Raw genomic sequence first — 57,671 nt, forward strand, 5'->3', positions numbered from 1 at the left:
TGGACATTAAATGCCCTCAATGTTTTTAACGAGACTGACTGGGAGCGCCGTTCCACCAAGATTATAGGCAAGGCCATTATTGCAAATTTTGTCATACTGACCATTATCTCCTGTCTCTGGTTCTGGGGAATCGGCGCCCTGGTAATTTACTCCCTGGTTCTGTTTTTCCTATTACAGAAATATTGGGGGCAGATGCAGCAGAAATATAATACGCTGTTAAAAAGTATCAATGAGATAGCAGAGGGAAACCTGGATGTGGAGATTCAGGAGGATCTGGGAATCTTTAACCCGTTTAAGGAGCAGCTGAGCCGGATTCAGGACGGCTTTAAGAAAGCAGTGGCCCAGGAGGTGAAAAGCGAGAGGACCAAGTCGGAATTGATTACCAATGTATCCCATGACTTAAAGACACCTCTTACGGCTATCATCACTTACGTAAATCTGTTAAAGCAGGAGAATGTGACAGCAGAGGAGAGAAAGTCCTATGTCCGGGTGCTGGACCAGAAATCCATGCGTCTGAAGGCGCTTATAGAGGACCTGTTTGAGGTCAGCAAAGCCAGCAGCGGCACAGTCAGCCTTCACCAGGAGGACGTGGATATCGTGAGCCTTTTAAAGCAGGTGCGGTTTGAGCTGTCTGATAAGATTGAGGCAAGCGGGATCGAGTTCCGCTACAATCTGCCTGAGGAGAAAATCCTTCTTTATCTGGACAGCCAGAAGACCTACCGTGTATTTGAAAACCTGCTGGTAAATATAACAAAGTACGGAATGCCGGGCACACGGGCCTATATCCAGGTGGTCAGGGAAGATGACGGCCATGTACTGATAACCATGCGCAATATTTCAGCCAGGGAGCTGGAGGTATCTCCTGAGGAGCTGACAGAACGGTTTGTCCGCGGGGATACATCACGCAACACAGAGGGCTCAGGACTGGGGCTTGCCATTGCCAGAAGCTTTGTGGAGGTCCAGGGCGGTACCATGAAGCTGGAAGTGGAGGATGATTTGTTCCGCGTATCCATCCGCTGGAAGATAGAGGAACCAGGCGGAGCCGGGCAGGAGCCTGGGAGGGATCCTGAGAGGGAGCCTGTGCGGGAAGAACGGGAAACTGCGGCTGTGCCGGGAGCAGCAGGAGAACCGGATATGTCATGTATGCCGAATATGCCGGAAATACCTAATATGCCGGAAATGCCGGGAGCAGCAGATGGGCCGGGAAAGACGGCAGCAGATGTGCAGAAAGGGAATGTGAGAGTATCTGCGGGAGTGGAAGCAGACCATGACATTGACATATCCGCAGGCACATTTGACATGGAAGGCGTGGTTTGGGGCGCTAAGGAGGCCCAGGAAGGTAAGAAAGACAGAGAAGAATAGAAGTAAAAAGAAACACCTCATAGAAATCCCCTGTATCTATATCACAGGTTGTTCTATGAGGTGTTTCTGCTATACTAATTTAAAATATCCTCCATGGGCAGAAAGAATTTATGGCTGGATATTATCCGAATCCGGATTAGGATTAAGGGCCTTCTGCCCGCTTCCAAGGATAATATCAGGGGCGCCGGTCAGGTTCACGTTCCGGTTGACCTTGGCGTCATATGTATCCGCCTTCATGATTTCTGCCAGGTCCACGCCTGTGGTTTCTTTCATGGATTCAAATAGCTTTGCCATGACCACAGGCACATTGCCGGCAATGGCCCCTACGCCGTTATCCGAATCACTGCCGCCTCCGATAATTGTAATCTTGTCAATCTGTGACAGAGGCTCTGCAATCTTCCCGGCGATGTCAGGAAGCACCTGAATCATCATCTCAGCCATGGCCGCCTTATTATACTTCTGATAAGCCTCGGCTTTTTTCTCCATACCTTCTGCCTCAGCCAGTGCCTTGGCACGGATAGCGGCAGCCTCAGCCTCGCCCTTGGCCCTGATACCTTCTGCCTCCTGGACCATGGAATACTTCTGTGCCTCAGCAATGGCCTTCTGCGCCTCAGCGTCTTTTTCACGCTCATACTGTTCCGCGTCAGCCTGGGCTTTCTTGGCCAGGGCCTCCTGCTCCTGCTCGTACTTCTTTGCTTCGGCCTCGCGCTGGCGCTTGGTCAGGCCGGCAGCGGCAGCCTGTTCAATGGCATATCGGTCCGCATCTGCTTTTTTGTTGATCTCAGCTTCCAATGCCTGCTGCTGTACCAGTACTTCCTGTTTACGCAGTTCGGCTTCGCGTTCAGCCCTGGCAATCTGGGCGTTGACCGTGGCGGTCTGGATGGTTTTCTGCTGTTCCTGTTTCTGAATCTCGTAGGCAGCGTCAGCCTCCGCTTTTTTTGTATCGGACGCCTTCTGCAGTTCGGCCTTCTTGATGGCCAGCTCGTTGTTCTTCTGGGCTATCTCGGTCTCGGCAGCCACCCTTGCGTCATTGGCGGCATTGTCCGCAGCTGCCTGGGCAATGGCAATATCACGTTCTGCCTCTGCCTTTGCGATGGATGCGTCCTTGCGGATTTTGGAGGTGTTATCCATACCAAGATCCTGTATGAGTCCGTGTTCATCCGTCACGTTCTGGATGTTGCAGGAAAGGATGTCAATACCCAGCTTCTCCATGTCCTTGGAAGCCTTAATCATAACCTGGTCAGAGAAGGAATCACGGTCCGTGTTAATGGCCCTCAGTGTAAGCGTACCGATGATCTCACGCATGTTGCCCTGAAGGGAGTCCTGCAGGTCGGCGGCAATGTTTGCCGGCTCTTTGTTCAGGAAGTTCCTCATAGCCAGCTTCATCCGTTCGTCGTCGTCAGCCACCCGTATCTTGGCAACCGCATCCACCATAACATTGATGAAATCGTTGGTTGGGATGTATTCATCGGTCTTGATATCCACTGTAATCTGTCCAAGGTACAGTTTATCCAGCTGCTCAAAAAACGGAATTTTGATGCCTGCCCGTCCTATGAGCACCCTTGGCTGCTTGCGCAGGCCGGAAATGATGTAGGCGTGGTCAGGCGGCGCCTTGACGTACCCCTGGGTAATGATGATGATGACCAGAATGACCGGGACAATAAATCCCAGTGAGGTGAGAATAAAGTCTAAATCGAACATAAGGACTCCTTTCTGCATATGAAAATTTTTTGTATTTGATAGGTACTATTGTAACATATGCTGGAAAATTAAGGAATAGAGGTTCTGAAAATCGACAGAATTTGTAGGATAATATTAATAAATTTTCTGATATATAAAGACAGAATAAATAAGTGTTGGGCTGTTTTTGAGATTGTTAAATATTAGATTGTATATTGACAAGTACAATGTCCTTGTGATATTATGGAAAAAATACAAAAAAAGTTAGAATATACAAAAATTTTTAGGCACATTAATTTTTACGTGAAATCAAGACAGGGGGATGCGGTATGAAAATCAAAGGCGGACGCGGTCATTTACGATACCGCAGACGAGATAATTTTAAAAAGTCAGTAAAAGTTATACAGGGTCTTTTTGGCGGGAGTAACCGGTAAGGTTGCTCCCGCCTTAACTTTGTATAATTTTTCACAATACAATCCTCCGGACGCAATGGGGGGAACCTGCGGTGAGGGAGCCGACAGACAGACTGCAGCTGTCTGCCCGGCCAGCAGCGCAACGCTTTTAGAGGTGAGCCACTGCGCAAAACGGTCAAGGGACGGCCGTTTTCGTGCCAGTGGCATGTATTGCACACAAGCGCCGTATAACAGGCGGTAAGTGCTCATAACAAGGAGGAATGAAGTGATGGGTGAAAACACACATGCATGCTGCTGTGACCACAGTGAAGAAGCGCTGTTAAAGCGGATTGGCGAGTTGGCGGCAGAGTACAGGGGGAAAGAGGGAAGTCTGATACAGGTCCTTCATATGGCGCAGGGAATATATGGTTATCTGCCTCTGGAGGTCCAGAAGGTCATAGCAGACGCTCTGGATATCAGTCTGGCAGAGGTATCGGGGGTAGTGACGTTTTATTCTTTCTTTTCTACCCAGCCCAGAGGAGAACACACCATACGTGTCTGTCTGGGGACGGCCTGCTATGTAAGGGGCGGGAAGAAAATCGTAGAGCGGTTAAAGGAACTGCTGGATGTGGAAATAGGTGAGACCACGGCGGACAGAAGGTTTACCTTTGAGGTGGCCAGATGTATCGGGGCCTGCGGTCTGGCTCCGGCCATGTCAATTGACGACCAGGTTTACAAACAGGTAAATCCTGACAAACTGGAACAGATTCTGGAACGCTACTATGAAGAGGAGGGGCAGGAGTAATGGATGCAGTAAAAAAACGTGATGATTTATTAAGCATAAAAGAAGAATATCTGAGACGGCAAAAGTCCTACCGGCGTCAGGTGCTGGTGTGCGGCGGAGCAGGGTGCATATCCTCTAACTGCGGGGAAGTAAGGGATGCGCTTATAAAGTCAGTGAGTACATATAAGCTGGATGATGAGGTTAAGGTCATGGTCACCGGATGTATGGGTACATGCGCCATGGGTCCCGTCATCCTGGTTGAGCCGGAGGGAATCTTCTACACAAAGATGAATCCTGAAAAGGCAGAGGACGTGGTGGCCAGGCATCTTCTGAAGGATGAGGTGTGCGAGGAATATACATATTTTGACGAGGACGAGGGAGTCCATGTGCCGAGGATGGAGGATATTCCGTTCTTCAAGGGCCAGGTACGTGTGGCGCTGAGAAACTGCGGACACATGGAGTATGCTTCCCTGGAGGCATACATATCCAGGGACGGATACGGCGCCCTGGCAAGAGCACTGTCGGAGATGACGCCGGCCCAGGTGGTGGAAGAGATGAAGGCTGCCGGCCTCAGAGGGCGCGGCGGCGCCGGATTCCCTACCGGAGTGAAGTGGGAAGCAGGTATGAAGGCTGTGTCTGAGGACGGACGCAAATTCATGGTCTGCAATGCGGATGAGGGGGATCCCGGCGCATTTATGGACAGAAGCATCCTGGAGGGCGACCCGCACAGCATTATCGAGGGCATGATGTTAGGAGGATATGCCATAGGAGCCTCCAAGGGTTACGTATATGTGAGGGCAGAGTATCCCATAGCAGTGGAGCGGCTGGGCAATGCCATTGACCAGGCCAGGAAAGCGGGCATTCTGGGAGAGAACGTGATGGGAAGCGGTTTTTCCTTTGACCTGGAAATCCGTATCGGCGCAGGCGCCTTTGTCTGCGGCGAGGAAACCTCCCTTCTGGCGTCCATCGAGGGAAAAAGGGGAGAGCCAAGGCAGAAGCCGCCGTTCCCCTTTGAAAAGGGCTTGTTTGAAAGTCCCACCATCATTAACAATGTGGAAACCCTGGCAAATGCAGCGCCCATTATTCTGAACGGCTCACAGTGGTACAGGGGATTCGGCACGGAAAAGAGCGCGGGCACAAAGGTATTTGCCCTGGCGGGAGATATTGTCAATGCAGGTATTATCGAGGTTCCCATGGGTACGATTCTGGGAGATATCATATACAAGATTGGCGGCGGAATCATTGGGGGCAAAAAATTCAAGGCCATTCAGTCCGGCGGTCCCTCCGGCGGATGTCTGACCAAGACACATCTGAACACGCCTGTGGATTATGAATCCCTGTCCAGCCTGGGGGCAATCATGGGTTCCGGCGGACTCATTGTCATGAATGAGGATACCTGTATGGTGGATACAGCGCGGTATTTCATGGACTTTATCTGCGATGAATCCTGCGGTAAATGCCTTCCCTGCCGCAACGGCACCAGAAGAATGCTGGAAATACTGGAGCGTATCACCGAGGGAAAGGGGCAGCCTGAGGACCTGGAGCTTCTGGAGGAGCTGGCCGGAACCATTCAGCAGACAGCCATGTGCGGCCTGGGACAGACAGCGCCCAATCCTGTCCTGTCCACCCTTAAATATTTCCGCAGCGAATACGAGGCCCACATCTATGAGAAGCATTGCAGCGCAGGCGTCTGCGCCGAGCTTCAGACCTCACCCTGCCGCAATGCATGTCCTGCCAATGTATTTATACCCGGATATATGTCCCTGCTGGCAGCCGGCAGAACAGAGGACGCGTACCGCCTGATTCGGCAGGATAACCCGTTCCCGGCAGTGTGCGGACGTGTCTGTACCCATCCATGCGAGGACCATTGCCGGCGCGCCCAGGTGGATGAGCCTCTGGCTATCTGCAGCGTGAAGCGTTTCATCGGAGATTATGCGCTGCGGGATGAGTACAATGTGCCTCTGGTTGAACCCAGACCGGCTACCGGAAAACGTATATCCGTTATCGGAGCAGGTCCTTCAGGCCTTACATGCGCTTACTATCTGGCGAATATGGGCCATGAGGTACATGTGTATGAGTCAGAATCTGTGGCAGGGGGCGTTCTGTACTGGGGCATTCCGGAGTACCGTCTGCCAAAGGCCGTGCTGCAGAAGGAGATTCATGCCATTGAGAGGAGCGGTGTACAGATTCACCTGAATACCAGGATAGGATCTGACATTACCTTTGAGGATATGAAGAAACAGTCGGATGCAGTGTACATTGCTTCCGGAACCCAGGTATCCAGGCTGCTTGATGTGCCGGGAGAGGACCTTAAGGGCGTGGAAAGCGGGCTTGGATTCTTAAAGCGCATCGGCCTTAAGAAGGATATGTCCGTGCCCAACAAGCTGGTGGTAATCGGCGGCGGCAGCACGGCCATGGACGTGGCCAGGACCGCGGTGCGTCTGGGAACCTCAGAAGTAACTGTAATTTACCGCAGGTCTGAGAAGGAGATGCCTGCCGGAAAGGATGAAATCATCGAGGCCAGGGAAGAAGGCGTGAAGCTGATCGCCATGGCGTCACCGGTGGAATTTCTGGGAGCAGAAGGTAAGGTGACAGGCATTCACCTGGTCCGCAGGAAAGAGACTGATTATGGAAGCGACGGGCGCAGGCGCACGGCCCATATTCCGGATTCTGACTTTTTCCTGGAGTGCGACGGCATCGTTACAGCCATCAACCAGGATGTGGATCATCAGGTTTACCGCACCACTCATGTGGAGGTGGCTAAGAACGGTAAGCTGGATATCGGCAGGTTTACATCTGAGACAGGAGAGTCAGGCGTGTTTGCAGGAGGCGATGTAAGTCCATGGGGCGCCAATGTTGTGATTCACGCCATTGCGGACGGCAAGAAAGCTGCCATGAAGATTGATCAGTACCTTGGAGGCAAGGGCGAGCTGAATATGGGCGAGTGGTTTGATATACCTGAGATAGCGGATATTGAAGTCAATGAACCTCATAAGCGTTTCCCGACCAGGTGTCTGTCTGTGGAGGAGCGCAAGGACAATTTCAGGGAAGTGAACTGCGGATTCCACAAGCTGGATGCCATGGGCGAGGCTCTCAGGTGCCTGCACTGCGACAGGAGATAGGAGGTAGATTATGATACATGTAACGATAAATGGAAAACCGGTGGAGGTTTCAGAGGGCTCCACCATTATGGAAGCGGCTGAGACAGTGGGAATCAGGATTCCCAGTCTGTGCCATATGAAGAATGTCCATCAGTACGGCTCCTGCCGTATCTGTGTTGTGGAAGTGGAGGGAATGAAGAACCTTCAGGCCTCCTGCATGGCTAAGGTAAGGGAGGGAATGGTCATAAGAACCCATTCTCCCAAGGTGCTGGCTGCCAGAAAGGTACTGTATGAGCTGCTGCTGTCCAATCATCCAAAGGATTGTCTCAACTGCAGCAGGAATACTAACTGTGAGCTTCAGGAGCTGGGCTATGAGCTGGGAGTCAGCGAGAGCCGGTTTGAGGGAGCCATGACCAAGCCCATGGTGGATATTTCCCCGTCCATCACAAGGGATACCAGCAAATGCGTTCTCTGCCGGAGGTGTGTCACTGTGTGTACCCAGATTCAGAAGGTGGGAGCGATCCAGGCCCAGAACCGCGGATTTGATACGGTGGTAAGCCCGGCCATGGGGCTGCCTCTTAACTCCACAGCCTGCGCCATGTGCGGCCAGTGTACTGTGGTCTGCCCCACCGGAGCCTTGAAGGAGACAGACGGCCTTGCACCGGTGTGGCGGGCGCTGGCTGACCCTGAAAAGAGAGTGGTGGTCCAGGTGGCCCCGGCAGTGAGGGCTGCCCTGGGTGAAGAGTTCGGCCTGCCGGTGGGAACCCCTGTCACCGGGAAAATGGCAACGGCTCTTCACGAAATCGGGTTTGACGATGTGTTTGACACCCTGTTTTCCGCCGACCTTACTATATTGGAGGAGGGAACTGAACTTTTAGGCCGCCTGAACGCAGCTCTGAAGGGGGATGAGTCCCAAAAGGAAAAGGCGGTACTTCCTATGATTACCAGCTGTTCTCCTGGCTGGATCAAGCATATTGAGCATCAGTTCCCGGAGGAGTTAGACCATCTGTCCACCTGCAAGAGTCCCCATACCATGCTGGGCGCCGTGGTGAAATCCTTCTATGCAGAGCGCACCGCAATCGCGCCGGAAAACATGTTTGTGGTATCTGTCATGCCCTGTACAGCCAAGAAGTATGAAATACAGCGCCCGGAAATGGAAGTGGACGGCAACCGCGATGTGGACGCCGTACTGACCACCAGGGAGCTGGCCCGTATGATTAAGACGGCAGGCATTGATTTTGTGAATCTTCCGGAGGGTGAGTTTGACGCGCCTCTGGGACTGGGAACAGGAGCAGCTGATATATTTGGCGTAACCGGAGGCGTTATGGAAGCAGCCCTGCGTACGGTATACGAAGTGGTGACCGGAAAGGAACTTCCCTTTGACAAGCTGCATGTGGCGCCTATAGTGGGATTGGAGCAGGTAAAGACAGCCTCCATCACAATTGAGGATACGCTTCCTGCATACGAACATTTAAAGGGAGTAACTGTGAATGTGGCGGTAACCAGCGGACTGGAAGGCGCCTCCATGCTTATGGATGAGGTGGCGGCAGGCACATCGCCCTATCATTTCATAGAGGTAATGGGATGTCCGGGAGGCTGCATAAACGGCGGCGGACAGCCAAGATGCACGGAAGAGAATTACCGTGAAAAACGTTCAAACGCTCTCTACAGTGAGGATGAGCGCAAGGTGCTGCGCAAATCCCATGAGAACCCTGATCTGATGAAGCTCTACAGCGAATATCTGGGTGAACCCAATGGACATTTGTCCCATCATCTGCTGCATACCCACTATGTGAAGCGGGGAAAATATAACCAGCTGGTTTAGCGGATGAATGGCCGGAGGGAAGGATTGGACTTTGAGGTTGGAGTTTAAGTAAAGAGCAGCCTGCGGCCGGGAAACCATGTGATTCATTTCCCGGCCGCTGCTGTTTGGAAATGAAGTTTTTTGCGGCTGGGGGTATGGATGAGTTTCTATTTTGAGATTGCAATAGGCGCACTGACATGCTATATTAAAAAACAGACGCCGGGGCGTGAACGCATATGAGGGACCTCCGCCATAATTGTATAAGAATAAAAATCTAAGTTCTGATAACAGAATTCTGCAAAAATCAAATTACGTAGTATCTATGTAAAAATCTTCCCGCTGTACCGGGTGTGAAATCCAACGAATCAAGTAAAATAAGTAACTATAAATTGTATGATATCAGGCAGGGCGTCCTTGTCTGGCAGGGTGACATTAAGTATAATGGAGGCAGGTTCCTGTATGGTTTGCCGGAACAGGAGGCTGTATGGGTGGATCATGAATACATCTGGAATTTGAGAGTGACAGCATAACGGAACGTGATTTGCGGCGTTTTCGTGAGTACGAGGCATATATAGGCATGATTTACAATGTGCCGGTTGCAACATTAGCACTGTGTACATCAAATGTAAAGGTGCTGAAACGGGAACGGATGAACGGAAACAGCATATACCGCATTGAGCCCATACGTCTGAAGGACGGGCGTGCAGATAAAGTATTCCAAAAATCAGAGCGAAAAATCAGAAAGAAAAAACGGCTGAAACGCTGCGATGTATTTTCGCTTCTTTTGACGCCTTTGATGTCAGGCACTATGGAAATCAGCGAACGCATCTGCCGCGGCATGGATATACTGGAGAATCCGGGATTGGATATGAAGGAAGAGGACGTCAAGAGAATGCAGTCCGTGCTGTACGCATTGGCAGTTAAATTTTTGGATCGGAACCAGCTAATGGATGTAAAGGAGAAGATAGGAATGACAATACTGGGACAGATGCTTTTTGAGGATGGAGAGAAAAAAGGAATGGAGCGGGGCGAGGAACAAGGAATACAGAGACAAGATGTTTAAAAGCCTGGGAGTCTGATGGGCTGCGGGCAGGGGACATCGGATGGGATATTTAGTGGAGGTGTTTGAAGCAGGAAGTGTTCTGACATATGACAGGATGCACTATGCATCAGAGTGCAGTGCAAAACAGAGCGCAGAGTAAAACGGAGTGCAGAGTAAAACAGAGCGCAGAGTAAAACAGAGTGCAGAGTAAAACAGAGTGCAGAGTAAAACAGAGCGCAGAACAAAACAGCGGACCCGGGACATAATCCCGGAGTCCGCTGTTCGCATATATAGGACTCATAAAAACTGATAGAAATTAATTATGCTCAAAATGCGTCCCATTTTTCAGCACATCGATCTGTTCCTTTCTGAATTGCTCGGCCAGCTGCAGGGAGTTGATGATTTTATTGTACTGTTCATTGCAGCGGTCGGCGGCCATGCGCAGGGACAGCAGCATTTTCCGGCAGGAGCTTTGGGCGGGGGAACCTTCACTGCGTTTGTTTGCCACGGAGCTGCGCGGTGACTGTAAGGATGCCCATTCTGATTCTGTCAGCGTGGTGTCATGGCCCAGATGCTGTTTGCTGCTTTTGTTGAGCTGCTTTAAGGTGATTTTGCTGCTGGGATTATCACCCTGGGCCCGGACGGCTGAGGCGATGATATTGTGGGCGCTGCGGAACGGTATGCGGTCCTTTTGCACCAGAAAATCCGCCATATCCGTCAATATGGAGTCATTCATGCTGGCTGTAAATTCCATCCGGTCGTAGTGGAAGGTGATGTCCTGCAGGGTTCCGATGGACAATTCCAGCATTCCGGTGACCTGTTCCACCGCATCCCAGAATGGGGGCATACATTCAAAAAGGTCCCTGCAATGACCATAGCTGGTTCCCTTCAGGCACATTGCAATATCCAGATAAGTGCTGGTCAAGTGGGAGGATTTGCTCTTTATGTGTTCGATTGACAGAGGATTTTTTTTCTGGGGCATGATGCTGCTGCAGCAGGAATAAGCATCGGAAAAGCTTACATAGTTAAATTCTGCTGTGGACCAGAGGTACAAATCCTGGGCAAAGCGCGACAGGGTGGATCCCAGGGTGGAAAAATCAGCGGCAAGCTCCAAAAGATAATCCCTGGTGGCCACCGCGTCCAGCGTGTTGGTTATAATGCCGTCAAAGCCCAGAAGCTGGGCGGTGTATTCACGGTTGATGGGAAAGGAAGTTCCGGCCATGGCACAGGCTCCAAGGGGGGAACGGTTCAGGTTCTGGTAAGCAGACAGCAGCCTGTCCATATCCCGCACCAGGGCTTCTGCTATAGCCAGGAAATAATGGTCCAGGGTTATGGGCTGGGCCGGCATGCAGTGGGTATACCCTGTGATGATACGTCCCTGATTTTCTTCGGCAAGAGCCAGCAAGCGGCGTATCAGTGCCAGAAGCCGCTCGTAAACCGCAAGCATGCTGTCACGGATGCTCATTCGCATTACAGTTGGAGTCATATCGTTGCGGCTTCTGCCGGTATATATTTTTCCGGCCAGATCGATTCCCAGATGGGAAATCAGATATTGTTCAAAATTTAAGAAATAATCCTCGTTAAGCGGATTAAAGCCAATGGTCTGGGGATGCATATCCATCAGGGGGACAATGAAATCCAGGGCATTTTTTCCGTCTTCCTGGGATATCAGCTTTTGCTCGCACAGCATCAGTATATGGCTGATGTGGGTCAGCAGAAGGTTCTGGTAGGAATGCTCCATGTCATCCTGAAGAATGGGCATATAAATATATTTGCACACAGAATCACTGGGCTGCGTGGAAAGTCTGTTCCTGGAATAAGCGGGCTGTGTGACGTATGTGCCCGAACCCTGTTTGCGCATTAAAAGGCCGCCCTCTACCATTTTATTTACAGCCTGGCGTATGGTAGTGCGGCTGACCCCAAAATACTGGCATAATTCTGTTTCTGTGGGAAGCTTAAATCCAGAAGGCCACTCACCTGATTCGATTTTTGTCCGGATATAAGTCTCTACCTGATAGTAAAGAGAAACTCCTTTTTGATTAAAAGAGGTATTGGACAAGGGGATAACCTCCCTTCATAGGTAATATTTTGAATATTATATCATTGATTTGAATGCGTTTCAAGCAATATCAGGTTTTTGGACTGTTTGTATATCTAAATACATATCTAAATAGATATATATTTCGGGGCGTAAGAAGAAAAGTAATTTGCTGTAAATTGCTGCTAAAAATACGATGGGGAGGGGGATAATCCTGCAATTATCGGTATAACTTAACAATTAATCAAAAAAATATCGTTATATAGTTGACAATATTAGACATATCATATAGAATATAGGTATCGTAAATGATATGAATTTACATCATTCAAAAAAACTATAAGAGGAGGAAATGTATGAAGAAGCTGGGAAAAACACTGATCCAAGTGCAGTATGGCGCGTCAATTGTGGCTGCTCTCATGTTATTGCTCATGATAGGCTACGAGGTATTCGCGCGATACGTACTGAAATCATCACTGATGGGCATTGAGGAATTGATGTTATTTCCTATTATATGGCTTTACATGCTGGGCGGCGCCAATGCTTCCTATGAGAAAAGCCATATTGAGTGTGGAATCCTGACCCTTTATATCAAGAAGGAACGCTCAAAACTGATTTTTGATGCAATCAAACGTACATTGTGTATCATTATTCTTGCCTGGATTTGTTACTGGGGATTCTATTTCTTTTCCTATTCCCTGAAAACCTGGAAGCTGGCTGACATTACATACGCCCCTCTGTTTTTTGCGAATATAGCGCTTACCGTAGGATTTGTGCTGATGTTTATTTATGCGGTAAGGGATGTATATATGGCCTACCGGGCTTTGATTGGTCAAATGAAAAACAAGGATGAAGCAAGGGAAGGAGGTGAAAACCTATGACTTCTCTGTCAATCATACTTATGGATGTAATATTGCTGGTTTTTCTTCTGATGCTGAGCATCCCCCTTCCGGTCTGCTTTGCCGGCGCATTGCTGTTTTTGAGCCTCTTTGGCGACGTATCCATGAAGACCATGCTGATTTGGGTATTTTCCCAGTCCACGGGAACCGTGCTCCTGGCCAGTCCCCTATTCATCCTGGCAGGAACGTATATGGGCGGCAGCGGGATAGCAAAACGCTTGCTGGACTGTGTAGACGCATTTGTGGGTCACATCAAATCCGGCCTGGGCGTGGTGGCTGTTCTTGTGTGCGCTATTATGGGAGCCATATCAGGAAGCGGATTTACGGGCGTGGCAGCTACCGGCCCCATCATGATTCCTAAGATGGAAGAACAGGGCTACCCCAGGGGATATGCGACAGCACTGGTAACTGTATCCTCTGTTCTGGGGCTTCTGATTCCTCCCAGCGTTGTTATGATTATGTTTGGATGGGTGACGGAATGCTCGATTCTTGCCTGCTTTTTATCCACTCTTGGTCCGGGGCTTATCATTACGGCGTTATTTTGCATCATACATGTATTCTGGAGCCGCCAGTTTGATTTGAAAGTAACGGAAAAGAAACCTTTTGGGGAATTTGCGTCAAACGCCGGAAAAATGACCTTTAAGGCTGTACCGGCCCTTATTATGCCCCTCATCATACTGGGAGGAATTTATGGGGGTGTCTTTACTCCCACCGAGGCGGCAGCCATGGCAGCCATCTATTCCATTCCCATTGGATTGTGGGTGTATAAGGCCTGCACATTTAAGGGGTTCCTGGCAATGACAAAAGAGGCTACCAGTACAGTTGGATCCATTATGGTCATGATTGTATGCTGCCTGATGCTGAGCCGCGTGTTTACCGTGTATCGTGTCCCTGAGCTGGTTTTAGAACTTCTGATGAGCATTACCACCAATAAATATATACTGCTGTTCATCATTGACATCTTTCTGTTTATTGTAGGAATGATAGTAAATGACACCACGGGCGTTTTGATATGCGCGCCCCTGCTTATGCCTGTTATGAATCAGCTGGGAATCAGCCCCATTCACTTTGCCTCTATTATGGGTGTGAATCTTGCCATGGGCGGAGTTACGCCCCCATACGCAAGTATCCTTTATCTGGGAATGAGGATAGGAAAGGCTGAATTCCATGAGATTCTGAAGCCCACCATGACATTTTTGATACTGGGGTATGTACCCATTGTATTTCTCGTCACCTATTGGCCGGATTTGGCCCTTGCGATTCCGAGAATGGCTGGTTTTGCTGTATAAGAAAATGATTTCTTACCATAAAAAAGGAGAATACTATGAAAAATATTAAAAGAGGACTTTCTATAGCGATTGTTGCGGCAATGGTATTAGGCATGACAGCATGCGGCGGTTCCGGCAAGACGGAAAGCGCGGGCAAGGCCGCTGAGAAAAAATCATTTTCATTGAAACTCAGCCACTACCGGGCAGAGGGGTCACCGGCGGATATCAATGCCAAGGAATTTGCGGATAACGTTAAGGCGGCTGACGATTCCCTGGAGGTGGTGGTATATCCCGCTGCGCAGCTGGGAGATTATACAGCAGTCCAGGAGCTGGTAAGTGTGGGAGATGTGGAGATGCAGATGGCCACCCTCAGCTCCACTGTGGATAAATACCTGGGAATCACAAGTGCTCCCTATATATGCGCTACCTGGGATGAAGCAAAGGCAATTTTCAGCCGTGACAGTGAATTTACGGAAACCATCCGGACACATCTGGAAGATCAGAACATTAAACTGCTGTCAGTTTATCCTCTGTACTTTGGCGGCGCAATCCTGAATAAGGAACCAAATCAGCCGGCAAATCTGGATGTAAGGGAGGGCTATAAGGTCCGCTGCCAGACCATGAAGGGTGCGGAACTGGTGACAAACATGCTGGGCTACAATGCAACCCCAATGGCCCTTAACGACTGCTTTACCGCCCTGCAGACCGGGGTCATTGACGGAATGATTGGATCCGGAGCAGAAGGATATTACAGCAGCTACCGGGATGTGGCGACCTACTATCTGCCATACAATGATCATTTTGAGGTTTGGTACCTGTATATCAATCTGGACAAATGGAATGAGATGACAACCGAGCAGCAGGACGCTTTGCAGACCGCGGCCAATAAACTGGAAGATGACAGGTGGGAGGTAGCGCCCAAGGAAACCGCGGAGTATGAGAAGAAACTGGAAGACTATGGCGTCAAGATTATTGAATTTACAGATGATGAGCTTCAGAATTTCTATAACAAATGCTGGGAGTCTGTATGGCCTGAACTGACTGAATTATATGGGGAAGACGCTGTGGAGCTTGTGAAAAATCTGAAGGCAGAAGCCAAATAACGCTGTTTACAAGGAGGAACCAGACATGGGTCACCCATTCCGTTGTATTACCAATAATCCAATGCTTATAGACCGCGGTTTCACAGACCTGGAGTATTACGAGACAGATGTGTTGGAACTGTTCAGAGTGGTTTTTCAGAAGGTGAATTGCGGATACCGTCTTCTTACGCATCCGCTGACAGGAAGCATCCGGCCGGATATCACACCCTATAAGACGGTTCTGCTGTCGGGGACGGCGGGGACCATTGATATGGAATCAGTGACTCTGATTGGGAAGGCCATTCGCTATGCTGAGGATTTGTACAGGCTGAGGGATATACCTGTTTACAAAAAATGGGGAAAGGCAGCCCGGGAAGATTTTCAGCTCATTGATTTATCCATCATTGAGCGGGCGCTGGAAGTGGAGGAAATGGGCAAATAAACTGATATTGGAGGAAACATAATGAAACTGACACTGAATAAATTTCATGTGCAGGACATCCAATTTGCAGAAGCAAGCAGCTTTTGCAGCGGTGTCTTATACATAAATAAAGCAGAATTGGCTGAGTATCTCATGGAAGATACCAATATCCGCAGTGTGGATTTTGATATAGCAAGGCCGGGGGAGTCTGTGAGAATCGTTCCCATCAAGGATGTGGTTCAGCCCCGCTTCAAGCAGAGCGGCTCAGGACAGGTATTTCCCGGATTTGTAGGAGATGTGGAAACGGTTGGAAATGGGGAAACGAATGTGCTGGAAGATTGCGCGGTTGCCACCTCGGGAAAAATTGTGGCATTCCAGGAAGGTATCATTGATATGTCCGGGCCGGGAGCGGAATTTAACAGTTTTTCAAAGATGAACATACTGGTACCGCTGATATACCCGGTGGAAGGCCTGGACAAGCATACACACGAAGCCACGGTCCGCATCGCAGGTCTTAAGACGGCTGCGTATATGGCTAAGACAACCCTGGGGCTGGAACCGGATGAGAAGGAAGTATTTGAACATGAGAGCATCCTGGAAATGGGACAGAAGTATCCGCATCTGCCCAAGGTTGTATATGTAGACATGGTACAGTGCCAGGGATTGATGCATGATACGTATGTATATGGCCTCAATGTGAAAGGAATCCTTTCCACTATGATTGGTCCCCTGGAGGTGCTGGATGGAGCTATTATAAGCGGAAACTGCGCTGCTCCCGGACATAAGAATGCCACCATCCATCATGAGAATAATCCCATCATACTGGATTTGCTGCGCAGGCATGGGAAGGAGCTGTGCTTTGTGGGCGTTCTGCTGAGCAATGAGAGCGCCATGCTGAAAGAAAAGAAACGGGCGGCGTATTATACCAGCAGCCTGTCCCAACTGTTAGGCGTGGATGGTGTGATTGTCAGCGAGGAAGGCGGCGGTAATCCTGAAACAGATTTGATGTTCAACTGCAGACTCCATGAGAATAAGGGAATCAAGACCGTTTTGGTTACGGATGAGTACTGCGGGCGTGACGGAGCATCCCAGGGACTGGCGGATGTGACCCCGGAGGCAGATGCTGTGGTAACAAATGGAAACGGCAATCAGTTTGTGGTACTGCCAAAGATGGAACGGGTGATTGGAGATATAGAGACTGTCCGCATCATCACAGGAGGAAATGTGGATAGCATCGGTGAGGACGGAACTGTTTCGGTTGAGATTGCGGCTATCATGGGCTCATGCTGTGAGATGGGCTATGAGCATATGACAACACGTTTGCGGTAGAGGAGAAACCATATGAAGAGAATTGTACATTATCTGAATCAGTTTTATGGTCAGATTGGCGGAGAGGAGTTTGCCGACCAGGAACCAATCCTGCGGGAAGGCATTGTGGGACCTGGCACAGGTCTGCAGGCTGTTCTGGGGGAAAAGGCTGAGATTGTGGCCACTATTATCTGCGGGGACAACTATTTTGCGGATCACCAGGAAGACGCACTGGAAACAATACTGACCATGACAGAGGGACTGGCGCCGGATATGTTTATAGCGGGTCCGGGGTTCAATGCGGGGCGCTATGGCCTGGCCTGCGCAACTATCTGCGCTGAGGTTAAGAAACGCCTTTCCATTCCGGTTCTGACCGCATTGTACCCGGAGAATCCGGGGGCTGAAATGTTTTGCAGTAAGATATATATTGTGGAAACATCCATCTCTGCCGCAGGTATGCGTCAGGCGCTGCCTGTCATGGGAACGCTGGCGGAAAAACTGCTTGAAGGCGGGGAAATCGGATTTCCAGAGGAAGAGGGATATATTGCCCAGGGATTCCGTGTGAATGTGCATACAAAAAAGAACGGAGCAGAGCGGGCAGTGGACATGATGATCAAGAAGCTGCGGGGGGAACCGTATGTCACCGAGCTTCCCATGCCTGTATTTGACCGTGTAAAGCCTGCCCCTGCTGTGAAAGATATGGCTCATGCAAGGATTGCGCTGATTACATCCGGCGGCATTGTACCTCAGGGAAATCCGGACCATATCCCGTCCGCCAATGCCGGCATATATGGCATCTACGACATAGAGAACCTGGACCGTCTGACCAGTGAAGGCTTTATGACTGTCCATGGGGGATATGATCCGGTATATGCAACAGAGGATCCGAACCGTGTCCTGCCCCTGGATGTATGCAGGGAGATTGAGCGGGACGGGGGAATCGGGGAACTCTACGGACGCTACTACAGTACGGTTGGTAATACCACTGCGGTCAGCAGCGCCAAGAGATTTGCTGAGGAGATTGCCCAGGATATGATACGTAATGAAGTGCAGGCGGCAATCCTCACATCCAACTGAGGGACCTGTACTCGTTGCGGCGCAACGATGGCTAAGACAATAGAGAGTTTTGGAATTCCGGTTGTACATATCTGTTCCATTGTACCCATCTCCATGGCAGTAGGAGCAAACAGAATCATACCCGCAGTGGGAATTCCTTATCCTGTGGGAAATCCGGGCCTTCCAAAAGAGGATGAGCTTCAGGTGAGGAGGCGCATTGTTAAAAAGGCGCTGGAAGCATTGTCCACGGATATTGAAGAGCAGACGGTATTTGAATGAGCAGGAAGCATATGAACCATTGGCTGAAGAGTGAGACGTTGAGACGCTGCCTGTTTCCCCTGGCATTTGTGTGCATCTTCATTGTGTGGAGACTGGCGGAACACGGTGTACGGAGTGTATGGGTTTACCTGCTTCTGACGGTTGGCGTCATATGCCTGGCTCTGGACCGCGTTTTTAAGCCTTGGGAGCATGACAGGATGAGAAAACGGCAGGAGCGAGACCGTGGTTTAGAAGACAATAGCATAAAAAAACAGGGGTTGAATCAGTGATTCAGCCGGAAGCGGATGCAGGAGTGGCCATTGCATCCGCTTCTTTTATTCTGCGCCAGGCTTTGTTCTGCCTGAATTCTGTACCCGTTATTTTCCCTCGTTTTTTCCTTTATGCAGCGGAAAAATCAAATTTTATCTTTTTATCCCGGCTTGTTATAATGAGTTCATAAAAGACAGGAGGGATTAAACGTGAACGATTTTTTATGGGGAGGAGCAACGGCCTCCTACCAATGCGAGGGAGGCTGGCAGGAAGGCGGAAGAGTGGAATCCATGTGGGATGTGTATTTGCACGAAAACCATCTGGAAAACGGGGACGTGGCCAGCGACCATTACCACCGCTTCAGGGAAGACATCCGCATGATGAAGGAAGGGGGACAGAACAGCTACCGCTTTTCACTGGCCTGGCCCAGAATTATTAAAAACAGGGAAGGGGAAGTGAACCAGGAGGGCATTGATTTTTACAACCGGCTCATCGACGCCTGTCTGGAATATGGAATCACACCCATGGTAACTATTTTTCACTGGGACCTGCCACAATACCTGGAGGAAAAGGGCGGATGGCTGAACCGTGATACGTGTGTGGCCTACACCCACTATGCGAAGGTATGCTTTGAACGGTTTGGGGACCGGGTAAAGCTGTGGGCAACCTTTAATGAACCAAGATATTATACCAACAGCGGTTATCTGATTGGCAATTATCCTCCGGGACATCAGGACATCCAGGAGACTGTCACTGCATCCTACTATATGATGCTGGCCTCGGCCATGGCTGTGGAGGCGTTCAGGACGGGCGGATATGACGGACAGATTGGAATTGTGCACAGTTTTTCTCCTGTCTATACCACGGACACAAGCGTGGAATCAGCCATAGCCAGGAGATTTGCCGATAATTTCTATAATAACTGGATATTGGATACGGCAGCCATTGGGGAGATTCCGGGAGATTTGCTGGGAGAGCTTAAAAAGACCTGCGACCTGTCCATGATGACTCCGGAGGACTTGGCTGTCATCCGCCGGAACAGGGTGGACTATCTTGGGCTGAACTACTATGCCAGGGTCATGGTGAAACCTTATGAGAGCGGGGAGACAACCCTGATTGTCAATAACCAGGGAAAGAAGGCAAAGGGAACCTCGCAGACCATTATTAAGGGCTGGTTTGAGCAGGTACGGCCGGAGAGCAGCCGCTATACTGAGTGGGATACTGAGATATTTCCTGAGGGGCTGTATGAGGGAATACAACAGGTATGGAATAAATACCATCTGCCCATCTATATCACGGAAAATGGTATCGGACTCTATGAGGACACATCAGTGAACCAGGTGGAGGATGATGACAGGATTGAGTTTATGGACATGCATATTGCGGCGGTGTTAAAAGCCAAAGAGGGAGGCTGTGATGTGCGGGGGTACTATGCCTGGTCGCCGTTTGATTTGTATTCCTGGAAAAACGGAACTGAGAAGCGCTATGGTCTGGTTGCCATTGATTATGAAAACGGCCTGGAGCGGAGACCGAAAAAAAGCTATTACTGGTACAAGGATGTAATTGAAACGGATGGAAAACATATCACAGGAAAATAATGGGGGAGTGTTATATGAATATACAGAGTATGAGCGTTTCAATGGAAAAATATGTTATGCCTCTTGCCGACAAGCTGGGGAATGAGATACACCTGCGGGCAATCCGGGACGCCTTTATGTCCCTTCTGCCCATCACCTTTACAGGAGGTATTGCAGCTGTACTGAGCTCTGCTCCCTCCGTGGACGCGGCCGGAACAGGAATCACCCTGGCCTGGGCCAGGTTCGTGGAGAGCAACAGCATGATTTTCTCCTGGATTAACGCACTGACCTTGGGGGCCATGTCCCTTTATATATGCATCGGAATCATTCATTTCCTGTGCAAGAGCCGGAAGATAGAGTCGTTTCTGCCTATTCTTTTAGGTGTCTGCGGCTTTCTGATGCTTATTGTGGAGCCCATGTCCCTGGGATGGGACGGAAAAATGGCGGAGCTGTCCTATATGGACGGCAAGGGATTGATTCCGGCCATGTTCATATCTATTCTGACCGCGGATTTATATTGTTACATGAGAAAACGGGATTTTGGAAAAATTTCCCTGCCGGATACGGTGCCAGCTTCCCTTTCCGATGTATTTGCCTCCATCGTGCCGGGGGCGGTGCTGATGGTAATTTATATAGCATTGTACGCCATAATGAATAAGGCAGGAACCACGCTGCCAAAGCTGATATACAATGCCATTTCCCCGTCCCTGACAGCAGCGGACAGTGTTGGTTTTACCATTATCATAACACTGATGGTACATATTTTCTGGTTCTTCGGTATCCATGACGCTGCCCTTTCAGGTGTGCTTGCGCCTATCCGCGACGGCAATTTATCCATAAACGCGGCTGCCCATGCAGCCGGGCAGGCCCTTCCATCCATATTTACCACGCCCTTCTGGGTATATTTTGTGGTGATTGGAGGATGCGGATCCGTGCTGGCATTGACGGCACTGCTGTGTTTTTCAAAATCAAAACAGTTAAAGACCATTGGAAGGCTGGGAATTGTGCCTGCATTTTTCAATATCTCGGAACCTGTTATTTTTGGTCTGCCCCTTATGCTGAATCCGGTATTTTTTGTTCCCTTCCTGCTGACCTCGGTCATCAACGGTACGGCTGCGTATCTGACCATGCAGGTTGGCCTGATTGGAAAGAGCTTTGCCATGCTGTCCTGGCAGATGCCTTCTGTCATCGGAGCATTTTTCTCAACCATGGACTGGAAAGCGCCGCTGCTTATCCTGGTGCTGATTGTGGTTGACGGGCTGGTGTATTTCCCATTCTTTAAGATTTATGAGAAGAATCTGGTTAAGCTGGAGAGCGGGGAAGAGGACATTTAAACTATAAATATAATATCAATCAAAAGAAGGAGGATTTAAAAATATGAAACGAATCGTATTATTGTGCAATGGCGGTTTATCCACCGGAATCCTTGTGAAGAAAATGAAAGCAGCAGCAGAGGCGCAGGACTTTGCATGTGAGATTTCGGCTGCCCCTGTTTCCGACGCGGAAGCAGTTGGAGCTGAGGCCGACCTGATTCTCTTAGGCCCCCAGGTGCGATTCCAGATGGAGACCGTAAAGAAGCAGGTGGCCTGTCCGGTGACAAGCATTGATCCTGTGTCATACGGTACAATGAATGGAGAGAAGGTATTAAATCAGGTTAAGAAAGAATTGGGGGAAGCGTGATGGAGGATATGGAACTGATATGCCTGCAGATTATCAGCAATGCGGGAGAGGCCAGGAGCGAGTCCATGGCTGCCCTGGCCGCTGCCAGAAACAGCAGGTTTGACGAGGCCGGGGAGCATCTGGCGGCTGCCGGGGAGAAGATGAAAGAGGCCCACCATGTACATACCAGACTGATTACTATGGATGCCAGCGGGGAGTTGGATAAAATAGGACTTATCATGATTCACAGCGAGGATATTATGATGGGGGCTGAAATTACATTGGCTCTGGCAAGGGAAATGGTGGAGATGTACAAAAGCAGAGCTTAAAATGGGGGAGGGGTATGAATATGAAGATAAGGAAGCTATGTTTAGGAGGTGCTATGATTTTGGGGGTGGTGGCTTTGGCTGGCTGTCAAAGGCAGGCTAATACGGAACCGGTGGTACAAGAGGCAGTAGAACAAGCAGCAGAACCGTCAGGAGCGCCGGAGAAGAAGGATGTCACAATTTATTTGGTACGGCATGGAAAGACTTTTTTTAACACCACAGGACAGGTACAGGGATGGGCGGATTCACCTCTTACAGAGGAAGGGGAATCCCAGGCTGACGCGGCCGGAAAGGGCATGAAGGATATTGTATTTACCACTGCGTTTTCCGGCGATTTAGGAAGACAGCGGGCAACAGCAAAGCATATTCTGGCTCAGAATCAAGGGGATATCCCTGAATTGCAGGAAGTCATCGGGTTAAGGGAAGAGTTTTACGGCGGCTTTGAGGGAAAACCGGACGAGGAATTGTGGCGTCCGATATACGAAGCCAACGGGGCTTCCTATGACGAGAAGGGATCAACCTATCTGGAGCTGTCAAAGAAAGAAAAGGTGGATACAATCGCTGCCATTGATCCTCTGCATATGGCGGAGACCTATGATGACATCTCAAAGCGTTCCATTGAGGTTATGGACACCATTGTAAAAGCAACCCAGGAGGCAGGCGGCGGAAATGCCCTGGCAGTTTCCAGCGGCGATGAGATTGCCACTATTTTAGATTTGCTGGTGCCTGAGCAGTATCAGGGGGAACGCATTGCAAATTGCAGTGTGACGGTCCTGACTTATAAGGACGGCCTATATGAACTGAAGGCATGTGGGGATGTGAGCTATATGCAGGCAGGAGAAGAAAGCAATAAATAAGGTAAAATATAAATACGCTTCAATGAAAATAACAGCCTGGCGGGTCAGACACATTGCCCGCCAGGCTGTTACCGCTTTATATCTGCTCCGTTAAATCAACAAATCCATAAACTGACGGCAATCCCTGATCTTTGCCAGTTTGTAGATGGTATTGGTCTTAAACAGATTATCAATCATCACATTATAGATGGGAATAATGGTATGGTTCCAGGTTGGCGCCAGGGCAAAAAGAAAGATGATCTTCACATTGTATTCGCCCCAGGGAAGCTTGTTTTTCAGCACACATACACAGACCGCGGTCCGTTTCGCGTTGTTTTCCATGGCATGGGCAAAGGCGAAACCCGGCTCAAAGGCAGTGGGAGCAATGGATTCGCGCTGCATGACGCTTTCCAGGAAGCCGGGTCCCACATAGCCCTGTTCCCTGAGTTTTCCGCACAGAAAGGCAACGGCGCTCCGGCGGGAATCGAACTCCATGTCGGTGAAGAACAGGGACGGTTTGAACAGCGTCCTAAAATAGGTTCGTATGCTGTTGACCTCGCTGTCCCTGACAACGGTGAGCAGTTTTTCCTTCTCATGATAGTTCAGGAAGTTCCTGCACAGGATTACCGGTACATCTGCGGGCTGGACGGGCAGGGGAACTGTGGTGAGGACAGCCAGGATATCCTTGGGCATTTCATGGGGATAATCAAAGACAGACCAGGTATAGGCAATCTGAAAACGGCACTCTCCCATATCCCCCAGGCGCTTGACCATGAGCTCCTTAATCTGTTTTCCATATGGATTAATCAGCCCCACCCTTTGCTCTGTCCTTCCGAGATTTGTCTCCATGGCCCTTATGAAGTGGATGGCAAACAGGCTGATTTCGTCTTCGCTCAGGGATATGCCTGAAAGATTTTTAAAACGGTCTGCAAAAAAGATGGCAATATCATATTCTAAGGGATATTTGGACTTGATAGTGGATAGGACAGGATTGATGACATGCTGCCTGTGCCGTCTCCGTTCCAGGGCTCCGTGGAGCTGTTCTGTCATTTCGTGGCAGAAGTTCTTGTCAACAGTGAAGTCAAAGCCATATTCCACATTGATTTCTATTAGTATTTTCTCCAGCAGGCTTTCAGCCTGGCTGTCTGGCTGCTCCCTTACATAATAGAAATCATTTTGGAAGAGCCGGGAAAAATACTCATATTCTGATGGGGGAAAGGAAATAAAAAGCCGGGAACCCAGTTCTTCTAAAAAGTGTCTGCCTGTGTTTACGGCGCCTTCTTCGGATGATTTGCCATAGGGCGTTTCGGGCGTGACAGAAGGCATTTCAGGCATGAAAAAGCCGCATACAGCCCGTTCGGCCATGACGGCAGTGTCTATTATCAGGCGGACGATAGTAGTGTCATAAAGATGCCGGCTAAGCAGGTCCAGTTCACGGAACATAAGTTCCTTCAGCTCCTTTAAATCAACAATGTCAAAAAAGGGCTGGAATTGTTCCATGTCAAAATAATGGTTAACATTCCGGTTCATGATATATAGCGTGTAGTAGGAACGCTTTTCTTCTTCTGAGGCAGCCAGGGAGAGGATGCCGTTTTGTTTGAGGATGGCGGGCAGACTGTGTCGCCTGGTTATGTTCCGGTTCAGCTCGGACACGATTTTAGAAAGCAGTGTATCGCTGATGAACAGTTCTTCTGCCAGTTCCAGATAGGGCGTTTCACGGCAGAATAGAACCTGCCGGATAATGGCCCATTCCAGATCGTCTTCCGGACGTTGGGGTTTTGAGGCGGGGACGTTCTTTTCAGGCTGACCGGCGTCTATGAAGTATCCCTGTCCTTTTTTGGAGCGGATGACCTCAGAGGCGTGCTCTCCGTTGATTTCCTTGATATCGCTTCTAACTGTCCTGTCACTGATGTGCAGAAGGGCGGCAATCTGTTGGGATGTCAGGCAGTCGTGTTCTGCCAGTAAATCCCAAATCCGTTTCTGACGTGCTGTCATGGTATCCTCCTGGAATGTAGCAAAACAGCGGATGCAGGGGCAAGCCTGCGGTCCGCTGTTTTGCATATATGTACATTGCTTGCAAAAACCATTGAAAATCTGTCTTTACGGAATATACGTGATTATTACATGTGGATTACGGTATGGTGCTTAATGCTGGTTAATACTCCTCTTCACATAAGTGGTGTGGAGCAGGTGGTGAGCCTTCTCGCTTCCGGGCTCTCCCAGGTAAGTGGCGTAGAGCTCCTTAATAGCAGGATTCTCATGGGACTTACGGATTGGGTTGGCTGTATCTATATCATAGAGCACCTTTGCGCGCAGGCCGCGGATATCCGTGGTGTTGCGGACGTGTCCGGGCTGCTGGGGCTGTCCGCCGCCGTTTACACAGCCGCCTGGGCATCCCATGATTTCGATGAAGTGATAGTTGGCTTCTCCGGATTTAACCTTATTTAACAGCTCCCTGGCATTGCCCAGGCCGGAGGCTACCGCAATCTTTACTTCCATGCCTGCCACATTATAGGCGGCTTCCTTGATTCCCTTTGTGCCGCGGACTTCTGTGAAGTCCGGCTTGGGCAGCTCTTCGCCGGTCAGGGTTTCCACGGCAGTTCTCAGTGCTGCTTCCATTACGCCGCCCGTAGCGCCGAAGATAACGGCTGCGCCGGTTCCAAGGCCCAATGGTGCGTCAAATTCCTCATCCGGCAGGTCTAAGAATTTGATACCTGCCTTTTTGATCATGCGGGCCAGCTCCCTGGTGGTGATGGAGATATCCACATCCGGCATTCCGTTGGCATCCTCGTCCTCACGGCCAATCTCAAACTTCTTGGCGGTACATGGCATTACGCTGACACTTACGATGTCCTTTGGATCAATTCCTGCCTTCTCGGCATAGTAGGACTTGGCAATAGCGCCAAACATCTGCTGAGGAGATTTACAGGACGACAGGTTCTCTGTCATGTCCGGGAAATAGTGCTCGCAGTATTTAACCCATCCAGGTGAGCAGGAGGTGATGAGAGGCAGTACGCCTCCGTTCTGTACACGGTCAATGAATTCGTGTGCCTCTTCCATGATGGTAAGGTCTGCGGAGAAATTGGTGTCAAAAACTTTGTCAAAGCCCAGACGGCGCAGGGCTGCGGCCATCTTGCCTTCCACATCCGTGCCGATAGGAAGCCCGAATTCCTCGCCCAGTCCTGCGCGTACAGCGGGAGCGGTCTGAACGATTACATGCTTCTTCGGGTCTGCAATGGCTGCAAATACATCTGCGGTGTAATCCTTCTCGGTCAGTGCTCCGGTTGGACATACTGCAATACACTGTCCGCAGGATACGCAGGAGGTTTCTCCCAGACCCATCTCAAAGGCAGAACCAATGGAGGTTGAGAACCCGCGGTTGTTGGCACCGATGACGCCGATGCCCTGTACGTTCTCGCAGACAGCCACACAGCGGCGGCAGAGGATACATTTGCTGTTGTCGCGGATCATGTGGGCGGCAGAGGTATCAATTTCAGACGGGGTAATCTCGCCGTCATAATATCCCTCATCGTCCACGCCCAGCTCATGGGCCAGCTCCTGGAGCTCGCAGTGTCCGCTGCGGACACAGGACAGACAGGAACGGTTGTGGTTGGATAACAGGAGCTGTAATGTCTTTTTCCTGGAATCCAGAACCTTAGGTGTATTGGTATATACCTCCATGCCTTCCTCGGCGGGATAGACACAGGAAGTTACCAGCTTTCCGTTTTTTAATTCTACTATACAGATACGGCAGGCACCGATCTCATTGATTTCCTTTAAGAAACACAGAGTAGGAATCTCGATATGTGCCAGTCTTGCTGCCTCCAGGATTGTGGAACCCTTGGGAGCTTCGACTGCAATGCCGTTGATTTTAAGATTAATTGTCTCCATCGTATATTCCCTCCCTCATTATTTCTTGTAGATAGCGCCGAATTTACATTTTTCCATACAAGCGCCGCACTTGATACACTTGTTCTGGTCAATGACATGCGGATTCTTGACAGAGCCCACGATTGCTCCGGCAGGACAGTTGCGGGCACACAGCGTACATCCGCGGCACTTGTCACGGTCGATGTTGAAGGAGAGAAGCGCCTTACATACACCTGCCGGACAGCGTTTTTCCTTGATGTGTGCTTCGTACTCGTCGCGGAAGAAATGAAGGGTGGAGAGTACAGGGTTGGGAGCTGTCTGGCCCAGGCCGCACAGTGAGTTGGCCTTTACATAGTGGCAGAGCTCCTCTAACTTATCCAGGTCTTCCATTACAGCCTGGCCTTTTGTAATCTTGGTCAGGATTTCCACCATGCGCTTGGTTCCGATACGGCATGCGGTACACTTGCCGCAGGACTCCTCCACGGTGAATTCCAGGAAGAATTTAGCGATGTCCACCATACAGTCATCTTCATCCATAACAATCAGACCGCCGGAACCCATCATGGAACCAATGGAAATCAGGTTGTCGTAGTCAATGGGAATATCAAAATGCTCGGCAGGGATACATCCGCCGGAAGGTCCGCCGGTCTGTGCTGCCTTGAATTTCTTGCCGTTTGGAATTCCTCCGCCGATTTCTTCTATAACGGTGCGCAGGGTGGTGCCCATGGGAACCTCCACCAGACCGGTGTTGTTAATCTTGCCGCCCAGTGCGAATACCTTGGTTCCTTTGGACTTCTCAGTACCCATGGAAGCAAACCACTCAGGACCGTTCAGGATAATCTGAGGAATGTTTGCGTAGGTCTCTACGTTATTTAAGATACTTGGTTTGCCGAACAGACCCTTCTGTGCAGGGAATGGAGGTCTTGGCCTGGGCTCGCCGCGCTTGCCCTCGATGGAGGTCATAAGAGCGGTTTCCTCGCCGCAGACGAAAGCTCCTGCACCCAGGCGCAGGTCAATGTCAAAGTCAAAGCCGGTTCCGAAAATGTTTTTGCCTAAGAGTTCCATTTCACGGGCCTGCTGAATTGCTATTTTCAGACGCTCCACAGCGATGGGGTACTCGGCGCGGACATAAATATAGCCCTGGTTGGATCCGATTGCGTACCCCGCAATAGCCATTGCCTCCAGAAGGGCATGAGGATCGCCTTCCAGCACAGAACGGTCCATGAATGCGCCGGGGTCGCCCTCGTCGGCGTTGCAGCACACATATTTCTGGTCTGCGTCGTTCTGCTTACAGAGCTTCCACTTAAGACCGGTTGGGAAACCCGCGCCGCCGCGGCCTCTGAGTCCGGCATCCAGAAGGGTCTGGATTACATCGTCCGGAGTCATCTCCGTGAGCACCTTGCCCAGTGCCTGGTATCCGCCTGTACCTATGTATTCCTCAATGTTTTCAGGATTGATGACACCGCAGTTGCGCAGGGCGATACGGTGCTGTTTTTTATAAAAGTCAGTGTCAATCAGCGCCTTGATGCCGCCGGTTGGGCTTACGGTCTCCTGGTACAGAAGACGTGTCACCACACGGCCCTTTAACAGGTGCTCGGAAACAATCTCAGGAATGTCGTTTACCTGCACCATGGAGTAGAAGGTGGCATCGGGATATACAATCATGATAGGGCCTAAGGCACAGAGTCCGTGGCAGCCTGTCTCTACAACAGCCACTTCCTCTTCCAGTCCCTGACGCTTAATTTCATATTTTAAAGCTTCCATAATCTTCGGGCTGCCGGAAGAAGTACATCCGGTACCACCGCAGACTAATACGTGTGAACGATACATCGTACTTTCCTCCTTTATTTAAGACCTGCAGCGCCCATGGTGTACTTCTCCACGGGATGGCCGCCAACCAAGTGGCGTTCAACCACTTCCAGGGCTTTGTCGGCATTCATTTTTACATAAGTAATCTTATCCTTGCCAGGCTCCATAACTTCCACAATGGGTTCATACTGGCATAAGCCGATACAGCCTGTCTGGGTAACAGAAATTTTATTGGTAAGTCCTCTTTTCTGGACTTCGTCAGCAAGCGTATTCAGAACCGGCCTGGCGCCGGCAGCGATACCGCAGGTAGCCATACCTACAACCACACGGATATGATCGTGGTCTTCGGCACGCATATTGACCTGGCTCTGCATCTTTTCTCTGATTGCCTGTAATTCAGCAAGAGTTTTCATGTGCGATTATCCTCCTCGTTATGAGCACTTGGCGGCCGTCTTTTGGCCGCTTACGTGCGATACATGTCATCTCCACTTGGTGAGGTGTTTCACGAACCTAGTGGAGTGGCTCGTTATGAGCACCTGGCGCCTGTCTTTCAGGCGCTTACGTGCGATACATGTCATGTTTGACGATACCCCTTTAAATCAGGGCACCTCCGTCAGTTTCCTGTTGATTTTCTTTCAGATATTCCATTATGTAAGCGGACACTTCGGGGGTGTTGAGCGGGATTCCTCCCAGAATCTCCCTCATCTGCCTGGTGTCCAGGGTGAATGATGCATCGTTGTACGTATAGGTATAAAGAAAATCCGTATCGGGATGATACACGATCAAGTTGTGTATGGTGGCGTTCATGTCACCCAAAGGCATCCTGTCGATATGGGACAGTCCAAAGACTGCTGTCACGGTGGTTCCCTTACCTGGTTCCGATTCAATATGGAAGCTGCCGCCGGTGCTTTCCGCGGCATATTTGAAAAATGGAATCCCAAGCCCGACCTTCCGGGTGGTCCTGGTGGTAAAGAAAGGATCCGTTACATGGGCTGCCTGTTCAGGGGTCATCCCGCATCCGTTGTCAGCTATGACAATGGTCAGCTTGTCAGCGCTTGTATCAGCGGTTACCAGAATGGTCACAAGCGAGGCGCCTGCCCGTGTGGAATTCTCCGATACATCCAATACATTTAGGGAAATCTCTGTCATCATAGGCTTAGTTGTACTTGGCTAAAATGCCTGGTATGTCATCGACAGTAAGCCTTCCGTATACCTCGCCGTTAATCATCATGACGGGCGCAAGTCCGCAGGCGCCAACGCATCGGCAGGAGTCCAGGGAGAATTTGCCATCTGCTGTGCACTCACCATTGGTGATGCCCAGCAATTCTTCCAGCTTCCTGAAGATTTCACCGGAACCTTTTACGTAACATGCGGTACCGAGACAGACAGATATCTTGTACTTACCCTTAGGCTGTAACGCGAACTGGGCATAAAATGTGGATACTCCGTAGACTTTTTCCAGCGGAATACCCATCTCATCAGATATCATGGTCTGCACTTCGATAGGAAGATAACCATAAATTTCCTGGGCCTTCTGCATAACCGGCATCAGCGCGCCCGGCTGGTCACCCAGCTCGGCAATCGCTGATTTCAGCGCTGCTTCCTGCTCAGGCGTCCCCTTAAAGGGAACAGTTTGTTTTTTGCAAGCCATCTTTTTATTACCTCCTCACTAGTTGTACATTGTGCAATGTATCAATATTTTATCACGTATAGGAAAAAAAATCTACTATTAATGTGAAAATTCTAACGATAAAAAACATGTAAAAAAACGGAATTATATTGAAAACACACAAAATGGATGGTATGCTATAATGTACGGAAATGTGTACAATTGACAAGTAATGATAGTGAGGAGAGACAAGGGTATGACGGTTAAGGATGTAAGAGATGTATTAGGGGCCAGAGTGCTGGCAGGAGAAGAATTCCTGGATCGGGAGGTAAAGTCGGCCTGCGGTTCAGATATGATGAGCGATGTACTGGCATTTTCCAAAGACCACTCCGTACTTCTGACAGGTCTGTGCAATCCGCAGGTTATCCGGACCGCGGAGATGTTAGACATTGTCTGTATCATTTTTGTTAGGGGAAAGAAACCAGATGAATCCATGTTGGAGATGGCCAGGGACCGGGGCCTTGTGGTCATGGAAACGGGCCACCGTATGTTCTCCGCCTGCGGTATGCTGTACCAGGCTGGGCTGCACGGCGGGGCTATCTGATGCTCCTGGTGTTTGATTCAGTGTGTCCCGGAATGGCTCAGCGTGTTCCGGCTGATACCGGGAGAAAATATATTTAATAATGAAGGGAACCAATTATGGAGGAAGCAATTGTATTAACATATGACATATCGGCAGATGACTTCACAAGGGCAGGTGAAGCCAGCAGCGATGTGAAGCGAAAACTGAAACAGATGGGCGTGAGCCCTGACGCCATCCGAAAGGTGGCCATAGCTATGTACGAAGGGGAAATCAACATGGTAATCCATGCCAAAGGGGGTGTCATTACCGTGGAGATAACCACGGAGAAAATTAAAATGATACTGGCCGACGTGGGGCCGGGTATACCGGATGTGAAGCTTGCCATGCAGGCAGGCTATTCTACTGCGCCGGATGAAATCCGTTCCCTGGGCTTTGGGGCCGGCATGGGTCTGCCGAATATGAAGAAGTACTCTGATTCCATGGATATTGACACCAGAATAGGTGAAGGGACCACCATCACCATGGTGGTGAATCTGTAGAATGCGAGAATGAAAGAATGAGGTGGTAAGATGGATAAATTTTATCATTCCGTAAGGCTGGATGAATCCCTGTGCAAGGGCTGCATCAACTGTATCAAACGGTGTCCTACGGAGGCCATCCGGGTGCGGGGCGGCAAGGCCAGTATCAATAACAAATTCTGCATTGACTGCGGTGAGTGCATACGGGTTTGCCCCCACCATGCAAAGCTTGCGACCTATGATAAGCTGGATGTGATGAAGAAGTATAAATACACGGTGGCGCTTCCGGCCCCATCCCTGTACAGCCAGTTCAACAATCTGGACGATGTGAATATTGTGCTCAATGCACTGCTGCTTATGGGCTTTGACGATGTGTTTGAGGTCAGCGCCGCTGCGGAGCTGGTCAGCGAGGCTACAAGGCAGTACATATCGGAGCATGAGGAGCAGCTGCCTCTTATCAGCACGGCATGCCCGTCTGTGGTGCGTCTGATTCGGGTCCGCTTCCCCAACCTGATTCCCCATCTCCTTCCCATCAATCCTCCGGTGGAGGTGGCGGCTGTTCTGGCTGTCAGAAAGGCCATGGAGGACACGGGGCTTCCGAGGGAAGAGATTGGCATTATGTTCATTTCCCCCTGTCCCTCCAAGGTGACCTATGTAAAGTCACCTCTGGGAACGGAAAAGAGCGAGATTGACCAGGTGCTGGCTATCAAGGACGTGTATCCCAAGCTGCTGGCCTGTATGAAGACCGTGGTGGGAGAGGATTATCCTGTCATCGGTACATCAGGGAAAATTGGAATCAGCTGGGGACACAGCGGAGGAGAGGCCAGCGGACTTTTTACGGAAAACTACCTGGCAGCGGACGGCATTGAGAATGTGATTCGTGTGCTGGAGGACATGGAGGACCAGAAGTTTACCAATCTCAGGTTTGTGGAGCTGAACGCCTGCAACGGCGGATGTGTGGGCGGTGTCCTGACTGTGGAGAATCCCTATGTGGCGGAGGTTAAACTGAAACGCCTGCGCAAGTACATGCCTGTGGCCAGGAGCCACATGCATGAGAGCGAGGAGAACGTAATTAAATGGACGACCGGCGTCCAGTATGAGCCCGTATTCCGCCTGGGCAATAACATGATGGAGAGCTTTTCCAGGCTGAACCAGGTGGAGCGCCTCATGAAAAAGTTTCCGGGGCTGGACTGCGGTTCCTGCGGAGCGCCTACCTGTAAGGCCCTGGCAGAGGATATTGTCAGGGGGGATGCCAATGAGACGGACTGCGTTTACTATCTGCGGGAAAATCTGCACAAGCTGTCCGAGGAAGTGGCTGTGCTGGCAGACGACCTGCATAACGGAGACCGGGGAGGCCAGGAGACACTGCGTATCCTGAAGGGATACATACAGAGAATTTCGGATGAGATGTCCGTGCTGGATAAGAAGGACGAGGATGAAGAGTGAAAGCGCCGCAGGCCGGAGTTCCGGAAATGACGACGCTTTGAGAGCAGAGGAGGATGTTATGACAGTTCAGGAATTGATTGACAAACAGATATTCGGCGTGGTGAACCTGGGTGACAGCCTGGACCGGCAGATTACGGTTCCGTTTTGCTGCGACCTGCTGAGTATTGCCATGGGCCGCGCCCCGGCGGGCTGCGCCTGGGTGACCGTCATGGCCAACATGAATACACTGGCGGTGTCTGCCCTGACAGATACGGCCTGTGTCATTCTGGCGGAAGGAGCGGTTCTGGATGACGCCGCCAGGAAGAAGGCCCTTGACCAGGAGATAACGGTGCTGTCCACAGATATGCCTGTCTTTGAAGCGGCCCTTAAGATTCACGGTATGCTGTCATGATGAACCTGGCTTATGACCTGCATATCCATTCCTGCCTGTCGCCCTGCGGGGATGATGATATGACGCCTGCCAACATTGCGGGCATGGCGGCTCTAAAAGGATTGGACGTGGTAGCCCTTACAGATCATAACACATGCCGCAATTGTCCGGCCTTCATGGCCGCGGCCGCAGAGTACGGCGTGCTGGCAGTGCCCGGCATGGAAATCAATACGTCCGAGGAAGTCCATGCAGTGTGCCTTTTCCCTACGTTGGAGAAGGCACTTGATTTTGATACCTATGTTTATGGTAAACTGATCAAATTTCCTAACAGGGAAGAGATATTCGGAAAACAGCAGATTTACGATGACCGGGACCAGGTGTGCGCTTCAGAGCCCAATTTGCTGATTAACGCAACGGAAATATCCTTTGACAGTCTGTGGAATCTGGTCCGCTCCTATGACGGCGTCATGTTTCCGGCCCATGTGGATAAGGCAGCCAACAGCCTGATTGCAAATCTGGGCTTTATCCCTCCGGACAGCTGTTTTAAGACAGCGGAGGTCAGGGACCTGAAGAAACTGCATCAGCTGAAGCGTGATAATCCGTATCTGGAGCAGTGTAGGATTATCAGCAATTCGGATGCCCATTATCTGGAGCATATCAATGAAGCCAATCTTACCATACAGGTGGAGGAACGGTCCGCAGAGGCGGTGGTGAGGGCTCTGCTGTAGGAATGGCGGCTTTTCGCTGCGGCAGTCCTGTGGGGCAGCCGGTGTCTTTTTGGGGCCGTCCCTTGGCAGCGCCGTGTCATAGAAGATAGCAATAACAGACTGGAAATGCATAGAAAAATTGAATTTGAGCCCTTTTGTCATATGTGCTATTCTTGACTTGCAAAAAATGTACAAATATGGAATTTATGACAATGGGAGGAAAATATGAAAAAGTTTATAGCAGTAGTTACATCCATGGCAATGGCAGCCAGCCTTCTGACTGCCTGCGGCTCTAATGCGGCATCAACTGAGACAACAACAGCTGCGGCCAGTGAAGCGGCATCTGAGAAGGAGACTGCCGGAAAAGAGGCAGAGGAGACGGAGCCCGGGGCAAAAACAGACGGGGCAGCTTCCGCGCAGTTCCAGTCATCCATCCTGTTCTGCGGTTCCACATCCCTGTATCCGATTCTGTCATCCCTGGCATCATCCTTTACTGAGAAGTATGTGACCTGGGATGCGGTGGATTCATCGTTTCCGGATTCCAATATCTCTGTTTACGTGGCACCGGGCGGTTCCGGCGTGGGCGTAAGCGCTGCCATTGACGGCACCGCTGATTTCGGTATGCTGGCCAGGGATATCAAGGACTCTGAGATTGAAGCCCTGGGAGAGCATTACCAGGATTTCGTGGTGGCAAAGGATGCCCTTACCGTGTCGGTCAATGCTGAGAATCCAATCTGCGGCATCATGGACGACATGCCTGTTGAGACCATCCGCCAGATTTTTGCAGGTGAGATTGCTACCTGGGACCAGGTGGACTCCACGCTGCCGGCTGAGGCCATCAATGTCTATATCCGTGATTTATCCGGCGGCGCTTATGAAGTGTTCCAGAAGAGTGTTATGGGTGACAGCGAGGTGACTGCGTCCGCAACTCAGTCAGCGTCCATGACAGAGCTGGCCACCAACATTGCCGGAGACAAATGGGGAATCGGTTATGCGGGATTCGGCGCTTATAATAAGGCCAACGCAGACGGACAGGTACTGACTGCCATGAAGGTGGACGGAGTGGAAGCCACGGCTGAAAACATCATAAGCGGTGCGTATACCATCCAGAGACCGGTTATGTTTGTTACCGGTGCAGAGATTACCCCGTCTGAGCAGGCATTTATTGACTACATTTTCTCACAGACAGGATATGACGTGGTGGAGGCCAACGGATACATACCTGCCTTTACACCTGAGGCTTAATCTGCGCCGGGAAAACGCCGGGGAGATTGTCAGGGAAATATTCCCTTGAAAGAATCCCCTGAAATGGAGTCAAACCAATGAATAAACAGCTGAATGCATTATTTTCAGTTCTGATAAAGGCCCTGACCGCCCTGACCGTGATGGTCCTGGCCTTTGTCATATACTTTATTGTCAAGGAGGCACTGCCCACGTTCGATGAAGTGGCAGTGCCTGATTTCCTGTTGGGCCGGAGATGGATGCCTATTGCTTACACAGGGGAGCCGTCCTTTGGCATTTTTAATTTCATAGCGGCTACGCTCTACGTATCTCTGGTGGCAATGGTCCTGGCTGTGACAGTGGGGGTGGGGGCCGCCATTTATCTTTCCTGCGTTGCCACCCAGCGGATGCGGGGAATCCTATATCCCTTTGTGGACCTTTTAGCAGGAATCCCATCCGTGATATATGGCTTCATGGGGCTGACCCTTATGGTCAGGCTTTTCATCAGGGCCGGAGTCCACACAGGCTCCTGCGTGCTGGCGGCCGGAATCCTGCTGGCCGTTATGCTGCTTCCATTTCTGATATCCTCCTGCAGTGAGACCATGCTGAAGGTGAGAGAACGGTATCAGCCCGCAGCAGATGCCCTGGGTATCTCCAAGTGGCATATGGTGGCCACCATTGTCCTTCCTGGGTCGTGGAAGAACATACTGCTGTCCATGATTCTGGCCATCGGCCGGGCCATGGGGGAAACCATGGCAGTGATGATGGTCATTGGAAATGCAAACCTGTTTCCCTCCCTGCTGGGCAAGAGTGAGAGCATTGCCGCTGTGATTGCGCTGGAGATGGGAACAGCGGTGGTGGGAAGCACCCACTACCACGCCCTGTACGCGGCGGGGCTGGTACTGATGCTCTTATTGTTCCTTATCAATTCCGGCATCACCCTGCTGCGAAGTAAACTGGAGCAATAGGCCGGAACCATAAGCCGGAACCATAAGCCGGAACCATAGGCCGGAACCATAAGCCGGGGCCATAGGACGGAACAGGCATAAAGGAGGGAAAACCATGCATCTGCGCGCATCACTTACAAAATTCTGGGCGTATTCCAGCATGTTATTGGTGACAGGCATCATTTTGTTCCTGTTCGGATATGTTTTTTACCGGGGGGCAGGCACAATCAGCTGGGAATTTTTGTCTCAGCCGCCCAGGGGAGCGGTACTGGGGGAGGAGGGCGGAATCTGGCCTGCTATTGTGGGGAGCCTGTGTTTTACGGCGACAGCCATTGTACTGGGAGGAATCCCTGCTGTCGCCACAGCACTCTTTATGGTGTTTTACTGCAAAGGACGCAGGACAGCGGGATTAATCCGCATGGTAATCCAGTGTATTTCGGGAATCCCGTCCATTGTCCTGGGACTGTTTGCTTACAGCTTCCTGGTGCGGGACCTGGCCTGGGGGCGCTGTATCCTGTCCTCTGGTGTGGCTCTGGCTGTGATGATTCTTCCTTTTATAGAGGTCAGGGCAGAGAAGACCTTCAGGGAGCTGCCAAAACAGCTGGTACAGTCCTCCTATGCCCTGGGCTGTTCCAGGTTCTATACCATCCGGAAGATTGTGCTGCCGGCCTGTAAGGGGGAGATCGTGTCGGGCGTAATACTGGGAGGCTGCTACGCCATGGGGGCCACGGCCCCTCTCATATTCACAGGGGCAGTGGCGTATTCCGGCCTCCCGGCCCGGCTCACCGCCCCGGCCATGGCCCTGCCTATGCATCTTTACCTGCTGGTGGCCCAGGGAGCCACTTCCATGGACGCGGCTTACGGGACCGCTTTTGTCATGATGGCGCTGATTTTATTCAGCAGCCTTTTGGCAACAATTTACGCAAGGAGGAGCCAGAAAAAATGGAACATATCATGACGCTTCACAATGTCAGCGCATCCTATGACGGCAGGGAGGTATTGTCTGATTTGTCCTTAGACATACCGGCCCGCCGGATTACGGCCGTCATCGGTCCGTCCGGGTGCGGAAAAACCACGCTGCTGCGGTGTATGAACGGATTGCTGGCAGAGGAAAAGGGTGTATCTGTATCCGGAAGGATTTTGTTGGACGGACAGGAGATAAAATCCATGCAGAAGGATGTGCTTCGCCGCCGTGTGGGTCTGGTGTTTCAGACGCCGGCTCCCTTTCCATTTTCCATCTATAAGAACATGACATATGCGCCCCGGTATTACGGCATCCGGGATAAGGCTTCCCTGGAAGCGCTGGTGAAGGAAAAACTCCGGATGGCCGGACTGTATGACGAGGTCAGGGAAGATTTGGGCAGGAATGCTCTTAAACTTTCAGGAGGACAGCAGCAGAGGCTCTGTATCGCCCGTGCCCTGACAGTGGACCCGGAAGTACTATTGCTGGATGAGCCCTGTTCCGCCCTGGATGTGAAATCATCTGCCGTAATCGAGGAAATGCTGACAGAACTTAAGAAGCAGTATACCATTGTCATTGTCACCCATAACATAGCCCAGGCCCGCAGGATATCTGACTATGGGGCCTTTCTTTTAGGGGGCCGTCTGGTGGAGTGGGGGGAATCGGGCCAATTGTTCGGGTGCCCGGCGCAAGAGGAGACAAGGGCGTTTCTGGCAGGAATTTACGGATAAACGGATTTGGGCCGGAATCTGCGGATAGACGGATTCGGGCCGGCAGGGATATGGGGATAAGTGATACGGGATAGAAGATACAGGACAGGAGATACAGGGAGGAGACAGACTGTGATTGTAATAGAAATACCCGGGCGGAAGCCTTTGAGAATCAACCATGTGGTCCTGGATTACAACGGGACAGCGGCAGTGGACGGCATGCTGCTGAAGGGGGTCAAGGAGCGTATTGCCCGGCTTAAGGAGCTGGCCCATGTGTATGTGCTCACTGCTGATACATACGGCACGGTGACGCGCCAGTGCGAACCTTTGGGCATAACTGTAAGGACTTTTCCGCGGGAGGGTGCTGCCGGATGCAAGGAAGAAATCGTAAAGGGGCTTGAGGGAGGCGTGGCCTGTCTTGGCAATGGCTTTAATGATATACAGATGTTTGACGCAGCCCAGCTGTCCATAGCGGTTCTGGAGCGGGAGGGTATGTGCGCAGCCCTGTTAAGCCATGCATCCGTGGTGGTTCGCTCCATTGAGGATGGGCTGGACCTTCTGCTGAAGCCAGACCGTCTGCGGGCCACACTGAGAAGCTGACGGACCGGCAGGCGGTTGTCCTTCCCTTGTCAGGGAATGAACTGTTTACAATGAAGTGCCAGCAATGAACAGCCCTCAATGGACGGTTTCAAAATGAAAGAAAACCAAAAAAGTTGCATGGTAAATTATGAAATTTTAGGAAAAGGATTGAAACAGTTTTTTAAGTTTAATTACGGAACCATTAATGTTGGCCTGGCTGCCTTGACAAAAGGAGCCAGGCTCTTTATGTTAGAGTGTATCACCGGACGCGGTGGATGAAATGCGTATTTCACAGGGGTGCATGCTCATACCGGACTCTGGAAATGCAGCTTTTACATAAAGAAAATGATACTGAAAATCAGATAGATGAGGAGACGTAATTATGAAAAGAAAATTAGCAGTTTTAGGAACAGCCATTATGGCGGCGGCAGCCATCACAGCCTGCTCAGGCAAGGATGCCAAGACCACTACAGCGGCAGAGGTGGTAACACAGGCCGACACCACAGCCGGGATGACGGATGGGGAGACAGAGGACGCAGGCGCTGCTTCGGACTCTGAAACCGCAGCAGAATCCCAGTCATCCGAATCCGCCTCCCAGGAGGCCGCACTCCTGGAGGAGGCAGAGGACGTGTCCCATGCCGGGGCAGAGCTGGAACAGAGTGAGATTAAGCCTTTCGCAGAGAAGGTGCAGAAGGCGGTGGCAGATAAGGATATGGAGGCATTGGCAGGCCTGTGCGCTTACCCGGTCTATGTTTCCCTTGGAGAAGGACAGGGTGAGGAGATTGCCGACGAGTCAGCTTTCTTAAAGATGGATGCGGGCCAGATTTTCACTGAGAGTCTGTTAAAGGAAATTGCTGATACGGATGTAGACACGCTGGAGCAGTTTGGCGCGGGAGTCATCATGGGCGAGGAAAACAGCATTATTTTCAACAATGTGGATGGACAGGCAGCCATTACCGGTATTAACCTGAACTAGAGCATGTCTGAACATGCAATGTCTGGACACACGGTGAAGAAGAACAAAATATCCCATTAATCAACAGGGCGTCCTCCTGCCGCAAGGCAGGGCGGGCGCCCTTTGCATCTAATCTTCCAGCGCATCCTTAAGTGCTCCTAAGAATTCCAGGTCGGATTTTTTGACCCGGATGTTGGAAGCAATGGTCTGGCCGGTGCTGGATGTGACGGTAATTTCAATCAGGGTCCCCTCGTCCATGACCCCGTCCCTGGATGCGGCTTTCACAAATGACAGCATTTTGGGATGGTTGGCCTTAAACTGGTTCCAGGCCGGTTTTAACTGAAGAAGATTCATTGGATTCATATGCTCACCTCCAAACAGGAATTTACGCTCTAGTTTACCATATTTGAAAGGCAGAGGTCCAGTCCAATCTTTCAATAAGGCAGTCCTCATAGTTCAATAAGGCGGTCCTCATGGAAAAGGACGGGCCGTATGGTCTTGTAAATGGTGCCCGGCTCGTGGTATTATGGTTAAAGATGTACATGAAAGGAAGAACTATGAAATTTATTCATTTATCAGACCTTCATATCGGAAAACGGGTCAATGGTTTTTCCATGCTGGAGGATCAAAAATATATATTAGACCAGATTCTCATGATTGCGGAGGAGGAAATGCCTGACGGTGTTCTCATAGCCGGGGATGTTTATGATAAACCTGTGCCTCCTGCTGAGGCAGTACAGGTCTTTGACGCTTTCCTGACCGGGCTGGCGGACCGGAACCTGCCCGTGTTTGTTATCAGCGGGAACCACGACAGCCCGGAGCGGCTGGCCTTTGGAGGGCAGCTTATGAAGGACAGGAGAGTTTATATGGCGCCTGTGTATGACGGTCATCTGGAGCCGGTTCAACTGGAGGACCGGTACGGAAGCCTGCGGGTCTATATGCTGCCCTTTATAAAACCTGCTGTTGTGAGAAGGTGCTGCCCGGAGGAAGGCATTGAAACCTTTGAAGATGCGGTCCGCTGGGCTCTGGAGCATATGGCGGAACATAAGAAAGGGGAAGATGGCCGCAATATCCTGATTGCCCACCAGTTTGTCACCGGTGCGTCCTGCTGCGACTCGGAGGAGCTGTCCATAGGCGGCCTGGACCAGGTGAGTGCTGAACTGTTCGATTCCTTCGATTATGTGGCCATGGGACATATCCACGGGCCCCAGAAGGTGGGAAGGGATACCCTGCGCTATAGCGGGACTCCCCTTAAATATTCATTCTCAGAGGTGAACCACAGGAAGTCAGTGACCGTGGTGGAGCTGCTGGAAAAGGGGAATGTGACCGTGAATACCCGCCCTCTCAGGCCCCTCCATGATATGCGGGAGCTGAGAGGAAGCTATGAAGAACTGACCAGCCGTGATTTTTACCAGGGTACGGCTGTGGATGATTACCTTCACATAACCCTTACGGATGAGGAGGATATACTGGATGCAATAGGCAAGCTGCGCTCCATTTATCCCAATGTCATGAAGCTGGATTATGATAACAAGCGCACCAGGGAGGGCAGGGTGGTGGAAGCTGCCGCCAATGCGGACAAGCCCCCCATTGTTCTGATGGAGGAGCTGTACCAGCTTCAGAACAATCAGCCCATGACAGAGCAGCAGGCTGACTTTGCGGTAAAACTGATGGAAGAGATATGGGAGGGAAGCAGATGAGGCCCACAGAACTGATAATATCCGCATTTGGACCATATGCAGGTGAGGTCACCCTGGATATGGCCTCCCTGGGGGACCGGGGACTTTATCTCATTACGGGCGACACCGGAGCAGGCAAGACCACCCTGTTTGACGCCATTGCATTTGCCCTTTACGGCAACGCCAGCGGGGACAGCCGCAAACCCAGGATGCTGCGCAGCAAATATGCCAGGCCGGATGCCAGGACCTATGTGGAGATGGGATTTTCCTATAGTGGAAAGGAATACAGGGTGCGGCGCAATCCTGAGTATATGAGGACAAAGCAAAGAGGTGAAGGGGAGACACGGGAAAAGCCGGATGCACAGCTTCATATGCCGGACGGCAGGCTCGTTACAGGGGACAAAGCGGTAACGGTGGAGGTGGAAGGGCTTCTGGGCCTTAACAGGGAGCAGTTTTCCCAGATTGCCATGCTGGCCCAGGGCAGTTTTTCCAGGCTCCTGTCAGGCAGAACCGAGGATCGGGGCATCATTTTCCGGGAAATATTCAAGACAAAGCCCTACCAGTTGTTTCAGGAAAAGCTGAAGGACCGGGCCAAGGGTCTGTATGGCCGCTACGCGGACAGCAGAAAGAGCATGGAACAGTATGCTGGAGGTGTTATCACAGAGGGCCATAGTGAGGAACTTAAGCTGCGCTGGAAGGAGGTGCCCCAGGGGAGCCTGGAAGCTCTTTTGGAGGTGCTGGACCAGCTGATTGGGGCGGATGAGGCGCAGCAGCAGGGGAAGGACAGAGCCATGGCCCTGGTCAGGGACGAGATGGCTGCCCTTGGAATGGAGCTGGGGAAAATGCAGGGGGATGCCGCGGTCTGCCGGGATATGGCGGCTGCCGCGGATGTGCTCAGGGAAAATATGCCGGTTCTGGAACAGGCAAAGGTCAGGTATGAGAGGGAAAAGGAACGCCAGGCTGACAGAGACGGGCTGATTGGCGCTGTTACCAGGATGGAAGAAAACCTGAAAACCTATGACCGTTTTGACGGGCTGCAGGAAAATCTGAAGGCATGCAGGAAAGAGACAGAGAGCCTTGAAAAAAGGCTGGAGCAGGCGGCCCTGGAGGAAAGGCAGTGGAAGGAACGAAATGACAGCGATGAGAAGATACTGGAAAGCCTTCGCCAGGCAGGAGAAGAATACCAGGCAGCCCTGACAGCAGGGGAGAGACTGCGCGAATACAGCGGGCGCATCGGACTTCTGGCAGAGGAGCTGGGGCAGTACGGGCAGGAGAGGAAGAAGCTGGAGGCAGCCAGAGAGCGTTACAGGGCAGCAGGCGAGGAGAGCCGCAGGGCAGACGATGCCTACCGGGAGATGTACCAGAGATTCCTGGACAACCAGGCGGGAATCCTGGCTTCACGGCTCACAGAAGGCCAGCCCTGTCCTGTATGCGGCTCTGTCACTCATCCGGCGCCTGCACGGTATCTGGAGGAGGGAAAAGAGGCAGCCAAGGACAAGGTAGACCGGCTTAAGGCTGCTGCCGAGGAAAAGGATAAGGCGGCTGCCAGGCTGAGCCTGGAGGCAGGAAGACTGGCAGGCAGTCTGGATACCCGCTATGAAAGGATGAAACAGCAGATTGATGCTGAGGTGGCTACCTGGAAAGAGGACTGGCAGCAGCGGATTCGCCAGGCGGAAGCCGATGCCGGGGCGTTGGCTGCAAAGACAGGGGATGTACGGCAGGGGCGCAGGTATTTCCTTGAACAGTGGGAGCTGATGATGGGGCAGCTAAAAGGCCAGCTGGAGCGCCAGGCTGCTGCCCAGAAGGAGAAGATTCAGGAAAAGAAGAAGAGAAAAGAATATAAGGAAGCCATTGAAGGCAGAAGGGTCTTAGGGCGTCAATCCCTGGAAGCAGCCTCGGAGTTGAAACAGCAGGCCCAGAAAATGCTGGCAGAGAGCCAGGCAAAGGAAAGGGAACTGGAAAGCCGCCTTAAGGAGATGGAGTCCTCCCTGCCCTATGAGAACAGGAAGGCCGCCCAGGCGGAGCTGGCAGAGAAGAAGGCATTTCTGGCCGGACTGGAAAAGGCGTTTAAGGAGGCGGAAGAATCCTATAACCGGATAAGCCGCAGAGTGTCGGACGCTCAGGCCCGATTGGAGGCGCTGAGAGGCCGGATGGCGGAGAAGGACGCAGAGGGAAGAGAGTCTGCGGGAGAGGAGATTGCCGGAGAGGAGACTGTGGGAAGAGAGTCTGTGGGAGAGGACCGGGACCCGGTGAATGGGCCGGACACAATGCTTCCGGGCGGCATGGACGTTAGAACCGCTATGGAACGCCTGGAGGCGCGGATGCAGGAGAACCGGCTTCGCCAGTCTGAGGCAAGGGAGAGGCTGACCGGCCTGGAGCAGGAGAAAAGCAGGCTTCACCACAGACTGGAAACCAACCGCATGGCAAGGGAACGTATTTCGGAACAGAAGGCGTCTATGGAAGAGATACAAAAGGAATGGACATGGGTCAAGGCCCTTTCCGATACAGCGGCAGGTGAAGTGGGGGGAAAGGAAAAAATTACCCTGGAAACGTATGCGCAGATGGCATATTTTGAGCGTATCATTGCCAGGGCAAATACCAGGTTCATGGTCATGAGCGGCGGTCAGTATGAGCTGAAACGGTGTACGGAGGAGGATAACAGGGGGAAGAACGGGCTGGGGTTAAATGTCATCGACCATTACAATGGTACGGAGCGCAGCGTAAAGACATTGTCCGGCGGGGAATCCTTCCAGGCATCCCTTTCCCTGGCTCTGGGCCTGTCGGATGAGATACAGTCAGCTGCAGGCGGAATCCGCCTGGACACTCTCTTTGTGGATGAGGGATTCGGGTCTCTGGATGAGGATACACTGAACCTGGCCATGAAGTCCCTGGGAGACCTGGCAGAGGGAAGGCGTCTGGTGGGCATCATATCCCATGTGGGAGAGCTGAAGGAACGAATCCAGCACCAGATTGTTGTGGTGAAGGACAAGACAGGCGGAAGCAGGGCATATATTGAACTGTGACGGAACCATGGCGGCGCTGTGGGGGAATCATGGCAACATTATGGCAAAACCATGGCGGCACCGGGAAACCGCTTTGCCGGAATAGAACACGAATAAGGAGAATATGGTGAGAAGGAAGGACAGGGAAATTAAGGATACATATGGAATAAGGGAAATTATACGGGAGTGCGACTGCTGCAGGCTGGCTTTTCCAGATGGAAAGAGCGCCTACATTGTACCTCTCAGCTTCGGATACGACGAGGAGGAAAATGCGCTCTATTTCCACGGGGCTGCCGAGGGGAAGAAGATGGATTTGGTCAGGCAGACCGGGTATGCAGGGTTTGAGATGGACACTGCCCATGGCCTTAAGACGGCGGACCAGGCCTGCGGATATTCCTTCCGGTACCGAAGCGTGGTGGGGGAAGGACCCATCCGGGTAGTGGAGGAGACACAGGAAAAGAAAAAGGGCCTGAACTGCATCATGGGCCACATGTCAGGAAAGGACAGCTGGGATTACCCGGAGGCTATGCTTAAGAGAACCGCTGTACTGCGCCTGGATGTGGAACAGATGTCAGGGAAAGAACAGGTTTAGGAGGCTGTAACAAAGGAGGAAGAATATGTTTGAGTCAAGATGCGGAGTCTGCTGCAATCAATGTGAAAGAAAGGAAGCGGTCCGCTGTACAGGGTGCGCAACCATGGAAAAGCCCTTCTGGGGCGGTGAGTGCGGTGTTAAATCCTGCTGCGAGGCAAAAGGGCTGAACCACTGCGGAGAATGTCCTGATTTTCCCTGTGAGATGGAGGCGTCCATGGGAACAGATATGGGCTTTGATGCAGAGCCAAGGTTAAAACAGTGCAGGGAATGGACAAAATAAAATCACCATGGAGGAGATATGCTGTCAGAGGATATGGCGGAAGCAGCCAATCAGGAATGTCCGATTTTGGATAAGGTTTATGAAGACCAGACGGTCGTTGGGATATCGGGAAAAAAAGTGGAGTTTGACACGGTGAAATTCGTCAGGTGCAGGATGGAGGAGTGTGATTTCAGCGGCGCGTCCTTCTGCAATGTAGTATTTGACAAGTGTGATTTTTCTAACTGCTCCTTCCGGGATACCTATTGGAAGAATGTGAATGTATCAGACTCAAAGGGGGACGGAAGCCAGTTCTGCAACTCCACGTTTAAGTGGGTGAAGCTTCTGGACAGTCAGTTCCACTATGGGAATTTCTCTACTGCCTTCTGGGAGTTCGGCGAAATAAAGGGCTGTAATTTCCGGGAATCCTTCATGTCTGAGGTGAAATTTAAAAAGACGGTTTTTTCCTCCACGGACCTGGCCGGTACGGATTTTTTCCGTACACCGTTAAAGGGAATGGATTTATCAGAGTGCGTCATTGACGGCATCATGGTCTCGGATCAGTTCACGGAACTGGCGGGTGTAAAGGTCAGCCTGCTGCAGGCCGCCGAGCTGGCCAGGCTGATGGGAGTTAAAATTGTGTAAATGGGTTATATAATATAAACTATATATAGAAAAACAGGAGGATGTTACAATGGTAGAGAGCATGACGATTCAGGAGTTTCTGGATGTATTATCTTCAAAGGAGCCGGTACCGGGGGGCGGCGGCGCTTCGGCCCTGGCCGGAGCCCTGGGCAATGCCCTGGGACAGATGGTGGCCAATCTGACCATAGGCAAGAAGAAGTACGCGCTGGTGGAGGATGAGATTAAGGAACTGGCAGAGCGGATGAAGGGAATCCAGGGACAGTTTAGCGCGCTGGCTGACCAGGATGCAAAGGTATTTGCGCCTCTGGCCAAATGCTACAGCCTTCCCTCAGGTACAGAGGAAGAAAAGGCATACAAGGCAGAGGTCATGGAAGCACGGCTGTTGGATGCCAGTCTTGTGCCAATGGAAATCATGGAAAAGGCATGGGAAATGCTGGAAATCATGGATATCCTTGCGGATAAGGGAAGCAGGATGGCTGTCAGCGATGTGGGCGTGGGAGTCCAGTTCATCCGGACCGCACTGCTGGGCGCGGTGATGAATGTGTACATCAATACCAAGTCCATGAAGAACAGGGAGAAGGCAGAAGAAATGAACGAGAAGGCGGAACGCCTGATTAAGGAGGGGACAGAAGCAGCGGACCGCATATATCAGAAGGTACTTGAGCAGCTGAGATAGAAGGTGTCAGGCAGAAAGGAAGGAGAAGGAAAATGAAAATATTAAAAGGCGCCGAGGTTTCGGCAAAAATCAAGGAACAGGTAACACAGATGATGGAAGGTCTGGAAGGCCCGGCTCCGAAGCTGGCCATTGTGCGGGTGGGGGAAAAACCGGACGATATGTCCTACGAACGGGGGGCTGTGAAGAAGATGGAGAACTTCGGCCTGAGGGTCCAGACATATGTGTTCCCGGAACAGATAAGCGACAGCGATTTCAAGGCTGAATTCAGTGCCATTAACCGTGACCCGGATGTATCGGGAATCCTCCTGCTCCGTCCGCTGCCAAAGCAGATTGCGGAGACGGACATCGAGAAGATGATTGACCCGGAAAAGGACCTGGACGGGATTTCCCCGGCCAATATTGCCAAGGTATTTGCAGGGGACAAAACCGGTTTTGCGCCCTGTACCGCAGAGGCGGTCATAGAGGTACTTAAGGCCAATGAGATAGATATGACAGGAAAGAACGTGACTATCGTGGGCCGCAGCATGGTGGTGGGCCGTCCGCTGTCCATGCTGATGCTGAAGGAAAATGCCACGGTCACCATCTGCCACACCAGGACCAGGGATCTGGAGACAGAGTGCCGCAGAGCTGAAATCCTGGTGGCCGCAGCAGGAAAGGCTAAAATGCTGGACGGCCGTCACGTGGGACAGGATGCCATAGTCATTGATGTGGGTATTAATGTGGATGAAAATGGAAAATTATGCGGAGATGTGGATTTCCCGTCCATAGAGCCTCTTGCATCCATGGCAACACCTGTGCCGGGAGGCGTAGGGGCCGTGACAACGGCCGTGCTGGCCAAGCATCTTGTGCTTGCAGGCCGGAGACAGAGAGGGAATTAGACGGCATCTTTGCTGATTCTTTGGTGATTCCCGTATTTTCCTCTTGCTAAACCAGAAAAATGCATTATAATATAAAATGTTGAATACATTTATAGTTATGCAATTTGATGCATAAAAGAAAAGAGGAGAATATTATTATGAAGAAGAAGGTTTTAGCGATCACCATGGCGGCACTGATGGCAGCTTCCCTGACAGCCTGCGGCGGCGGTGCAAAAGAGACAACAGCAGCAGCCACAACAGCAGAGGAGAAGGCAGAGGATACCACGGCAGCCGAGAGCAAGGATGAGACCAGCGCAGAGGCGGCTGAGACTGAGGCAGCCAAGGAAGCAGCAGGCGGCAAGCTTGTCATGGCAACCAACGCAGAGTTCCCTCCTTACGAGTATCATGACGGAGATGCCATTGTTGGTATTGACGCGGAAATTGCAAAGGCCATTGCCGATGAGCTGGGCATGGAGCTGGAGATTGAGGACATTGCGTTTGATTCTATTATTCCTGAGATTGTATCCGGTAAGGCTGATATGGGCCTGGCCGGCATGACTGTTACGGAAGACCGTATGCAGTCCGTAGATTTTTCCGATACTTATGCAAAGGCATCCCAGAAAATCATCGTTACAGAGGACAGCGAGATTGCCTCTCCTGATGACTTAAAGGGTGTAATCGTAGGCGTGCAGCTGGGAACCACAGGCGATATCTATGTATCTGACCTGGAAGCTGACGGAACCACGGTAGAGCGTTACAACAAGGGCTTTGAGGCTGTTCAGGCACTGAGCCAGGGCAAGATTGACGCGGTTGTAATCGACGGGGAGCCTGCCAAGACCTTTGTTGCTGAGACAGAAGGACTGAAGATTCTGGATGAGTCCTTTACCGATGAAGAGTATGCCATTGCTGTAAAGAAGGGCAACACAGAGCTGCTGGAGAAAATCAACGGCGCTCTTAAGACCCTGAAGGACAACGGCACACTGGACGAAATCGTAGCCAAGTATATCAAGGCTGAGTAATCGTACCGGGTATGGAATCGCCCACTTAAGACAGACATGACAGTACCGGCATATACAGGAAGACGGCCGGTATAAAACTGCCGCAGGCTGCAGAAAGGGAGGTGCAATACTGCACCGCATCCCCGTTCCTGCAGGGCGGCAGTTTTTGACTGTATGACAGAGGAGAAACAGGGCGTCTGCCCTGCCTTATGAATCATAAAGAAAGAGCAGAGGATGATGAGCATGTGGAAGACATTTACAGATGCGTTTTACCTGAACTTTGTGTCAGACAACCGGTGGAAATATCTGACCGAGGGTCTGAAAACAACGTTGATTATTACCTTTTTTGCCTGCCTTATGGGCATTGTGCTGGGATTTCTGGTGGGAATGATACGATCCACCTATGAGAAGACCCATAAGCTTAAGGTGCTCAATGCAATCTGTAAAGTGTACCTGACCGTAATCCGGGGCACCCCTGTGGTGGTGCAGCTGTTAATCATTTACTTTGTTGTATTCGGAAGCGTCAGGGTAGACAAGGTCATAGTGGCCATCCTGGCCTTCGGAGTCAACTCGGGAGCCTATGTGGCGGAGATATTCAGAAGCGGCATCATGTCCATTGATCCGGGACAGATGGAGGCAGGCCGCAGCCTGGGCTTCAACTATGCCCAGACCATGTGGTACATCATCATGCCCCAGGCATTTAAGACAGTACTCCCAACCCTGTGCAACGAGTTTATCTCCCTGTTAAAGGAGACTTCGGTATCCGGCTACATTGCCATCCAGGATTTGACCAAGGGCGGGGACATCATCCGAAGCAGGACATACAGTGCATTTATGCCGCTGATTGCGGTTGCCATTATTTATCTCATCATTGTAATGATATTTACAAAGCTGATACAGATACTGGAAAGGAGGCTGAGACAGAATGAGCGGTAATACAGGAATGTTTAACGGACAGCCCTTAATCCGGGTGCAGGACCTGGGAAAGAGCTTTGGCTCCATTGATGTCTTAAAGGGAATCACGGTGGATATCCACAAGGGGGATGTGGTCTTTGTGGTAGGGCCTTCCGGTTCCGGCAAAAGCACCTTCCTCAGATGTCTGAACCTGCTGGAGGAGCCCACAAGCGGGCACATTTTCTTTGAGGGCACCGACATCACGGACCCTAAGACAGATATTGACAAGCACCGCCAGAAAATGGGGATGGTATTCCAGCAGTTTAATCTATTTCCCCACATGGATATCATGAAGAACCTGACCATTGCTCCCATAAAGCTTCAGGGAAAGGGACAAAAGGAAGCCGAGGATGAGGCTATGGAGCTACTGGAGCGTGTGGGACTGGCAGACAGGGCCCACGCATATCCCAGCCAGCTTTCAGGCGGTCAGAAACAGCGTATAGCCATTGTCCGGGCTTTGTGCATGAAGCCGGATGTGATGCTGTTCGACGAGCCCACCTCCGCCCTGGACCCGGAGATGGTAGGAGAGGTATTAAGCGTTATGCGCGACCTTGCCAGGGAAAAGATGACCATGGTGGTGGTGACACATGAGATGGGCTTTGCCAGAGAGGTAGCCACCAGGGTTATGTTCATGGACGAGGGGCACTTTATGGAGGAAGCCGCACCGGAGGAATTCTTCTCCAACCCTAAAAATGAGCGTCTGAAGTCCTTCTTAAGTAAGGTATTGTAAAGAGGGGTGAGGATGCACCATGCAGCACCTGCTATCCACGCCAGAACCAAGCCTGCGGATCTAACCGCAGGGCCCGCTGCGTATCATTGCACCTCCATCGTTTATATCCAAATCAGAAGAAAAATGGCATGCCTGGGTAGATGGCATACCATTTATAAAGAGGACCGCATTATCTTGATATGCGGCCTTTTAGTTTAGGATTAATTATCAAGGATACAATCTAAGCGGGCAAAAAGTCCGCCAATTGTCCAATATCATTAGCGGGGATATTATTTTTTTTGCTGCGGGGAATGCACAGCGGACGCAGGAAGAAAGCAGTGGGTGAGAGGCGGGAACGCGGGGCAGGAGGTGGCTTTGGAGCAGTTCGGAGAGACTTAGGCGGAAGGGACAGGAAAAGCCGGGGTTGCGCAGGGCGCTCAACGCCCGAAGCAAAGCAAACATGGAGCCGGACTCATCAGGAGTCCGGCGTAATTTTTGCGGTCCCCGGGTTTTCCTGTCCCTTGCGCCTTAGTCTCTCCCACTGCGGAAACGGCCATCTTTTGCCCCGCATTCCCGTCTCTCACGGACGCGAATCACCACACGCGTCCGCGTACCTCTCCCCATTCCTCTCCCCCATTCCCTACAACTCAGGAAAATCCCCGCAGGATGCTATATCCTCCGCGGCCGCGAATTTCTCCAACAGGGTGTTTAAACGTATCAGGCAGTCGTCCAGCTCCGCCAGTTCCTCCTGATTATACGAGGAAAGTCGGGACACCGTGCACTCCAGCATAGCTTCCCTCAGCTGCTTCATGATGGATGCGCCTTCCGGTGTAATCATCAGATATACATGGCGCCGGTTCCTGGAGCTGTGCTGTCTGCGGACCAGGTTCTTTTCTTCCAGATCATTGATAAGCTTTGTCAGCTGCTGTTTGGTAATGCCCAGCTGCAGGGCCATCTCCGACATGGTGGGCGCCTGTCTGTCCGGCTGGTTTAACTGCATCAGGACCTGGAAAGCAGCGGAATTCGCCCGTATCTGGTTCTGCTGGTGGTAGCTGTTCTTTGCCAGATTAAAAAAATCAATGGCAAATTCCATGAAATGTTCCCCCACATGTCTGCTGTCTGCTGGTTCACGGTTCATGCCGATTACCTCCTCGCTCTATTCTGTAATCGTTTTATCATATCTGGTGTAAAAAGTCAATAAATATTAAAAGTAAATAAAAACTTACAATCAACCATTGACAAAAGTTGCAAATGGTATTATCTTACATGGTGAACAGCGGGAAGCGGATGCAGCTGGAATCAGGCTGCGTGTATCCCGGCCTATGAGTATGAATTAAGAAAAGGAGACCTGGTATGGGTGCGAATGAAGACAGCGGAAAGAGAAACTTAAAAAGCGGCACGCCTAAAAAGCCGTTCATTTACTATTATTTCCTGGTCATATTGGCAGTGATGGTGTTAAATGCCCTTGTATTTCCCATGATGGAGCATTCCGTGGAAGTGCCGTACAGCGAGTTCCTGAAGGAACTGGACGCCGGTAATGTAAAGGATGTGTACGTCAGCAACGGGGAATCACAGATTCAGTTTACGAAAAAGGACCAGAAGCAGTGGAATGTCAGCTATAAGACAGGACCGATTCCGGGAGACGACCTGGTTAAGCGGCTGCAGAATGCGGATGTGGAGAATTTTACAGGAGAAATCCAGACAAAGGCTTCTCCGCTATTAAGCTTCCTGATGTCCTGGGTTGCACCCATTCTCATGTTTGTGGTCATTGGAAATATTATGGGGCGCATGCTTTCCAAGCGCATGGGCGGCAGCAATGCCATGACCTTCGGAAAGTCCAATGCAAAGATATACGCAGAGAATGAGACGGGAATCACCTTTGCCGATGTGGCAGGTGAGGAGGAGGCCAAGGATGCCTTAAAGGAAATCGTGGATTTCCTTCACAATCCGCAGAAGTATGCGGATATAGGAGCAAATCTTCCAAAGGGAGCGCTGCTGGTGGGCCCTCCCGGAACCGGCAAGACGCTTCTTGCAAGGGCGGTGGCAGGAGAAGCCCACGTCCCCTTCTTCTCCATATCCGGTTCTGAATTTGTGGAGATGTTTGTGGGTATGGGCGCTGCCAAGGTCAGGGATCTGTTTAAGCAGGCCAATGATAAGGCGCCGTGTATTGTATTTATTGATGAGATTGACACCATCGGCAAGAAGCGCGACGGCGGAGGCATGAGCGGAAACGATGAGCGTGAGCAGACCCTGAACCAGCTGCTGACGGAGATGGATGGTTTCGACGGAAAGAAGGGCGTAGTCATCCTGGCTGCCACCAACCGTCCGGAGTCCCTGGACAAGGCCCTGCTGCGTCCCGGCCGCTTTGACCGCAGAGTGCCGGTGGAGCTGCCTGACTTAAAAGGACGTGAGGCTATCTTAAAGGTTCACGGACAAAACGTGAAGATGTCGGATGACGTGGATTACAATGCCATTGCCAGGGCCACGGCAGGCGCCAGCGGCGCGGAGCTGGCCAATATCATCAACGAGGCAGCCCTGCGGGCAGTGCGTATGGGCCGCAGCGCCGTGGTGCAGGCCGACCTGGAGGAAAGCGTGGAGACGGTCATTGCCGGATACCAGAAGAAAAATGCGGTTATTTCCCAGAAGGAGCGCAGAATCGTGGCGTATCATGAGGTGGGCCATGCGCTGGTGGCTGCCTGCCAGAGCCACAGCGCCCCGGTTCAGAAGATTACCATTATCCCCAGAACATCGGGGGCATTGGGATATACCATGCAGGTGGAACAGGGAGAGCGCTACCTTATGAGCCGGGAGGAGGCACTGGATAAGATTGCCACCTTTACAGGCGGCCGGGCGGCGGAGGAGCTGATTTTCCATTCCATTACCACAGGCGCGTCCAACGACATTGAGCAGGCTACCAAGATTGCCCGTTCCATGGTGACCCGGTTCGGCATGACCGATGAGTTTGACATGGTGGCCATGGAAACCGTGAACAACCAGTATCTGGGAGGAGACACATCCCTGATTTGCGCTCCGGACACGGCAAAGCGCATAGATGAACAGGTGGTGTCCATTGTGAAGGAGCAGCATAGGAAGGCTCTTTCCATTCTCAGGGAAAATGAAGGCAGGCTCCATGAGATAGCCGCCTATCTGCTGGAAAAGGAGACCATCACAGGAGACGAATTCATGGAAATCTTCAACCGTGGAGAAGAAGAGCAGGTCCGGGGAGAATAGGATATGTTTAGTTGCATTTGACCACGGGCTGTGCTATCCTGGATATATAGACAGGTGGGGGAGCCATAGCCCTGCGCTGCGTATATCCTTTATAGATGATGAGAGAAGATGATTGGTTGATGAGAGAATGAGTTGAGAGCGGATGGAGAATGCGGCGTGACGGCCCCCGCCTTTCTGTGAAAATAATTTGACAAAAGAAAGGCAGGAAAAAGGTATGGGAAAGATTTTGCAGCAGTTGTACAGGGGGGACTTATGCCCGGCGGAAAATACCATACGCGGCAACGCGGAATACGATGCACTGACCAGGCAGTCCATGGACGACTTCAACCGGTTTACCGACAAGCTGGACAGGGACATGAAGGAGGAATTCGACCTTCTGATGGAACATTACCTGGAGCTAACCTTTATTGAGAAGACCCAGTGTTTTACAGATGGGTTCCGCATCGGTGCAGGTGTTATGTGCGAAGTATTTTATGAAAATGCAGCTGAAAGAAACTAAATTATAAGCATGGCTTAAGAATGAAAGGCAGGATTGCTGATAAATAAAAGCAATCCTGTCTTATTGTGTAAAAATGGGTCGATTTCCCTGGTTAATATTGACAATAGGGAAAAAAGTAGATATACTTAACTGGTATTTGTGTTACTTTTTAATGGGTAGGACAACGATGGAACGTCAGGTGTAATGGAGCAGCCAGTACCTGACGTATTTTAATCGGGTTCTGCAAACTTACACTTCATGGAGGAGAGTATTATGAAATTAAAAAAGTTAGCAAGCATGGCCATGGCAGGCGTGATGGCAGTATCACTGGCAGCCTGCGGCGGATCTGACACAGCAAAGACGACTGCGGCAGACGCAGCCACAACAGCTGAGGCTGAGACAACTGCGGCGGCAGAGGATGCAGAGACCAAGGAGACCGAGGCTTCAGAAGCACCGGCCGCAGGCGGCATTGCCAAGGAAGATTTAAAGATTGGCTTTGTCTACATAGGCGATGAGAACGAGGGCTACACAGCCGCTCATTACAACGGCGCCATGGAGATGAAGGAAAAACTGGGCCTGAACGATGACCAGATTATCGTTAAGTGGAACATCCCGGAGGATGAGACTGCAAAGGATGCGGCCATGGACCTTGCGGACCAGGGATGCCAGATTATATTTGCAAACAGCTTTGGACATGAGTCCTATGTGATTGAGGCGGCAAAGGAGTATCCGGATGTCCAGTTCTGTCATGCAACCGGCTTCCAGGCAGCTTCCAGCGGCCTGAGCAACATGCACAACTATTTCACATCCATCTACGAGTCACGTTACGTATCCGGTGTTGTGGCCGGACTGAAGCTGAACCAGATGATAGAGGACGGAACCGTGAAGGCGGATGCGTGCAAGATTGGTTATGTGGGCGCTTATCCATATGCTGAGGTTATCAGCGGATACACCTCCTTCTTCTTAGGCGTGCGTTCCGTATGCCCGGACGCCACCATGGAAGTGAAGTACACCAACAGCTGGGCAAGCTTTGACCTGGAGAAGGAAGCGGCTGACGCCCTGATTTCCGACGGATGTGTTCTGATCAGCCAGCATGCAGATACCACCGGCGCTCCTACCGCATGTGAGGCAGCAGGCGTTCCATGCGTGGGCTACAACATTTCCATGATTGCCACTGCTCCAAAACAGGCTCTTACATCTGCTTCCAATAACTGGGCTGCATATGTGACTGAGGCTGTACAGCATGTCATTGACGGAACCGAGATTCCGGTTGACTGGTGCAAGGGCTTCTCTGACGGCGCTGTGCTGATTACAGAGCTGAACGAGGCGGCTGTGGCACCCGGAACAAAGGAGAAGGTGGATGAGGTAGAGGCCAAGCTGGCATCCGGTGAGCTTCATGTATTCGACACCTCCACATGGACCGTTGGCGGCGAGACACTGGATACATATAAGAAGGACGGCAGCGACATTGAATATATCTCCGACGGATATTTCCATGAGTCAGAGTTTGGTTCCGCACCTGCCTTTGACATCCTGATTGACGGTATCACCACAATTGACAACTAAGATAGCAGATGCTATAATTTCCCGCTGGAAATTAAAGGCTGTAAAAGCGGAGCCATTCATATCTGGCTCCGCTTTTTTCCACGAGACAATGCAACAAGGCTAAATACAAAGAACGGAGGTTGGCCGGGTGAGCGAAGAATACGCAATTGAACTGAAAAATATCACAAAACGGTTCGGCAAGGTAACTGCCAACGACAAGGTATGCCTGTCTGTAAAAAGGGGGGAAATCCTGTCCGTCCTGGGTGAGAACGGAAGCGGAAAGACCACCCTTATGAACATGATTTCCGGTATCTACTACCCGGATGAAGGGCAGATATTCGTAAACGGAAAGGAGGTTACCATTCGTTCGCCTAAGGACTCCTTTGCTCTGGGTATCGGCATGATTCACCAGCATTTCAAGCTGGTGGATGTTCTGACAGCGGCTGAGAACATTATCCTGGGACTGTCAGGAAGGGAAGTGCTGGACATGAAGGCTGTGTCCGCCAAAATCAATGAGCTGACAGCCAAATACGGGTTTGAGCTGGATCCGGACCAGAAGATATACACCATGTCCGTATCCCAGAAGCAGACCGTGGAGATCGTAAAGCTTCTGTACCGCGGGGTGGATATCCTGATTCTGGACGAGCCCACAGCCGTCCTCACACCCCAGGAGACAGACAAGCTGTTTGCAGTGCTGCGCAACATGCGTGAGGCAGGCCATTCCATTATTATCATCACCCATAAGCTCCATGAGGTTCTGGCGCTGTCAGACCGGGTGTCCGTACTGCGCAAGGGCCAGTATATCGGTACGGTATATACGGCAGACGCCACCGAGGAATCCCTGACCGAGATGATGGTGGGCAAGAAGGTAAGCCTGAACATCGAGCGCCCGGATCCTGTGAACCCGGAGCGCCGCCTGGTGGTGGAAGGCGTCACCTGCGTGGACAAGGAGGGAGTGACCACCCTGGACCATGCCTCCTTTACTGCTTACAGCGGGGAGATACTGGGGATTGCCGGTATCGCGGGAAGCGGCCAGAGGGAGCTTTTGGAGTCCATTGCCGGACTGGAACCCATGACGGGCGGAACCATCACCTATTATCCGCCGGAGGGCGGCGAAAAGCAGCTGTCCGGCATGAGCGCCTCAGCCATTAATAAGCTGGGGATAAAGCTTTCCTTTGTGCCGGAGGACCGTCTGGGCATGGGACTGGTAGGAGCAATGGACATGACGGACAATATGATGCTCAGGGGATACCGCAGGGGACGTTCCTTCTTTACGGACAGAAAGACGCCAAAAAACCTGGCGGAGCAGATCATAGAGGAGCTGGAAATCGTGACCCCCGGCGTCTCCACTCCGGTGCGCAAGCTGTCAGGGGGAAATGTCCAGAAGGTGCTGGTGGGAAGGGAGATTTCTTCCAATCCCAAGGTGCTTATGGTGGCCTATCCGGTCCGCGGACTGGATATCAACTCATCCTACACCATCTATCATCTCCTCAATGAGCAGAAGAAACAGGGAGCGGCCGTTATATGCGTGGGCGAGGACCTGGATGTGCTTCTGGAGCTGTGCGACCGTATCCTGGTGCTGTGCGCGGGACAGGTAAACGGTGTTGTGGACGGCAGGACAGCGACCAAGGAACAGGTGGGGCTAATGATGACCAGGACAGGAGGTGGATTAAGTGAGTAAGGAGATGACGGCAGTGTCCAACAAGGAACCTCTGATGCATATTTCCAAGAGGGATGAGATTGATATGTGGAAGGCCTGGGCCATCAGGCTGGGAGCGGTTCTCTTATCGCTGGTGGTCTGTGCAGGGGTCATCTATGCCCTGACAGGGCTTAATCCCCTGGAGGTTTATAAAGGAATCTTTGACGGGGCAGTGGGTACCAAAAGGCGTACCTGGATGACCATTCGCGATACTCTGGTGCTACTCTGTATAGCAATCGGCATCACGCCTGCATTCAAGATGCGGTTCTGGAACATCGGAGCAGAGGGACAGGTTCTGATTGGCGGCGTCACATCCGCTGCCATGATGATTTACCTGGGCAATTCACTGCCTCCCCTGGTTCTGTTTCCGCTGATGCTTTTGGGAAGCGCCCTGTCAGCCATGGTCTGGGCAGCCATCCCGGCATTTTTTAAGGCATACTGGAACACCAACGAGACACTGTTTACACTGATGATGAACTATGTGGCCATGCAGGTCATCACATACTGCATCATTTTCTGGGAGAATCCAAAGGGATCCAACTCCGTGGGAACCATCAACTCCTCCACAAAGGGGGGATGGCTTCCAAAGCTGTTCGGCCTGGAGTACGGCTGGAACCTGGTAATCGTGCTGGCGCTGACCCTGGCCATCTTCATCTACCTGAAGTACAGCAAGCAGGGATATGAGATTGCGGTAGTGGGAGAGAGCGAAAATACGGCCAGGTACGCCGGAATCAATGTGAAGAAGGTAATTATCCGCACCATGGCCCTGTCCGGCGCCATCTGCGGCATTGCAGGCTTCATCATAGTCAGCGGCGCCAGCCATACCATTTCCACCAGCACAGCGGGCGGCAGGGGATTCACGGCCATCATCGTATCCTGGCTCAGCAAGTTCAATGCATTTG

Annotated in this window: 53 protein-coding genes (2 of these 53 only partly in view); 43 read left to right on the top strand and 10 right to left on the bottom strand. The window is 51.3% G+C overall.

The features are described 5' to 3' along the window. Window positions 1-1,362, top strand: partial view of a sensor histidine kinase gene (locus LI015_RS03550; protein ID WP_227124169.1) — the 3' portion only. The gene continues 1,272 nt to the left of window position 1, outside the view; only the last 1,362 of its 2,634 coding nucleotides appear in the window; its start codon lies beyond the left edge, outside the window; its stop codon occupies window positions 1,360-1,362. A gap of 108 nt (window positions 1,363-1,470) precedes the next feature. Here LI015_RS03550 and LI015_RS03555 read toward each other — a convergent pair whose 3' ends face one another. Next, window positions 1,471-3,063 (bottom strand): SPFH domain-containing protein, encoded by a 1,593-nt coding sequence (locus tag LI015_RS03555; protein ID WP_118018298.1) that lies wholly within the window; start codon window positions 3,061-3,063, stop codon window positions 1,471-1,473. Window positions 3,064-3,723: 660 nt separating this feature from the next. On the opposite strand from LI015_RS03555, the gene nuoE reads away from it, so the two are divergent. The 4 genes from nuoE to LI015_RS03575 all read left to right on the top strand — a co-directional run bounded on the left by nuoE (window position 3,724) and on the right by LI015_RS03575 (window position 10,186). Beyond that, window positions 3,724-4,239 (top strand): NADH-quinone oxidoreductase subunit NuoE, encoded by a 516-nt coding sequence (nuoE, locus tag LI015_RS03560; protein ID WP_002568593.1) that lies wholly within the window; start codon window positions 3,724-3,726, stop codon window positions 4,237-4,239. Next, window positions 4,239-7,340, top strand: coding sequence for an NADH-ubiquinone oxidoreductase-F iron-sulfur binding region domain-containing protein (locus LI015_RS03565; RefSeq protein WP_227124170.1), 3,102 nt, complete (start codon window positions 4,239-4,241; stop codon window positions 7,338-7,340). The genes nuoE and LI015_RS03565 overlap by 1 nt, the downstream gene beginning before the upstream one ends. A 10-nt stretch (window positions 7,341-7,350) precedes the next feature. Continuing rightward, window positions 7,351-9,144 carry an NADH-dependent [FeFe] hydrogenase, group A6 gene (locus LI015_RS03570; protein WP_227124171.1) on the top strand — a complete coding sequence of 598 codons (1,794 nt, stop codon included), beginning with the start codon at window positions 7,351-7,353 and terminating at the stop codon, window positions 9,142-9,144. A gap of 556 nt (window positions 9,145-9,700) precedes the next feature. Then, window positions 9,701-10,186, top strand: coding sequence for a hypothetical protein (locus tag LI015_RS03575; RefSeq protein WP_227124172.1), 486 nt, complete (start codon window positions 9,701-9,703; stop codon window positions 10,184-10,186). A 295-nt stretch (window positions 10,187-10,481) separates the two neighbouring features. On the opposite strand, the gene argH is transcribed toward LI015_RS03575, so the two are convergent. Beyond that, the gene (gene argH / locus LI015_RS03580; RefSeq protein WP_002568589.1) at window positions 10,482-12,224 is read right to left on the bottom strand and encodes an argininosuccinate lyase; all 1,743 of its coding nucleotides are present in this window, start codon (window positions 12,222-12,224) and stop codon (window positions 10,482-10,484) included. Between the two features lie 335 nt (window positions 12,225-12,559). On the opposite strand from argH, the gene LI015_RS03585 reads away from it, so the two are divergent. The 12 genes from LI015_RS03585 (at window position 12,560) to LI015_RS03640 (ending at window position 23,184) form a co-directional block, all read left to right on the top strand. Continuing rightward, the gene (locus LI015_RS03585) at window positions 12,560-13,084 is read left to right on the top strand and encodes a TRAP transporter small permease (RefSeq protein WP_002568588.1); all 525 of its coding nucleotides are present in this window, start codon (window positions 12,560-12,562) and stop codon (window positions 13,082-13,084) included. Next, complete coding sequence (locus LI015_RS03590; protein ID WP_002568587.1) at window positions 13,081-14,391, top strand: TRAP transporter large permease; 1,311 nt, start codon at window positions 13,081-13,083, stop codon at window positions 14,389-14,391. The genes LI015_RS03585 and LI015_RS03590 overlap by 4 nt, the downstream gene beginning before the upstream one ends. A gap of 35 nt (window positions 14,392-14,426) precedes the next feature. Then, complete coding sequence (gene dctP, locus LI015_RS03595; RefSeq protein ID WP_002568586.1) at window positions 14,427-15,473, top strand: TRAP transporter substrate-binding protein DctP; 1,047 nt, start codon at window positions 14,427-14,429, stop codon at window positions 15,471-15,473. A gap of 25 nt (window positions 15,474-15,498) precedes the next feature. Continuing rightward, window positions 15,499-15,894, top strand: coding sequence for a GrdX family protein (locus LI015_RS03600; protein WP_002568585.1), 396 nt, complete (start codon window positions 15,499-15,501; stop codon window positions 15,892-15,894). Window positions 15,895-15,915: 21 nt separating this feature from the next. Further along, window positions 15,916-17,202 carry a glycine/sarcosine/betaine reductase component B subunit gene (locus LI015_RS03605; RefSeq protein ID WP_002568584.1) on the top strand — a complete coding sequence of 429 codons (1,287 nt, stop codon included), beginning with the start codon at window positions 15,916-15,918 and terminating at the stop codon, window positions 17,200-17,202. Between the two features lie 12 nt (window positions 17,203-17,214). Then, a complete protein-coding gene (locus LI015_RS03610) occupies window positions 17,215-18,516 on the top strand; it encodes a glycine/betaine/sarcosine/D-proline family reductase selenoprotein B (protein ID WP_080548676.1) in 1,302 nt (433 codons plus the stop codon). Window positions 18,517-18,527: 11 nt separating this feature from the next. After that, window positions 18,528-18,785: a hypothetical protein gene (locus LI015_RS03615; RefSeq protein WP_002568582.1), complete on the top strand. Its 258-nt coding sequence runs from the start codon at window positions 18,528-18,530 to the stop codon at window positions 18,783-18,785. 189 nt (window positions 18,786-18,974) lie between these two features. Continuing rightward, the gene (locus tag LI015_RS03620; RefSeq protein WP_002568581.1) at window positions 18,975-20,363 is read left to right on the top strand and encodes a glycoside hydrolase family 1 protein; all 1,389 of its coding nucleotides are present in this window, start codon (window positions 18,975-18,977) and stop codon (window positions 20,361-20,363) included. A gap of 14 nt (window positions 20,364-20,377) precedes the next feature. Further along, window positions 20,378-21,676 (top strand): PTS sugar transporter subunit IIC, encoded by a 1,299-nt coding sequence (locus LI015_RS03625; RefSeq protein ID WP_227124173.1) that lies wholly within the window; start codon window positions 20,378-20,380, stop codon window positions 21,674-21,676. Window positions 21,677-21,719: 43 nt separating this feature from the next. Beyond that, window positions 21,720-22,022, top strand: coding sequence for a PTS sugar transporter subunit IIB (locus LI015_RS03630; RefSeq protein WP_002568579.1), 303 nt, complete (start codon window positions 21,720-21,722; stop codon window positions 22,020-22,022). Further along, the gene (locus LI015_RS03635; protein ID WP_002568578.1) at window positions 22,022-22,330 is read left to right on the top strand and encodes a PTS lactose/cellobiose transporter subunit IIA; all 309 of its coding nucleotides are present in this window, start codon (window positions 22,022-22,024) and stop codon (window positions 22,328-22,330) included. The genes LI015_RS03630 and LI015_RS03635 overlap by 1 nt, the downstream gene beginning before the upstream one ends. Window positions 22,331-22,350: 20 nt before the next feature. Next, window positions 22,351-23,184, top strand: a complete 834-nt coding sequence (locus LI015_RS03640) for a histidine phosphatase family protein (protein WP_227124174.1) — start codon at window positions 22,351-22,353, stop codon at window positions 23,182-23,184. 90 nt (window positions 23,185-23,274) lie between these two features. Here the strand turns inward: LI015_RS03640 and LI015_RS03645 are convergent, their stop codons facing one another. From LI015_RS03645 to LI015_RS03670, 6 genes are all read right to left on the bottom strand, one after another. Beyond that, window positions 23,275-25,158: a BglG family transcription antiterminator gene (locus LI015_RS03645; RefSeq protein ID WP_227124175.1), complete on the bottom strand. Its 1,884-nt coding sequence runs from the start codon at window positions 25,156-25,158 to the stop codon at window positions 23,275-23,277. Between the two features lie 150 nt (window positions 25,159-25,308). After that, complete coding sequence (locus tag LI015_RS03650; RefSeq protein WP_002568575.1) at window positions 25,309-27,054, bottom strand: NADH-dependent [FeFe] hydrogenase, group A6; 1,746 nt, start codon at window positions 27,052-27,054, stop codon at window positions 25,309-25,311. Window positions 27,055-27,072: 18 nt separating this feature from the next. Next, window positions 27,073-28,863: an NADH-quinone oxidoreductase subunit NuoF gene (nuoF, locus tag LI015_RS03655; protein WP_002568574.1), complete on the bottom strand. Its 1,791-nt coding sequence runs from the start codon at window positions 28,861-28,863 to the stop codon at window positions 27,073-27,075. 14 nt (window positions 28,864-28,877) lie between these two features. After that, complete coding sequence (locus tag LI015_RS03660) at window positions 28,878-29,255, bottom strand: (2Fe-2S) ferredoxin domain-containing protein (RefSeq protein ID WP_002568573.1); 378 nt, start codon at window positions 29,253-29,255, stop codon at window positions 28,878-28,880. Window positions 29,256-29,436: 181 nt separating this feature from the next. Beyond that, on the bottom strand, window positions 29,437-29,994 hold the full coding sequence (locus LI015_RS03665) for a sensor histidine kinase (RefSeq protein ID WP_002568572.1): 558 nt from the start codon (window positions 29,992-29,994) through the stop codon (window positions 29,437-29,439). A gap of 4 nt (window positions 29,995-29,998) precedes the next feature. After that, window positions 29,999-30,493 carry an NADH-quinone oxidoreductase subunit NuoE family protein gene (locus tag LI015_RS03670; RefSeq protein WP_002568571.1) on the bottom strand — a complete coding sequence of 165 codons (495 nt, stop codon included), beginning with the start codon at window positions 30,491-30,493 and terminating at the stop codon, window positions 29,999-30,001. Window positions 30,494-30,707: 214 nt separating this feature from the next. On the opposite strand from LI015_RS03670, the gene LI015_RS03675 reads away from it, so the two are divergent. From LI015_RS03675 to LI015_RS03725, 11 genes are all read left to right on the top strand, one after another. Beyond that, window positions 30,708-31,055, top strand: a complete 348-nt coding sequence (locus LI015_RS03675; protein ID WP_002568570.1) for a DRTGG domain-containing protein — start codon at window positions 30,708-30,710, stop codon at window positions 31,053-31,055. 95 nt (window positions 31,056-31,150) lie between these two features. Next, window positions 31,151-31,573, top strand: a complete 423-nt coding sequence (locus tag LI015_RS03680; RefSeq protein ID WP_002568569.1) for an ATP-binding protein — start codon at window positions 31,151-31,153, stop codon at window positions 31,571-31,573. 30 nt (window positions 31,574-31,603) lie between these two features. Further along, the gene (locus LI015_RS03685) at window positions 31,604-32,998 is read left to right on the top strand and encodes a [Fe-Fe] hydrogenase large subunit C-terminal domain-containing protein (RefSeq protein WP_002568568.1); all 1,395 of its coding nucleotides are present in this window, start codon (window positions 31,604-31,606) and stop codon (window positions 32,996-32,998) included. A gap of 58 nt (window positions 32,999-33,056) precedes the next feature. Then, on the top strand, window positions 33,057-33,389 hold the full coding sequence (locus tag LI015_RS03690; protein WP_038281856.1) for a DRTGG domain protein: 333 nt from the start codon (window positions 33,057-33,059) through the stop codon (window positions 33,387-33,389). Next, complete coding sequence (locus LI015_RS03695; RefSeq protein ID WP_227124176.1) at window positions 33,386-34,096, top strand: PHP domain-containing protein; 711 nt, start codon at window positions 33,386-33,388, stop codon at window positions 34,094-34,096. The genes LI015_RS03690 and LI015_RS03695 overlap by 4 nt, the downstream gene beginning before the upstream one ends. 204 nt (window positions 34,097-34,300) lie before the next feature. After that, window positions 34,301-35,320: a phosphate ABC transporter substrate-binding protein gene (locus LI015_RS03700; protein WP_002568565.1), complete on the top strand. Its 1,020-nt coding sequence runs from the start codon at window positions 34,301-34,303 to the stop codon at window positions 35,318-35,320. Window positions 35,321-35,397: 77 nt separating this feature from the next. After that, window positions 35,398-36,264 (top strand): phosphate ABC transporter permease subunit PstC, encoded by an 867-nt coding sequence (gene pstC, locus LI015_RS03705; protein WP_002572008.1) that lies wholly within the window; start codon window positions 35,398-35,400, stop codon window positions 36,262-36,264. A 94-nt stretch (window positions 36,265-36,358) separates the two neighbouring features. Further along, window positions 36,359-37,201, top strand: coding sequence for a phosphate ABC transporter permease PstA (gene pstA, locus LI015_RS03710; protein ID WP_002568563.1), 843 nt, complete (start codon window positions 36,359-36,361; stop codon window positions 37,199-37,201). Beyond that, window positions 37,186-37,935, top strand: coding sequence for a phosphate ABC transporter ATP-binding protein (locus LI015_RS03715; protein ID WP_227124177.1), 750 nt, complete (start codon window positions 37,186-37,188; stop codon window positions 37,933-37,935). The genes pstA and LI015_RS03715 overlap by 16 nt, the downstream gene beginning before the upstream one ends. Window positions 37,936-38,046: 111 nt before the next feature. Next, window positions 38,047-38,514, top strand: a complete 468-nt coding sequence (locus tag LI015_RS03720) for an HAD family hydrolase (RefSeq protein ID WP_054353932.1) — start codon at window positions 38,047-38,049, stop codon at window positions 38,512-38,514. A 361-nt stretch (window positions 38,515-38,875) separates the two neighbouring features. Then, window positions 38,876-39,469 (top strand): hypothetical protein, encoded by a 594-nt coding sequence (locus LI015_RS03725; protein ID WP_117625412.1) that lies wholly within the window; start codon window positions 38,876-38,878, stop codon window positions 39,467-39,469. A gap of 108 nt (window positions 39,470-39,577) precedes the next feature. Here LI015_RS03725 and LI015_RS03730 read toward each other — a convergent pair whose 3' ends face one another. Next, window positions 39,578-39,811: a hypothetical protein gene (locus LI015_RS03730; RefSeq protein WP_002572012.1), complete on the bottom strand. Its 234-nt coding sequence runs from the start codon at window positions 39,809-39,811 to the stop codon at window positions 39,578-39,580. A gap of 194 nt (window positions 39,812-40,005) precedes the next feature. Between LI015_RS03730 and LI015_RS03735 the strand changes: the two genes are divergently transcribed. The 10 genes from LI015_RS03735 (at window position 40,006) to LI015_RS03780 (ending at window position 49,837) form a co-directional block, all read left to right on the top strand. Next, a complete protein-coding gene (locus tag LI015_RS03735; protein WP_227124178.1) occupies window positions 40,006-41,148 on the top strand; it encodes an exonuclease SbcCD subunit D in 1,143 nt (380 codons plus the stop codon). Next, window positions 41,145-44,150, top strand: coding sequence for an AAA family ATPase (locus tag LI015_RS03740; protein WP_227124179.1), 3,006 nt, complete (start codon window positions 41,145-41,147; stop codon window positions 44,148-44,150). Before LI015_RS03735 ends, LI015_RS03740 begins: the two co-directional genes overlap by 4 nt. Window positions 44,151-44,256: 106 nt before the next feature. Further along, window positions 44,257-44,721: a pyridoxamine 5'-phosphate oxidase family protein gene (locus LI015_RS03745; protein ID WP_002568556.1), complete on the top strand. Its 465-nt coding sequence runs from the start codon at window positions 44,257-44,259 to the stop codon at window positions 44,719-44,721. Window positions 44,722-44,746: 25 nt separating this feature from the next. Next, entirely contained in the window at window positions 44,747-45,001 is a 255-nt protein-coding gene (locus LI015_RS03750; protein ID WP_002572014.1) for a DUF3795 domain-containing protein, read from the top strand. Window positions 45,002-45,019: 18 nt separating this feature from the next. Next, window positions 45,020-45,622 (top strand): pentapeptide repeat-containing protein, encoded by a 603-nt coding sequence (locus LI015_RS03755; RefSeq protein ID WP_002568554.1) that lies wholly within the window; start codon window positions 45,020-45,022, stop codon window positions 45,620-45,622. Between the two features lie 49 nt (window positions 45,623-45,671). Further along, window positions 45,672-46,298 carry a cyclodeaminase/cyclohydrolase family protein gene (locus LI015_RS03760; protein WP_002568553.1) on the top strand — a complete coding sequence of 209 codons (627 nt, stop codon included), beginning with the start codon at window positions 45,672-45,674 and terminating at the stop codon, window positions 46,296-46,298. Window positions 46,299-46,330: 32 nt separating this feature from the next. After that, on the top strand, window positions 46,331-47,176 hold the full coding sequence (locus LI015_RS03765) for a bifunctional 5,10-methylenetetrahydrofolate dehydrogenase/5,10-methenyltetrahydrofolate cyclohydrolase (protein WP_002568552.1): 846 nt from the start codon (window positions 46,331-46,333) through the stop codon (window positions 47,174-47,176). 137 nt (window positions 47,177-47,313) lie between these two features. Then, the gene (locus LI015_RS03770; RefSeq protein ID WP_002568551.1) at window positions 47,314-48,174 is read left to right on the top strand and encodes a basic amino acid ABC transporter substrate-binding protein; all 861 of its coding nucleotides are present in this window, start codon (window positions 47,314-47,316) and stop codon (window positions 48,172-48,174) included. A gap of 222 nt (window positions 48,175-48,396) precedes the next feature. Next, complete coding sequence (locus tag LI015_RS03775; protein ID WP_002568550.1) at window positions 48,397-49,089, top strand: amino acid ABC transporter permease; 693 nt, start codon at window positions 48,397-48,399, stop codon at window positions 49,087-49,089. Then, window positions 49,079-49,837 carry an amino acid ABC transporter ATP-binding protein gene (locus LI015_RS03780; RefSeq protein ID WP_002568549.1) on the top strand — a complete coding sequence of 253 codons (759 nt, stop codon included), beginning with the start codon at window positions 49,079-49,081 and terminating at the stop codon, window positions 49,835-49,837. The genes LI015_RS03775 and LI015_RS03780 overlap by 11 nt, the downstream gene beginning before the upstream one ends. Before the next feature lie 619 nt (window positions 49,838-50,456). Here LI015_RS03780 and LI015_RS03785 read toward each other — a convergent pair. Next, window positions 50,457-50,954, bottom strand: a complete 498-nt coding sequence (locus tag LI015_RS03785) for a MarR family transcriptional regulator (RefSeq protein WP_118018272.1) — start codon at window positions 50,952-50,954, stop codon at window positions 50,457-50,459. Window positions 50,955-51,169: 215 nt separating this feature from the next. On the opposite strand from LI015_RS03785, the gene ftsH reads away from it, so the two are divergent. The 5 genes from ftsH to LI015_RS03810 all read left to right on the top strand — a co-directional run. Further along, window positions 51,170-53,047, top strand: a complete 1,878-nt coding sequence (gene ftsH, locus LI015_RS03790) for an ATP-dependent zinc metalloprotease FtsH (protein WP_002568547.1) — start codon at window positions 51,170-51,172, stop codon at window positions 53,045-53,047. Between the two features lie 214 nt (window positions 53,048-53,261). Further along, window positions 53,262-53,546: a DUF6809 family protein gene (locus LI015_RS03795; protein ID WP_002568546.1), complete on the top strand. Its 285-nt coding sequence runs from the start codon at window positions 53,262-53,264 to the stop codon at window positions 53,544-53,546. Between the two features lie 252 nt (window positions 53,547-53,798). Continuing rightward, window positions 53,799-55,091 (top strand): BMP family ABC transporter substrate-binding protein, encoded by a 1,293-nt coding sequence (locus LI015_RS03800; protein ID WP_002568545.1) that lies wholly within the window; start codon window positions 53,799-53,801, stop codon window positions 55,089-55,091. 127 nt (window positions 55,092-55,218) lie between these two features. Next, the gene (locus LI015_RS03805; protein WP_227124180.1) at window positions 55,219-56,751 is read left to right on the top strand and encodes an ABC transporter ATP-binding protein; all 1,533 of its coding nucleotides are present in this window, start codon (window positions 55,219-55,221) and stop codon (window positions 56,749-56,751) included. Next, window positions 56,744-57,671: the 5' portion of an ABC transporter permease gene (locus tag LI015_RS03810; RefSeq protein ID WP_002568543.1), read on the top strand. Its footprint extends 200 nt past the window's final position; the window shows 928 of its 1,128 coding nt (coding positions 1-928); its start codon is at window positions 56,744-56,746; the stop codon falls past the right edge of the window. Before LI015_RS03805 ends, LI015_RS03810 begins: the two co-directional genes overlap by 8 nt.

This window comes from Enterocloster sp. 210928-DFI.2.20, from assembly GCF_020554465.1.
Taxonomy (GTDB): domain Bacteria; phylum Bacillota; class Clostridia; order Lachnospirales; family Lachnospiraceae; genus Enterocloster; species Enterocloster bolteae.

What these genes read in the sequence shown, in the direction of transcription:
- LI015_RS03555 (WP_118018298.1), bottom strand. Translation starts at nt 3,063, where the DNA reads ATGTTCGATTTAGACTTTATTCTCACCTCACTGGGATTTATTGTCCCG.
- nuoE (WP_002568593.1), top strand. Translation starts at nt 3,724, where the DNA reads ATGGGTGAAAACACACATGCATGCTGCTGTGACCACAGTGAAGAAGCG.
- LI015_RS03565 (WP_227124170.1), top strand. Translation starts at nt 4,239, where the DNA reads ATGGATGCAGTAAAAAAACGTGATGATTTATTAAGCATAAAAGAAGAA.
- LI015_RS03570 (WP_227124171.1), top strand. Translation starts at nt 7,351, where the DNA reads ATGATACATGTAACGATAAATGGAAAACCGGTGGAGGTTTCAGAGGGC.
- LI015_RS03575 (WP_227124172.1), top strand. Translation starts at nt 9,701, where the DNA reads ATGATTTACAATGTGCCGGTTGCAACATTAGCACTGTGTACATCAAAT.
- LI015_RS03585 (WP_002568588.1), top strand. Translation starts at nt 12,560, where the DNA reads ATGAAGAAGCTGGGAAAAACACTGATCCAAGTGCAGTATGGCGCGTCA.
- LI015_RS03590 (WP_002568587.1), top strand. Translation starts at nt 13,081, where the DNA reads ATGACTTCTCTGTCAATCATACTTATGGATGTAATATTGCTGGTTTTT.
- dctP (WP_002568586.1), top strand. Translation starts at nt 14,427, where the DNA reads ATGAAAAATATTAAAAGAGGACTTTCTATAGCGATTGTTGCGGCAATG.
- LI015_RS03600 (WP_002568585.1), top strand. Translation starts at nt 15,499, where the DNA reads ATGGGTCACCCATTCCGTTGTATTACCAATAATCCAATGCTTATAGAC.
- LI015_RS03605 (WP_002568584.1), top strand. Translation starts at nt 15,916, where the DNA reads ATGAAACTGACACTGAATAAATTTCATGTGCAGGACATCCAATTTGCA.
- LI015_RS03615 (WP_002568582.1), top strand. Translation starts at nt 18,528, where the DNA reads ATGAACCATTGGCTGAAGAGTGAGACGTTGAGACGCTGCCTGTTTCCC.
- LI015_RS03625 (WP_227124173.1), top strand. Translation starts at nt 20,378, where the DNA reads ATGAATATACAGAGTATGAGCGTTTCAATGGAAAAATATGTTATGCCT.
- LI015_RS03630 (WP_002568579.1), top strand. Translation starts at nt 21,720, where the DNA reads ATGAAACGAATCGTATTATTGTGCAATGGCGGTTTATCCACCGGAATC.
- LI015_RS03635 (WP_002568578.1), top strand. Translation starts at nt 22,022, where the DNA reads ATGGAGGATATGGAACTGATATGCCTGCAGATTATCAGCAATGCGGGA.
- LI015_RS03640 (WP_227124174.1), top strand. Translation starts at nt 22,351, where the DNA reads ATGAAGATAAGGAAGCTATGTTTAGGAGGTGCTATGATTTTGGGGGTG.
- LI015_RS03645 (WP_227124175.1), bottom strand. Translation starts at nt 25,158, where the DNA reads ATGACAGCACGTCAGAAACGGATTTGGGATTTACTGGCAGAACACGAC.
- LI015_RS03650 (WP_002568575.1), bottom strand. Translation starts at nt 27,054, where the DNA reads ATGGAGACAATTAATCTTAAAATCAACGGCATTGCAGTCGAAGCTCCC.
- nuoF (WP_002568574.1), bottom strand. Translation starts at nt 28,863, where the DNA reads ATGTATCGTTCACACGTATTAGTCTGCGGTGGTACCGGATGTACTTCT.
- LI015_RS03660 (WP_002568573.1), bottom strand. Translation starts at nt 29,255, where the DNA reads ATGAAAACTCTTGCTGAATTACAGGCAATCAGAGAAAAGATGCAGAGC.
- LI015_RS03665 (WP_002568572.1), bottom strand. Translation starts at nt 29,994, where the DNA reads ATGATGACAGAGATTTCCCTAAATGTATTGGATGTATCGGAGAATTCC.
- LI015_RS03670 (WP_002568571.1), bottom strand. Translation starts at nt 30,493, where the DNA reads ATGGCTTGCAAAAAACAAACTGTTCCCTTTAAGGGGACGCCTGAGCAG.
- LI015_RS03675 (WP_002568570.1), top strand. Translation starts at nt 30,708, where the DNA reads ATGACGGTTAAGGATGTAAGAGATGTATTAGGGGCCAGAGTGCTGGCA.
- LI015_RS03680 (WP_002568569.1), top strand. Translation starts at nt 31,151, where the DNA reads ATGGAGGAAGCAATTGTATTAACATATGACATATCGGCAGATGACTTC.
- LI015_RS03685 (WP_002568568.1), top strand. Translation starts at nt 31,604, where the DNA reads ATGGATAAATTTTATCATTCCGTAAGGCTGGATGAATCCCTGTGCAAG.
- LI015_RS03690 (WP_038281856.1), top strand. Translation starts at nt 33,057, where the DNA reads ATGACAGTTCAGGAATTGATTGACAAACAGATATTCGGCGTGGTGAAC.
- LI015_RS03695 (WP_227124176.1), top strand. Translation starts at nt 33,386, where the DNA reads ATGATGAACCTGGCTTATGACCTGCATATCCATTCCTGCCTGTCGCCC.
- LI015_RS03700 (WP_002568565.1), top strand. Translation starts at nt 34,301, where the DNA reads ATGAAAAAGTTTATAGCAGTAGTTACATCCATGGCAATGGCAGCCAGC.
- pstC (WP_002572008.1), top strand. Translation starts at nt 35,398, where the DNA reads ATGAATAAACAGCTGAATGCATTATTTTCAGTTCTGATAAAGGCCCTG.
- pstA (WP_002568563.1), top strand. Translation starts at nt 36,359, where the DNA reads ATGCATCTGCGCGCATCACTTACAAAATTCTGGGCGTATTCCAGCATG.
- LI015_RS03715 (WP_227124177.1), top strand. Translation starts at nt 37,186, where the DNA reads ATGGAACATATCATGACGCTTCACAATGTCAGCGCATCCTATGACGGC.
- LI015_RS03725 (WP_117625412.1), top strand. Translation starts at nt 38,876, where the DNA reads ATGAAAAGAAAATTAGCAGTTTTAGGAACAGCCATTATGGCGGCGGCA.
- LI015_RS03730 (WP_002572012.1), bottom strand. Translation starts at nt 39,811, where the DNA reads ATGAATCCAATGAATCTTCTTCAGTTAAAACCGGCCTGGAACCAGTTT.
- LI015_RS03735 (WP_227124178.1), top strand. Translation starts at nt 40,006, where the DNA reads ATGAAATTTATTCATTTATCAGACCTTCATATCGGAAAACGGGTCAAT.
- LI015_RS03740 (WP_227124179.1), top strand. Translation starts at nt 41,145, where the DNA reads ATGAGGCCCACAGAACTGATAATATCCGCATTTGGACCATATGCAGGT.
- LI015_RS03750 (WP_002572014.1), top strand. Translation starts at nt 44,747, where the DNA reads ATGTTTGAGTCAAGATGCGGAGTCTGCTGCAATCAATGTGAAAGAAAG.
- LI015_RS03755 (WP_002568554.1), top strand. Translation starts at nt 45,020, where the DNA reads ATGCTGTCAGAGGATATGGCGGAAGCAGCCAATCAGGAATGTCCGATT.
- LI015_RS03760 (WP_002568553.1), top strand. Translation starts at nt 45,672, where the DNA reads ATGGTAGAGAGCATGACGATTCAGGAGTTTCTGGATGTATTATCTTCA.
- LI015_RS03765 (WP_002568552.1), top strand. Translation starts at nt 46,331, where the DNA reads ATGAAAATATTAAAAGGCGCCGAGGTTTCGGCAAAAATCAAGGAACAG.
- LI015_RS03770 (WP_002568551.1), top strand. Translation starts at nt 47,314, where the DNA reads ATGAAGAAGAAGGTTTTAGCGATCACCATGGCGGCACTGATGGCAGCT.
- LI015_RS03775 (WP_002568550.1), top strand. Translation starts at nt 48,397, where the DNA reads ATGTGGAAGACATTTACAGATGCGTTTTACCTGAACTTTGTGTCAGAC.
- LI015_RS03780 (WP_002568549.1), top strand. Translation starts at nt 49,079, where the DNA reads ATGAGCGGTAATACAGGAATGTTTAACGGACAGCCCTTAATCCGGGTG.
- LI015_RS03785 (WP_118018272.1), bottom strand. Translation starts at nt 50,954, where the DNA reads ATGAACCGTGAACCAGCAGACAGCAGACATGTGGGGGAACATTTCATG.
- ftsH (WP_002568547.1), top strand. Translation starts at nt 51,170, where the DNA reads ATGGGTGCGAATGAAGACAGCGGAAAGAGAAACTTAAAAAGCGGCACG.
- LI015_RS03795 (WP_002568546.1), top strand. Translation starts at nt 53,262, where the DNA reads ATGGGAAAGATTTTGCAGCAGTTGTACAGGGGGGACTTATGCCCGGCG.
- LI015_RS03800 (WP_002568545.1), top strand. Translation starts at nt 53,799, where the DNA reads ATGAAATTAAAAAAGTTAGCAAGCATGGCCATGGCAGGCGTGATGGCA.